We start from the raw sequence: 57,671 nt of genomic DNA, 5'->3' as shown, positions 1-57,671 counted from the left end.
CGTTTCTTGCGTGAGGATGCCATTCAGGCAGATAGCCTCTATATTCTCGGCGATCTGTTCGATTACTGGATTGGCGATGATGATAACAACCCTCTCCACCATGAAATCGCTAGCGCACTAAAAACTGTGCAACAACAAGGTGTTACCTGTTACTTTATTCATGGCAACCGTGACTTTCTGATCGGTTCACGCTTTGCTAAAGAGAGTGGCATTATCTTGCTCCCACAGGAAAAAGTACTGGAACTGTACGGTAAGCGAGTGCTTATTCTACACGGCGATACCTTGTGTACTGATGACGAAGGTTATCAACGATATCGTAAGCGGGTTCATACCCCGTGGGTCCAACGTCTGTTTCTACTGCTACCTCTGTCTATCCGTCAAAAAATTGCCGTAAAAATGCGAGCAAACAGCCAATCGGTCAACAGCAGAAAATCCGAAGCCATTATGGATGTAAACCAGCAAGCTGTTATTGACACTTTTGAGCGGTACCAAGCTGACTGGATGATTCACGGACACACCCACCGCCCTTTTGTACATGAAGTTTCTCTGCATGATAAAACCCTCTACCGTGGTGTACTTGGCGCATGGCATCATCAGGGATCGATGTTCAAAATAACGGATAAATCAATCGATCTTATCTCTTTCCCATTCTGATTAACCGGGAACACCCGATATACAGGTGTCACAACAAAAGTATAAAGTAACGCAATCGTTTTCCTTAGCTTGTGAGCATGATATGATCCGCGGCCTTAAAACGTTATTTTCATTCTGGTGGACGTTAAAACACAGGAGCATTTGATTTATGACTGCCCAGCCTGATTTAGCAAGAACAACTCAACACAATGCCAAAATCGCCATTGTCATGGGTTCTAAAAGCGATTGGACGACTATGCAGCACGCGGCTGATATTCTCACTTCTCTTAATGTACCTTTTCATGTTGAAATTGTTTCTGCTCATCGTACACCCGATAAACTATTCAGTTTTGCCGAGCAAGCTGAGCAAAATGGTTTTGATATCATTATCGCTGGCGCTGGTGGCGCTGCTCATTTACCCGGCATGCTGGCAGCCAAAACGCTGGTACCGGTTCTCGGCGTACCCGTACAAAGCGCTACACTGAATGGGGTAGATAGCCTCTACTCTATCGTACAAATGCCAAAAGGGATTCCTGTTGGCACGCTTGCGATTGGAAAAGCCGGCGCGGCAAACGCAGCCCTACTGGCCGCACAGATTCTGGCGCGTCATGATAAAGATTTACTGAAACGCCTTAGCCATTGGCGTGAAACACAAACTCAGGATGTACTCAATAATCCCGATCCGCGGGAGGAAGCATGAAGCCAGTTTGTGTATTAGGCAATGGTCAGCTCGGCCGCATGTTACGCCAAGCTGGTGAGCCTTTAGGTATCACGGTTTATCCTGTTGGCCTCGATGCAGAACCCGAAGCAGTTCCTTATCAGAATAGCGTTATTACCGCTGAAATTGAGCGTTGGCCGGAAACGGCTCTTACTCAGGAACTTGCCCGCCATAAGGCTTTCGCTAATCGAGATATCTTTCCCCGTCTGGCTGACCGTCTGCCGCAAAAACAGTTAATGGATAGCCTTGGTCTGGCAACGGCTCCGTGGCAATTACTCTCTGAGACCAACCAATGGCCGCAATTATTCTCTGAACTCGGTAATTTCGTTATCGTTAAGCGCCGCATGGGTGGTTATGATGGCCGAGGGCAATGGCGTATTCATCCCGGAGATGAAACAGAATTACCCGCCGATATTTATGGTGAATGTATTGCTGAACAAGCCATTCCTTTCTCTGGCGAAGTTTCACTGGTCGGTGCCCGCAATAAAAATGGCGATTGTGTGTTCTATCCCTTAACGCACAATTTGCATCAAGATGGCATTCTCCGTGCCAGTATTGTCTCTCCTCAGGAAAATGACCATTTACAGCATTATCATTTACAACAACAGGCTGAGAGTATGTTGTCAGCTATTATGCACGAGCTGAAATATATCGGCGTGATGGCGATGGAATGTTTTATTGTCGGTGATAATTTATTGATCAACGAACTCGCACCACGCGTTCACAACAGCGGTCATTGGACTCAGAACGGCGCATCTATCAGCCAGTTTGAATTACATCTCCGTGCTATTCTGGATTTGCCCATGCCTCGACCAGCAGTGACTGCGCCGTCAGTTATGATCAATTTGATTGGCACAGATATCAACACCCAATGGCTCAACTTGCCATTGGTACATTTACATTGGTATGAGAAAGAAGTCCGTCCTGCACGTAAAGTCGGTCATCTTAATCTTTCTCACTTTGATAAAAATGAATTAAAAGATACATTGCAGAAACTTGTTCCCATGCTGCCCCCTGAATATCAGAGTGGCCTTGAATGGGCACAGGAAAAATTAATTAACTAACGTCTAACACTAGAATTATTTGTTTATTGAACTTGTTGTCTTGATTCGTGTCCACAATAGTCTTACAGAAAGGATACATAGTAAGAGACAGAGAGGCACATATGAATACGACTATATTGAAAGTTCGTGTTTCTGAAGAACTGAAGCACAAGCCGCCCGGGATAATAGTTTGGATATGTCTAGTTTTGTCCGTCTGGTATTAACTAGAGCAACAAAAAAACACCATGTTCCTAATGCTACAACGCAGGCAGCGATCCATGAACTGGAACATGGTGGTGATACAAGTGTAAATACCGTAGATGAACTTTGGGACAAAATAATAGATGACAAACATCTATCAAAATAATCAAAAATTTGTCATTTAATGGCCTGGGATTAATTGTGGAAGCGGAAGTAAAGTAACTTACCGCTTCACACTTCAGCTCATCCTAGCTTATTTATATTACTTCAATTATCATATTGTTCTATTAGCATTCATCGATCTGGATATCGTGTCTACAATCGTTCTCGTTGTTTGATCTATTTCATAATTAAGTAAGTCACCAACTTTAATATTACTAAGATTGGTAGCCCTTAACGTTTCTGGAATTAAATTCAACTCTATGGTTTTGTCTTCTTCATTTATACCATTTATTGTCAAGCTACAACCATGTAACCCAATAAAACCTTTATGGAAAAAATATCTGACATTATCGCCAGGAATATTAATCACTAATCGATAAGTTTCACCAGTTTTAATAAAATCAACGACTTCTGCCACACCTTCAATATGCCCATATAAGCTATGACCACCATTCTCTTTATTCATTTGATGTGATCTTTCAATATTAACTTCATCCCCCACATTTAAAAATTTTAATGTGGTCACATCAGCCGTAAAATCTGATATATCAAACCAGACGATATCGTTCTTAAATTGAGTGACAGTCAGGCAAGTACCATTAATCGCAACACTGGCCCCCACAGAAACATCATCAAAGAAATGGTTATTATTACTGACGGTTAATGTACTAAACCCGTCTTTTTTATCAAGAGATAATACACTTTCTTTTCCTTGTACAATTCCAGTATACATAATCACCCTCTTTTATTTATATTAAGTGGAAATGCCCTTGTTACATTAAGAGAATTTATGGTTTATACCCGTTATCTTTCAAGTTGTCACTTTGTTGGCTGCACTCACTCACCCCGGTCACATAGTTATCTATGCTCCCGGGGATTCGCTCCTTTGCCGTCGCGATGCATCTTGAAATCCATAGGGTATATACGAATATATCTAATAAAATTTTATTAGCTCTATTAACCATATTTTCCTACCCCATATTTACAAAATATCTTTTATGTAATTGATTTAAATCAAAATTTTAATAACACATTTAAAAGCCAATAAACTACTTTACCCTATTGTTTTTAATTATATCAAGCTTTTTGTGGAATGGATGATTTTTTACTATTAAATTGATAATTATCAAACATGAGCAAAAATAGAGTCGAAAATTATTTTTCTAACTTATGGAAACACTTTACCTTGAATATTTATCATTTAATTAAAAGCATATCATAATAAAACCACCAGCCAAAGAATTATAATTCACAATATTTCATTTACAATCTCTTTTTTATTACACAAAAATAAAACCAGCTATCATTTTAAACATTTATTATGTTTTTATTTCATGAAAAATACTTTCATCCATGTTTTAAAACCAAAGCAATAATTATTTAAATTCACAAATTATTTTGATGATAAAAAAACAGACCCAATTTATTATTTTTATTTATCATGGCTATTTCTCATTAAAAACTCAGATTAATTAAGGGAAATAAATTATAGATTTAAGTTAACTAAAATATAATTACACAAATATTTTCATAAAAACATTAATTAACAATACCCCCCAACTATCAACACCAAGTTGAATAAAAAACCTATCGCTAATTAAATAATCAATATATTACTAACACTGAAAAATCACTAATGTTAGAATAATCTTATTTTTCTATACTATTCAACATTCATCAACAAAACCAAATATCCCTTTGACAAAACCTCTCCATTAGATCAATGTTATTACCATTAATGAGTCTGACAACATACGAAAAGGGAAACCCTCGTGTTATTTACCTGGAAAGCCCACGATACTAAAAACCGCCTACAGTTTTTTTCCGCCTTATGGTCCTCGTTTCCATCTTCTTGCGCTATTTATCAAACAACAGCTTGGTATTGGATCAACACCAGATTAAAGAAAAGCGGATTACCTGCAATACTATTATTGCTACCGGCAATCAATCAAGCTCAGGCCAGTCATTTTGTTAATTTTCAATCGATTGATACCAGCCTTTATATGCAATTTGAAAATCGAGTCGATCCTAGAAAAACCATTTCACCGATTTTAGAGGCTTTCGGCGACTACAGTGTCGGCGATATGTATGTCTATAGTATTTGGCAAAATTCACTGCAAGGTGATTACCAAGGTGATAAAAGCACCTACTATTATAAATTTGTCCCCAGAGTGAGCTTGAGTAAAGTCACTGGTAATGACATCTCTTTTGGACCGGTAAAAGATATTCTGTTCGCTCAATGGATTGCCAAAACTAAGGGGATAGATTACGACTATTTCCCCGGTATCAGTATTGACTGGCAAGCTAGCTGGATTAGCTGGCTACGTACAATTTTTTATTTTGAGAATAATGCCAAAGGAAGCTGGAATGATCAGCGAATTCATATCGATTACGGCATTCCCTTCAATAATAGCTTAGGGGATTTCCGGGTTGTCGGGACTTTTGACTATACCTTAGGTTTGCATGGGCAACCTGAAACTATCGATTTCAAACCAGAGTTACATTACGATTTAGGAAAACTCCTTGGTCATCAACCCGGTCATTTATGGACCGGCATTGTTCTGAACCCCATAAAAAATAAATACAAAATAAGAGATACCTCTTATTATCGAACGTATCAATTTAACTATGGGATCTTTATTCGATATAGTTTTTTCTGATATCGGAATAAAATATTAGAAATTTTCTGATGGCCTTTATCCTGATGGAGTCAAAATGCCCATTCAACATGACCAGTTCGGACGTACTTATCAGTGGCTCCTACTGATACTTTTGGGTTTGATTTACTTTCTGGTCACCGCAACCACATTTACTTCGCTAGGCGTTGTATTACCTAGCATGATCAAGGAATTACACTGGAGTTGGACGGATGCCGGTCTGGGGTTCACCTTACTTGGCCTATCATGTGGGCTGTCCAGTTACCTTCCAGCGATGTTTATTCGTCGTACAGGCGTCCGCGCCACTTTGATGATTGGTACGCTCACCTTTATCACCAGTTTTTACATCCTCTATAACACCCACAGTATCGCGGCCTATTTTACCGGTACAACACTATTAGGGATCGGCTTTAGTCTTATGGCGACGGTTCCCGGCACTTATGTCATTAGCCGACTTTTTAAAAAACAGTCATTAGCTTTCGGTATCTATTTCACCATCGGTGGATTAGGGGGCGTGGTCGGTCCGTGGATCTATTTCCTGGCAACAGTATTTTGGGAAAACTGGCGTATGCACTGGGCAATTTCCGGGATATCACTCACCTTGATCAGCTTATTAACCATTTTATTTATGCGAGAAGGTAAAAAGGAAAACGCCCACGCTGAAAGAATTAGCAAAAATCAACAAGACCAGCTCCCCTCCAATATCTATCGCACCAAGGAAATATGGAATGTCCGGCAAGCACTGCACACCTGGCAATTTTATGCCATTGCTGCCGCTTATACTGCTTTTTTACTGTGTGGGATAACCGTTAATAGTTTTGCGGTCGCCCATATTACTGAAAACGGATTCAGCGAATCTGTTGCTGCTTCCTCGCTCAGTATTTTGGCTTTTATCAACGCATTCTCACGATTCGCAGGAGGCGCGGTTGGTGAATGGTTCGATCCCAAAAAAATGCTTATCGGCAGTCTGTCGATAATTATCTGTGGTCTTATCGCACTCAGTGCCACCACCTCATGGACATTTTTAATCCTGTTCACGTTGTGTATTGGCATCGGTTATGGCATGACTTTTCTGGCATCCAGTATATTGCTGTTCAATTATTTTGGGCGCACGCCTTATCTGGAACTGTTCTCGGTGATGAATTTGATCTCTACTACCGCCTGTATCGCCCCTTTTATGGTGGGCGCAATTAAGGATTATTCAGGTAGTTTTACACCGGCATTTCTCATTATCACCATACCGGTACTCACTATTTTGATTGTCACATTCATGATGCAACCACCTTCACAAATCGTGAAGAAATGTTCTGATGACAATACATTGCTCAACTGAATGCAAAAATAAAACCAACCAATAAGCCAGGGAATAGGTTCTCCACATCTCAACGAGCTTACCCATTCCCTGAATGTCTGCAAATATCGCTCTTTTACCCCTGAACCCGCCGGTATAATCCCGTACCCTGTAATAACCGAAGCCCTAACCAACTCCCACACAATGAAAGTAACAAGCTGCTGATTATTGGTAATAACAGCCACATTTGCCATTCTGGTTGCCACGGAAAATCAAATACCTTGGTCTGCAATAACCAAAGCGCAACTTCAGCGCCAAGTGCCGCAGTAAAACCCGCCATTAATCCAAGCAAAGCAAATTCATACCAAAGCGTACGACGCAGTAACTGTTTACTGGCTCCCAAGGTGCGGTAAACCACGAGTTCAAGTTGCCGTTGATGCATCCCTACCTGAACCTGTGCCAATAGCAATAATGCGCCACAAACCATGACCAACCCAACCATGACCTCTAATGCCTTACTGACCTGCTGTAAAATACCCTGAATTTGCTTAATCATCACGCCGGTATCAAGTAGGCTCAAGGTTGGAAACTGACGATTAAGATCCGTCAGAAGGCGACCTTCTCCATCATAATGGAAACTGGTCAACCAGGTTTGCTGCTGATTCTCTAATGCTTGTTTCGGGAAAATAAACAAGAAATTTGGCCGTAAACTTTCCCAATCCACCAGTCGAATACTGCTAACTATGACACTGAATTGCTGCGTATCACCACTAAATGTTAGCTTATCGCCGATTTTGATTGCCAAACGCTCAGCAAGACCCTGCTCAATGGAAACCTCATCCGCTTTTGGCGGCCAGTAGCCTGCAACCAAGGTATTAAACGGAGGTAACTCCTCTTTCCATGTCAGGTTCAATTCCCGCTGCACCGTGTTGCTATCCGATTCCTTGGCCTCTGCCCACGCGATGGCTGACTGACCATTGATTTCCGTCAAGCGAGCCAATACCACTGGATAGAATGCCGTAGGTTTAACCTGATACTGAGCCAGCAAATGTTCTACTTGTGGAATTTGCTGTCCAGTCATATTAATCAGAAAATAGTTTGGACTGTCCGATGGCAATTGGTGCTGCCAACGGTCAAGCAAGTCTCCTCGGACCACCAGCAACAAAGCAAATAACATAAATGATAAAGAGAAAGCCGCCAATTGAGCTACTGTTTGAAACGGCTGCCGCAGTAGTCGATTAACCGCCAGACGAAAACTGAGTTGGCGGAGTTTCAAATGACGTAGTAACCACAATCCTCCCCAACCAAACACGGCTAGTAATAGCGCAACCATCATCATGCCTGCAAGTAACGCCCATAACATGGGCTTGGTGCCAACTAACAGACTCAGCCCACTAATGACCACCAATACCGCCAACGGCAAGTAATAACGCAACGGCCAGATAGGCGCGATAATATCATCACGCAGCACCCGTGATGGTTGGGTTGCCATTAACTGCTTGTACGGACGTATTCCCACCAGTAAGGCGATAACAGATAACGCGCCTAACGCCCATATCCACGGCCAGAATCCTGCTACAGGTAAGGTCTTCGGCAACATAGGCGCCAAAATCTGCACGAGCAGATATTCAAACATCAATCCCAGAAGCGTCCCCACCAGCGCCGCCGCAATCAATATCACCAACCATTGACCAATCACCCATTTACGCAACGCCCAACGCCCCGCACCCAGTGTTTTAAGCACCGCAATCAAATCATGGCGGCTACGGCAATAGTGAGTCATTGATACTGCTACCGCGGCGACAGCGAGTAATAACGTTAGCAAAGCCGATAACAACAAGAATTGCTGTGCCCTTTCAATAGATTTTGCGAGCGCTCCACTATCTTGTTTCAAGGTATACCAGCGCTGATCAGCTTTAAGTTGGGGATCAATGAGCTGCTGATACTGATAAACCGCTTCTTTATCACCCGAAAACATATAACGATAAGTCAGACGGCTACCCGGCTGAATCGCCCCGGTAGATTGCACATCATCAAGATTGATCAAAATCCTTGGTGCAATCTGAAAGGGATTGAAACCACTGTCCGGTTCCTGAATTAATTCTCCGCTCACCTTAAGCGTGGTATCACCCACATCGAGATTATCGCCAACTTTGATTTTCAATAGTTCAAGCAAACGAGGCGCGACCAGCACCGTGCCTTTTTCCGCTTTCAAACCCGGTGGGTGGGTTTCCAGTTCACCATATAACGGGTAATGACTGTCCGCGGCTTTTACATTCGCAAGTTGAGGAATGTCCCCGGCATAAGTCATTGTGGTGAAAGAGAGCTGGCGACTTAATTTTAATCCCAGTTTTTTCGCCTGCTGTAACCATTCTTCATCTACCGGATAAGCAGCACGCAGGACTAAATCACCCGCCAGAAAATCCCGACTCTGGTAATGAACACTTTGATCAATGCGATCACTGATCCTGCCCAAGGCCAATACACAAGCTACCGCCAAGGTAAGAGATAACCAGACAATCAATAAAGAAGGTGTGCGCCACTCGCGCCAAAACCAACGCCAAATCATCTCTCTTCCCTCAATTTTCCATCAACCAACCGCAAGCGACGTTGACAGCGGGCCGCAAGCTGGCTGTCATGAGTGACCAAAATTAATGTTGTGGCATAATCACGATTCAGAGAAAACAGTAAATCAGCAATACGATCACCCGTTTGCCGATCCAGATTACCTGTTGGCTCATCAGCAAACAGAATTTTGGGTTGGCTGCTGAATGCCCGTGCCAATGCCACCCTCTGTTGTTCACCGCCAGAAAGTTGTGCCGGCATATGTTTCAAACGCTTCCCCAATCCCAGTTGTTCAAGCAATTCAGCCGCCTGTTTCCTGCTACTATTTTCAGACTCACCACGTAATAAAGCAGGAAGCTGGACATTCTCCAATGCGTTTAACGTCGGAATTAACATAAATGACTGAAAGACAAAACCAACACTTTCAGCCCGGAGTTGCGCCCGCTGCTCCTCATTCATCTGGCTTAAATTATGCCCTAGCAGCCGAACCTCACCGTCACTGCCATCATCTAACCCGGCAATAATGCCAAGCAATGTGGATTTACCCGAACCCGATTCTCCCACCAAAGCGATAGTCTGTGCCGACTCGACAACCAACCCAACTCCCTGCAATATAGTGATCTTATGTTCCCCCTGACCAACGTGCTTACTGAGATGCTGAACTTCAAGAATATTCCCCGTTACCATTTACTTTTCCTTTTACTGATGGTGCTATTTAGCGCCAGAGCGACTGCGGCTGATACCCTTCTGATTCTCGGTGATAGCCTTAGTGCCGGTTACCATTTGCCTATTGAACAGTCATGGCCTGTTTTAATGGAAAAAAAGTGGCAGAAATCTGGCAATAAAATCACGGTCATCAACGGCAGCATCAGCGGTAATACCGCCGCTCAGGGCCTTGAGCGGCTACCTGAATTACTTAAACAACATAAACCCCGTTGGGTACTGATAGAACTGGGTGCCAACGATGGACTACGCGGTTTTCCCCCACAACAAACAGAACAAGATCTGCAACAGATCATTACTTTAGTGAAACAAGCCAATATTCAGCCTTTATTGATGCAGATCCGTCTGCCACCAAATTATGGGCGCCGTTATACCGAATCTTTTGCCAAGATTTACCCCAAACTGGCAGAACACAATCAAATCCCTCTGCTCCCGTTTTATATGGAACAAGTCGCTATTAAACCAGAGTGGGTGCAACAAGACGGATTACATCCCAATCTGGCAGCTCAACCATTTATCGCCGACTGGATGTCTGACACACTATCAGCACATCTTAATTATTCTTGAATAGTAAACTATTAGTTTCAACAAATTGATGTCTATAAACAGGTTAAAGTTATGCAAAAGTCAGTTCTTATCACAGGCTGTTCCAGTGGAATTGGTCTGGTGGCGGCCAAAACACTACATCAACGGGGCTACAGAGTATTAGCAGCTTGCCGGAAACCCGCAGATTTACAGCATATGCGCGAATTAGGACTGGAACCTATCGAATTGGATCTTGATGATAAAATGAGTGTGGAACGCGCCGCCGCCGAGGTCATCAGGCTAACCAATGGCCGTCTTTACGGACTGTTTAATAACGGCGGCTTTGGTATTTATGGCCCGCTTAATACTATCAGTCGTGAACAACTGGAACGGCAATTCTCCACCAATCTATTTGGTGCACATCAACTTACCTGCTTATTACTTCCAGCAATGCAACTTCATGGTGAGGGCCGTATTATCCAAACCAGTTCAGTTATGGGACTGATTTCAACCCCAGGCCGCGGTGCTTATTCTGCCAGTAAATATGCCTTGGAAGCATGGTCAGATGCCTTAAGAATGGAATTAGCCGGAACAGGAATTAAAGCTTGTCTAATTGTCCCTGGTCCGATAAAAACACGTTTTACAGAAAACGTGAATCAAACGCAAAGCGATAAGCCGGTCAGAAACCCCAGGATCGCCCGCCATTTTGCCCTAACCCCCGAAGCTGTTGTGCGCAAACTGATTCATGCTTTGGAAAGTCCTAACCCTAAATTACGTTATCCAGTGACTTGGATAACCCACGCAGTTACTATTATGCGCCGGATTTTGCCAGGAAGAGTAATGGATAAAATACTGAGTAAACAGAGTGGTACAACTTGAAAGTTAATAAAATAACCTCAATCTATTTAATTATACCCTGCAATAATCAAATTTAAGAGACTAATTATATGTTACCAACCTCTACTGGAATTAATGTTAACGAAAGCAACCTACATCAAACCGTTGAACAGTCTATGACTGTGCCTGTTTTATTTTATTTTTGGTCTGAACGTAGCTCACATTGCCAAGAATTAGGCGTAACACTGGATAAACTGGCAGCCGAATACGCAAATCAATTCATATTGGCAAAAGTAGATTGTGATAAAGAGCAAATGGTCGCTGCACAGTTTGGCTTACGCTCCATTCCTACAGTTTATATTATGCAACAAGGTCAACCCGTAGACGGTTTTCAAGGGCCACAACCTGAAAACGTGATTAGAGAGATGCTTGCTCGTGTATTACCGAAACCGGAAGAGTTGAAAGCCGCCCAAGCTGAGGAACTTATCGCCGAAGGAAAACATCAGGAAGCACTATCGTTATTGAAAGAAGCCTGGCAATTAGCGCCCAAAAACAGTGCAATTGCACTTATGTTGACCAAAGTGCAAATTATGCTCAATAATATAGAAGAAGCCCAGGAAATTCTGAGTCTTATTCCATTACAGGATCAAGACACTCATTATCACAGTTTACTGGCTCAAATTGAGTTACAAAAGCAAGCGGCGGATACACCAGAGATCCAACAATTGCAGCAAGAATTCGCCATTCAACCGGAAAATGCAGAGCTGGCTGTTAAGCTCGCGCTGAAACTGCACGAAGTCAGCCGTAATGAAGAAGCTCTGGAATTATTACTCAGCTTCCTGAAAAAGGACCTTTCTGCTGCCAACGGTGCGGTACGGAAAACAATGATGGATATTATGTCTGCAATGGGGACCGGTAATACCTTGGCTTCGAAATATCGTCGCCAGGTTTACTCGCTGCTTTACTGATTTATTTAATTGTAAGGAATTGCTATGGATTTATTCGCTTTTGGTGCCGTACCCATTTTGATATTTATTGCGGTGGTTATTGTCTTTACTTGCGTAAAAACAGTGCCACAAGGTTATCAATGGACGGTAGAACGTTTCGGCCGTTATACCCGAACTTTATTACCGGGTTTGCATATTATCGTCCCTTTTATCGATCGCATTGGCCGTAAAATTAACATGATGGAACAAGTGTTGGATATTCCTTCACAGGAAGTGATTTCCCGCGATAACGCCAATGTTACTATTGATGCAGTTTGCTTTATTCAGGTTGTCGATCCTGTTCGGGCTGCTTATGAAGTCAGCAACCTTGAACTATCCATTATCAATCTGACGATGACCAACTTCCGTACCGTTTTGGGTTCAATGGAATTGGATGAAATGCTGTCGCAGCGTGATTCTATCAACAGTCGTCTATTACATATTGTTGATGAAGCCACTAACCCATGGGGAGTGAAAATTACCCGTATTGAAATCCGTGATGTGCGTCCACCAAAAGAGTTGATCTCTGCCATGAACGCCCAGATGAAAGCAGAACGTACAAAACGTGCTGATATTCTGGAAGCAGAAGGTATCCGTCAGGCGGCTATTCTGAAAGCAGAAGGAGAAAAACAGTCTCAAATTCTGAAAGCAGAAGGGGAACGTCAATCGGCATTTCTCCAGGCAGAAGCACGTGAACGTGCCGCCGAAGCGGAAGCTCGCGCAACTAAAATGGTGTCCGATGCGATCTCTGACGGTAACATGCAGGCAATTAACTACTTTGTTGCCCAGAAATATACGGATGCACTGACCAGTATTGGCGCTTCCAGTAACAGCAAAGTCATTATGATGCCTCTGGAAGCGAGCAATCTAATGGGTGCGATTGGCGGTATTACTGAACTGATTGGCGAAAGCAAAAAAGGTAAATAACCATGATTGCACAGATTGCGGCGCAAACCCCTTGGCTCTGGTTCTCTTTTGGCGGCTTACTGTTAATTGCAGAGCTTCTGGGAACTGGCGGCTATCTATTATGGACGGGTATAGCCGCTATCGTTGTTGCGTTTGTCACCTGGCTGCTACCAGGAATAGATTGGGAATGGCAAGGCATTTTGTTTGCCACTCTGACGCTGCTTTCTGCAATGCTCTGGCGCTACTGGTTACGTCGCCGCCCATCAAAAGGCGGCGATACCCTGAACCAGAAAGACCACCAGCTCATCGGTATCCGAGCCAAACTGACTTCAGATACTGAAAATGGTTACAGCCGGGTCAAACTGGCGGATGGAAGCTGGCGAGTTCACTGTGATAGTGAACTACCAGCCCATACCGAAGTAGAAGTGATCGCTGTTGATGGCATTACCCTGAAAGTCAAACCGGTCAGTTCTCAGTGATGAGAGCAACAACCCGATAAATGATCTATGATGGGGCATGCAGCCCCGTCATCTCCAGGGCACTCTTCCGCCAAAGATAACAATTTACTTCTTATTTTCTGCAACTCTTCAATCGCTTTTTCTATTTCAGCCACTTTATGCAATGTTGCCGCTTTTACATCAGCACTATGACGATTGGGGTTGCGAAATAACACTAAAAACTCACGGCATTCATCAAGTGTAAAACCTACCTGTTTTGCCTGACGCAACAGCGTTAGTTCATCAATATGTTTCTGCTGATAATAACGGTAGCCGTTATCCCCCCTTTCCGGCGGCGTGATCAGATCCTTTTCTTCATAAAACCGGATCGCTTTGCTGGTAAGACCGGTTTTTTGAGCAATCTCACTAATGTTCATTTTTTCCCCTTGACCTTACCCTTGAGGGAAGGTTTAACCTTCGCAACAAGTCAGAAATTCACTTGAACTGTGTAGATATCATCAATTATCACACAGGTGTGAAGAATAATTACATCACTATGTGTTAGGAGTTTTTTTATGTCACACACAACTATTTTAACCTTGCAGGGACTCTCCTGTATGCACTGTGTTAACAATGTGAAAAAGGCACTAGCAAATCGTACAGATGTGGAACAGGCGGATATCACGATTGATTATGCCAAAATCATCGGTACAGCCTCTGCTGAATCATTAATCGAAACAATTCAAGCAGCAGGTTACGGTGCGATAATCGCCAGCCAACCTGATGTTGAATTGACACTCTCTGGACTGAGTTGCATGCATTGTGCCGGTACGACTCGTAAAGCGCTGGAAGCCGTAGATGGCGTTATTGCCGCAGAGGTGAATACCGAAACAGCTAAAGTTTACGGTAAAGCCGATGCCGATACCTTAATTGCCGCTGTTGAGCAGGCGGGTTATCAAGCAAAACTCGCTTCTGGTCAAAACTCCCCAAAATCTGAGCCGCTGACATTACCTGCTTCAAACAGACCGGAACCTTTGGCAGCGGCAACCTCCTCTGTTCCGGTCGAAAAAACTGACGTATCCGTTGTGAATGATAACGATGACAGCATCCAGTTGCTGTTGGATGGCATGACTTGCGCTAGCTGTGTGAATAAAGTTCAGAAAGCATTACAAGGCGTTGATGGCGTGGAAAATGCCAGAGTGAATCTTGCTGAACGCAGCGCTTTAATTACCGGTAGTGCCTCAGCGGAGGCACTGATTAAAGCAGTAGAAAAAGCCGGGTATGGCGCAGAACTGATTCAGGACGAAACTGAACGGCGTGAACGCCAGCAACAAGTTTCTGATGCTAATATGCGCCGTTTTCGTTGGCAGTCAGCATTAGCCTTAGTCGTCGGTATTCCCGTGATGGTATGGGGCATGATGGGCGATAATATGATGCTCACACCTGAAAACCATCATATCTGGCTGACTATCGGCGTTATCACGCTTGCCGTGATGATTTTTGCCGGTGGTCACTTCTATCGCAATGCGTGGCAAAGCCTGAAAAACGGCAGTGCGACAATGGATACATTAGTGGCATTGGGAACTGGCGCAGCCTGGCTTTACTCCATCAGTGTCAACCTATGGCCAGATATTTTTCCACCACAAGCTCGTCATCTCTATTATGAAGCCAGCGCGATGATTATCGGTCTGATAAACTTGGGGCATGCTCTGGAACAACGTGCCCGTCAGCGTTCTTCAAAAGCACTGGAGCGTCTGCTGGATCTGACACCACCGACTGCCCGTGTGGTGACAGGAGATGGCGAAAAAGAGATGCGATTGGCTGACGTCAAACCCGGCATGACGTTACGTCTGACAACCGGTGATCGCGTTCCCGTTGATGGTGAAATCATTCAAGGTGAGGTTTGGATAGATGAGGCAATGCTCACCGGTGAGCCGATTCCACAGCAAAAAACCAAAGGCGATAACATTCATGCCGGTACGACGGTGCAAGACGGTACAGTACTGTTTACTGCCGCCGCGGTTGGCAGCCAGACAACATTAGCTCGAATTATTAAACTGGTCCGTCAGGCACAAAGCAGTAAGCCAGAAATTGGTCAGTTAGCAGATAAAATTTCCTCCGTGTTTGTTCCCGTTGTTGTCGCAATTGCCCTGATTGCCGGTGCTATTTGGTATTTCGTTGGGCCAGCACCACAGATGATGTATTCATTGGTCATTATTACCACTGTGTTGATTATTGCCTGCCCCTGTGCCCTTGGGCTGGCGACCCCGATGTCAATTATCTCTGGTGTCGGCCGAGCAGCAGAATTCGGGGTACTGGTTCGGGATACCGATGCACTGCAACAAGCTAGCACATTGGATACCATTGTTTTCGATAAAACCGGTACGCTGACGGAAGGTATGCCTCAATTGACTGATATACATACCTTTAATGGGTACAGTGAACAAGAGGTATTGCGTTGGGCGGGTGCACTGGAAAAAGGTTCTAACCATCCATTAGCCAAAGCCATTCTTGCTAAAGCCGAAGGGCTGGAATTACCGCAAGTTGAACAATTCCGCACTCTGGCTGGGCTGGGTATCAGTGGTGAAGTCAATGGCACAACCTTGTTGCTAGGTAATCAAGCCTGGCTAGAACAAAATCAAGTCGATACGCAAGAATTAAAACCGCTGATTGCTCAACAGGCAGAACACGGCATCACACCGGTTCTTCTGGCAGCAGGAGGTAAAGCGGCGGCAGTGCTATCAATTCGCGATCCACTGCGTGAAGATACCATGACTGCATTGCAACGATTACATCACCAAGGCTACCGTTTAGTGATGCTAACCGGTGACAACCCGGCTACTGCCAATGCGATTGCAAAAGAAGCGGGTATTGATCAAGTGATTGCGGGTGTATTGCCTGATGGCAAAGCTGAAGCTATCCAGAAATTGCAAGCAGCAGGTCGCAAGGTTGCTATGGTGGGGGATGGCATTAACGATGCCCCAGCCCTAGCGCAGGCTGATGTGGGCATTGCAATGGGAGGTGGTAGCGATATCGCCATTGAAACCGCCGCAATAACGCTAATGCGTCATAGTCTACATGGTGTGGCTGATGCGGTTGAGCTATCCAAAGGCACTCTGCGCAATATGAAACAAAACCTATTAGGCGCATTTATCTACAACACATTGGGGATTCCCATTGCCGCTGGTGTGCTCTATCCCTTTACTGGAACCCTGTTAGATCCGGTAGTCGCAGGTGCGGCAATGGCGCTGTCTTCAATTACGGTGGTGAGTAATGCTAACCGCTTATTGAGGTTTAAACCTAAAACCACGAAAATGAGTTAGATTTAGTGATATTGGGGTAAATTGTAAAAATTTGTCATCCCTGCACTCTTTACACTTTTACCCTATCACCCCTCGCCAATTTGTGGACAAATTACTTCAGTTATAACCACCTCTGCTGACTGGCTGCGATTAATGCAGCCCAGCCATCGGGCGGATTTCCTCGTCCCAACATCTTCTCAAAGACTGTATAGGGATCGGACTTACTACCTTCCGAACGCAAGGTCTCCTCATCGTTGATCCAGGCATACACAATGATCCTAGCTCTGGAATCATAACGGAAGAACAAGCGGAACCTTCGACCAATTTTAGCTCGCCGCCAGTGGCGATAGGCGGCCCCTAAGGTATTAACTTGCCGATACTCGTTCCGGGAAGGATCACTTGGCACCACATCTAGAATCAATTTGCTCAACGCCCGAAACAGCTTGACATTCGAATTGCTCTCAAACCCGTGAGGATCACTCTTCTCGGCCCTTTTTACTGCATCATGCAGCTTCCGAAGCTGTTGTATCACACATGAGTGATACAACAGTGTCCATCCATGTCGCTGCATCAAATCACCACATCTCCGTCAATATTCTCATTCAGATCGATAGCGTGACCAGCATTGTACTGCATAGCCTCTTCCAGTTCCTTAGGTAAACCACTCACATGATGCCCAGCCTGAATATCCGCAGACAATAGCTCAAGGAATGCCCCAATGACAGGATCTTCATGCTCAATCCCTACACGAGTCACGACTACCTCACCATCACGCAACTCAAAGGCCAGCTTACTACCTGTATCAACACCTAATGCCTGACGGATAGACCTAGGTATCGTTATCTGGCCTTTGGAAGTCAATGTTGCAAGTTCATAGATAGATGTCATAACAAATCTCCAATTATTACTTCAATCAAAGTGTAAGGAATATTCCTTACATCGTCAAGATAACCTAGTAACGGTGAATATCAATCTACTGACTCTCTATACCCGTCATCTTTCAAGTTGCCTCTTTGTTGGCTGCACTCACTCACCCCGGTCACAGAGTTATCTATGCTCCCGGGGATTCGCTCCCTTGCCGCCGCGATGCATCTTGAAATCCATAGGGTATATACCCAAGAGACTGTGATAGGTGCTAAAAGGCTAGTAAGATAAATGGAAGGAACAGGAAAAATCTCCTTGTATACTGACACTAATAAAAAGAAACATTCAATGGAAATAAATAAAGATACAGCGGAAGTACAGCTATAATATTGATAATCACCTTAAAAATATAAATGCTAAACCGGAACACAAATGGGACGACTGATTAAACACCTTACCAATATATTGGGAATAAAGTCTTCCCACCGTTATCCCTATCCCGCTCACGATATTACACTGGCAGGTGATAGACATTTGCACCTGGTAGGCAGTATTCACATGGGTACGAAAAATATGTTCCCACTTTCGGAAATATTGATAGAACAACTTAATCTATCCGATACATTAATCGTGGAAGCAGATATTATTCAGGCAGATTCCCCATTTCATGATGAATTTCAATCATATCACCGCATCGAACAACGTTTATCTTCTGAGATGTACCAGAATTTTCAAGACTGCTGCAATGAAATCCAACAGCAGGAAGAATTCCTCAATTTATTACCCTCATGGCAAATCGCTTTAATTTTACAAGCAGGACAAGCACAAAACCTTGGATTGCATCCCCACTACGGTATCGATTATCAGCTACTGAATTCAGCCAAAGCGCAAGGGAAAACGGTTATTGAACTAGAAGGTACTGAATCACAAATTAATTTACTTAATCAAATTCCCAATAACGGCCTGCCACTACTGGAAGATACATTAACCCATTGGCACGCAAATGCCCGCGCTTTACAAACCATGATCAGTTGGTGGATGGACTATCAACCTGAACAGCAAGAGCATGCTTTACCAACAACTTTTAGTAAAGAGATATACCAACTATTGATGACTGAACGTAATAAACGATGGAATAAGCGTTTACGGAAATTACCTACCGGTCGATATCTTGTCGCTGTTGGTGCTTTGCATCTGTATGGTGAAGGGAATTTGCCTCAGATGCTGACAGAAGAACAGGATTAAAAAAAGGCCAATATTACATACATTGCTATAATATTGGCCAATCATATGAGGAATAATCTGTCATTTTCGTTGTTCTTATTAAGTTCGGGATATTACCTGTTTGTATACAAGCAACAGAGCCATAGTCAGATTATCAATTCCATCATTCCATTTCATCCGTTATCCTTAATTATAAAATTACCCTATGTAATGAAATTATGACACCTGCGATCATTTTGTTAGAAAAACAGAAAGTTAGCTTCTCTCTTCATACCTATGAGCACGACAAAAATGAGCATAACTTTGGTGATGAAGCAGTGAGGAAATTAAGACTCAATGCCAAGCAAGTATTCAAGACCTTGCTGGTTGCACTTAATGGTGAGGCTAAAAATTTGGTGGTAGCCGTCACCCCCGTTTCAAGTGAGCTGGACTTAAAAAAGGTCGCCAAAGTTTTTAAAGTCAAAAAAGCAGAAATGGCTGATCCCCAAATCGCCCAGAAAGTGACAGGGTATCTCGTCGGCGGGATCAGTCCGTTAGGACAGAAAAAACACTTGCCAACAGTTATTGATAACCAAGCGCAACAGTTCCCAACTATATTTGTCTCGGGTGGTAAACGAGGGTTAGATATTGAATTGGCGTCGTCTGATCTCTGTAGGTTAGTGAGAGGCAATTTCGCTGATATTGCAAAAACTTAAATTATTGCCCCAAAAGGGCGGCCAAAATTGCAGCCCTTTCGATTTATCATTCTGTCAGGGATTATTGATAAATAATTTCACCCTTTGGCTCATAATCAGCCGCTTTCAGTGGTGAATGCTTCTCGATATAGTCTTTCAAAACTTCTGCATCAATAAAACCGGTGTTGACATAGGTTGGATAATTATCAACACGTGGATAGCCATCACCACCAATAGCATTAAAGTCAAGCATTGCCATGCGGTAAGTTTTATTCGGCTCTAGTGGCTTTCCACCGATTTTTACCTCTTTAACACTTTTACCATCAGCAATCAGGCTAACATTCAAAAACTGTGCATAAGCACCAGAGTCAACTTTCATATTAGCAATCGCCGCCAGATATTGTTTGACTTCATTGCCTTTCATATCAACGTAAACCAATGTGTTGGCAAATGGATGCACTTTCAACACATCTTTATAAGTGATATCACCTGATTCAATCGAATCGCGAATACCACCACCACTCATAATCGCAAAATCAGCACCCGCGCGTTCCATCATGGCAGAAAGAACAACATGAGCCATATTAGTCTGAACAAAACGAACTTTGCTGCGATCCCCTTCCAATTTACCCTCAATAGAACCCACTTTCACACCAAGTTGTTTATCACCTTTATCTTGATAAGGCATCAGCAACTTTAACATATCCGGGTTTTGTGCAATTTCATGAGTGTAGTAAGCACGTTCAGTAGAACCATCTTCCTTCTGCACTTTCTTTTTGAGGTTAATAGGGATCAACTGATAGTGAGTCAGCTTTAATTCACCATTACGGAACTGGAAGTCAGCACGACCAACATATTTACCCCACTCATGAGCCTGAACAATCCAGGTACCGTTCTGACGATCCGGCGAACATGGGGTTCCTGGCACATAATCGATCTGCTTATAATTTTTATTTTCCGCAGACATACAGACCGGATCTTGTGAGTGACCACCGACAATCATATCCAGATAGCCCGCAGGCAAACTGCGAGCCATTTCAACATCACCCGGCGCATTAGAACCATGATTACCGTTGTCATAGTGCCCCATATGGGTTGCGGCAATAATCACATCTGGCTTTTCATCTCTCTTTAGTTCTTCAACAACCATTTTGGCTTCTGTCGCAGGAACACGAAATTCAACATCAGGAAAATTAGCCGGGTTACCGATTTTCGCCGTATCATCAGTCGTCAGGCCAATAACTGCAATTTTCACACCCTGTTTATCGAAAATGGTATAAGGTTTGAACAAACGTTTGCCAGTGCTTGTTTGGTAAATATTGGCAGCCAGAAATGGAAAAGTTGCCCATTTTTCCTGTTGACGCAGTATTGACAGAGGATTATCAAACTCATGGTTACCCAACGCCATTGCATCATAGCCCACCAAGTTCATGCCTTTAAAATCAGGTTCGGCATTTTGCAGATCAGATTCTGGTACACCGGTATTAATATCTCCGCCGGAAAGCAGTAACACACTACCCCCTTTTTTCACGACCTCCTGACGGATTTCATCAACTACCGTTTTTTGAGCGGCTAAACCATACTCACCATAATCGTTACGCCAAAAATGACCATGATGGTCATTGGTGTGCAAAATAGTAATGTTATAGGTTTTATCCTTCTCCCATGCATTTGCGATTGCTGGAAGTAGTGCTATAGATACAACCAAAGCACAAGCTGAGGTCTTGAACGAGAATTTCATGGTATATCTCCATGTTTTTTTAGTGAATAGCCATGCAAAAACAGCTTTTAAAGCTAACAAGGCGGGATAAATTGATCATTTCTTGAGACAGGTTATGTTATGCAGTTATTAACACATGTTTTGTTTCGTCTTTGCGAGAATACTATATACCCGTCATCTTTCAAGTTGCCTCTTTGTTGGCTGCACTCGCTCACCCCGGTCACATCGTTATCTATGTTCCCGGGGATTCACTCCCTTGCCGTCGCGATGCATCTTGAAATCCATAGGGTATAAAACTATATCCAAGATAGTAAAAAATCAACTCTCTACCTAATATGTATTAAAATTCAACAAATATACTGACTATTGATTAAGACAGGTTGGCAGCTAATATGAGCGAACAAAGCAATACCACCATAGTTCCATCTCACCCCAAAAAAACCAGGAATACCGTTTTTACTATTCTTGGAGCAATCAGTGTTTCACACTTATTGAACGATATGATCCAATCGCTAATTCTAGCAATTTATCCTTTACTACAATTAGAATTCAACCTGAGTTTTGTGCAAATCGGTATGATCACCCTGACTTATCAGATTACCGCCTCTTTATTACAACCACTGATAGGTCTCTATACTGATAAACATCCACAGCCCTATTCATTACCTGTTGGAATGAGTTTCACCTTATCCGGTCTATTATTGCTGGCCTATGCCAACAATTTCCCGTTAATTCTATTAGCATCTGCATTAATCGGAACAGGTTCTTCGGTATTCCACCCGGAATCGTCGCGCGTAGCACGTATGGCATCCGGGGGTCGCCACGGACTAGCTCAATCTCTTTTTCAAGTCGGCGGTAATTTTGGCAGCTCCCTTGGACCATTGCTGGCCGCTCTGTTTATTGCTCCCTATGGCAGAGGCAACGTTGGCTGGTTTTCTTTGGCAGCATTACTGGGTATCATCGTGCTGCTACAGATCAGTAAATGGTATAACACTCAGAATTATATCAAGAAAAACCAAGCCAAAACTGGCCCTGCCATTAAAGTTTTATCAAGAAAAACCGTGATAGGTTCCTTAGTTATTTTGCTAATCTTAATCTTTTCCAAATATTTTTATCTCACCAGTATCAGTAGCTATTATACTTTTTACTTAATACACAAATTTGGCATTTCTGTACAAAGCGCCCAGTTTCATCTGTTTATTTTTTTATTCGCAGTTGCAGCAGGAACCATTATTGGTGGACCGCTTGGTGACAGGATCGGCAGAAAGTATGTTATCTGGATATCTATCCTTGGAGTTGCACCTTTTACCTTAGTTCTGCCTTACGCTTCTCTGTACTGGACAAGTATTCTATCAGTGATTATTGGTGTGATTCTGGCATCTGCGTTCTCTGCAATCCTGGTATACGCTCAGGAACTTATTCCAGGTAAAACCGGGATGGTATCCGGCCTGTTTTTCGGGCTGGCTTTTGGTATGGGAGGTATTGGCGCAGCGGTACTTGGTGATATTGCGGACAGAACAAGTATTGAACTGGTTTATCAGATTTGTGCTTTTCTGCCGTTACTTGGAATATTTACCGCTTTATTACCTAATATAGAAGATAAGAATTAGAAAAATCACCATGCAACCCCACATAAAAGTTAATTTTTATGTGGGAATAGTGCTTGTTTACCTCATAAATATTCAAATAGAGCAACACAAATACCTGTTACGGGTAGTTTAATCCTTTCAATCTATATTTTTTGATGTTTTATTCATTTTTTTAGCGAATTTACCTCGAATTATCTATAAAATACAGTTACACCTACCTCTTCACTATGCTATTTACTAGCCTCAGCAAGAAGGAGTCTTAATGGAGCACTCGACACCACTTATCACCACTATCGTTGGCGCGTTCTTTATCGCTTATCTGCTTGGTATGCTGGCACAACGCCTGAAAATCTCACCGCTGGTTGGTTACCTTACTGCGGGAGTACTCGCTGGTCCTTTCACTCCTGGTTTTGTCGCTGATGCATCACTGGCCCCCGAGCTGGCAGAAATTGGTGTCATCTTATTGATGTTTGGTGTCGGACTGCATTTTTCACTCAAAGATCTGTTAGCAGTAAAATCTATTGCTATCCCTGGTGCTATTGCACAAATACTGGTCGCGACACTACTCGGAGTAGGGCTATCAGCAATACTGGGTTGGGAATTATTTAGCGGTATCGTCTTTGGTCTCTGTCTATCAACCGCCAGTACCGTTGTTCTGTTACGAGCGCTAGAAGAGCGCCAACTAATCGATAGCCAACGAGGTCAAATAGCTATTGGCTGGCTGATTGTCGAAGATCTAGCGATGGTGCTGACTCTGGTATTACTGCCCGCGGCTGCCGGTATTCTTGGTAATAAGGAAGCCAATATTGGGCAATTAATTATAGAGCTCGCCATGACAATCGGTAAAGTTATCGCTTTTATCTTGCTGATGATTGTTGTTGGCCGCCGTCTAATCCCGTGGGTACTGGCAAAAACCGCGAGTACCGGCTCCAGGGAACTATTTACCCTTGCTGTACTGGTTATCGCCTTAGGTATCGCTTACGGTGCCGTTGCTCTGTTTGATGCCTCATTCGCACTAGGCGCGTTCTTCGCCGGTATGGTATTAAACGAATCAGAACTAAGCCACCGTGCCGCCCAGGATACGCTGCCACTCAGAGATGCTTTCGCCGTATTATTCTTCGTTTCTGTTGGCATGCTGTTCGACCCAATGGTCCTCATTCAACAGCCCCTATCGATATTGGCAACGTTGGCAATCATTATTATTGGTAAGTCCGCCGCGGCAATGTTACTTGTAAAGATGTTCGGCCACTCACGCCGGACCGCGTTAACGATTTCAGTCAGCCTGGCGCAAATCGGTGAATTTGCCTTTATTCTGGCTGGTCTTGGGGTTGCACTCGGCCTGCTTGATGGAAATGCCCGTAACCTTGTTCTGGCTGGCGCGATTGTTTCTATCATGCTAAATCCAGTTCTATTTAGTCTGTTGGATCGCTATCTGGAAAAAACAGAAACTATTGAGGAACAGTTACTGGAAGAAACGTTGGAAGAAGAGACGCAAATTCCTGTCGATATCTGCGGCCACACTATCGTTGTCGGCTACGGGCGTGTCGGCAGCTTACTATGCCAACGCTTGCAGGAAAAAGAGATCCCTCTGGTTGTTATTGAAAACACCAGAGCCAAATTTGAGGAACTCGGTGAACAAGGTATTAGTGCAATCATGGGCAACGCTGCCAGCAAAGATATTATGTCACTGGCACGCTTAGATTGCGCCTGCTCCCTCCTACTGACTATTCCTAATGGCTATGAAGCAGGTGAGATTGTCGCCTGTGCAAGGGAAGCACGCCCGGATATTAATATTATCGTCCGAGCCGACTATGACGATGAAGTTACCTATATCACAGAGCGTGGAGCTAGCCACGTCATTATTGGTGAGCATGAAATTGCTAAAACAATGGCAACTGTATTCGCCAACAGTGAGCAAAGCTATTCGATTGAACCACCTCCAGCATCGCCTTTTTCGCCATTACTTTGAGGAAAGTGACTGCTGATGGAATCATTCCCTATTCCTTGCCGAGTAGGGATCATGAACCGTTCTTATCACTTAAGTATCATTGATAAGAACGGCTCAGAGGGAACAAAACTTTCAGTTGAAGTATTGCTTTACTCAATTCTGTACAACAAAAATCAATCGGATTATCAATTAATCCTTAGCCCATTTAAAACAAGATTCAGCAACCCATTGAGGTAAATATTTTTTATTAATAGCGGGTAAATACCATGTATTGAATTTTTTGCGTTGCTTAACATGATCATGGTATTTACCCAGCTACAACAAGGAAACTCTATACCCGTTATCTTTCAAGTTGCCTCTTTGTTGGCTGCACTCGCTCACCCCGGTCACATAGTTATCTATGCTCCCGGGGATTCACTCCCTTGCCGCCGCGATGCATCTTGAAATCCATAGGGTATATACAATCCAAGCTACCTTCAACCACTATTAGCTTAATGAGACTATTAATGAAAAAGCCAATCAGTCGGGAGGGCACAATATCAAATATCCGATTACGTCAAAGATATAAAACACCTTTCATTGACGTGTAAAACATTGAAACAGAGAAAACACATAGCACTAAAGAAGCAAGACGATAAAACAAATCGGGTTTTAAAATTCCTTTTCCCAGCTTTCCTACATATAGCATTTTCCCAACCCCCACCCAAATCAGGGAAACGGGTAATAATGCACAAACAAAAACCGTCATGCATGGGATGTATTCTGACCACAAAGTAAATGCAGTAAGAGGAAATATATATGTAGCAAACACAAAAGCCTTAGGATTAAGCAACGTGGCAAATAATACCGTGATAAAATGGATTTTTACTACGTTCTTGTCTAATGAGAAATGCCAAACTTTAAAAGCTAGATAAGCAATGTATGTCGAAGCACACATCTTTAAGATAACCAGTAACCATATGAAAGCATGAGAGACTGTAGATAAAAATAACCCCCACAAACTAATTGCTATTATATAACCCAATGCCTCAGCTAATATCAGCCTGAGTGTACTAATAAAACCATGTGAATATCCAGATGATACCAAAAGAGTATTTGTTGGTCCCGGCATAATTAAGACCATACTCACCATGCTGGCAATTCTTATATAATCGTAGTAACTATTCATAGTATCCTCAGTGGCTGTTATACATAATAATTAATTATTTGAAATATAATAGGAAATTTTCAGTAAAAAATTTCATCACGCCCCCCATCTCTTTAAATTAACAATAATAAGTTACGGTCATTAAATACCATTACTTTCACTTAATAGCTATTAGGTTCGTCTTTTCTCTCAATGTTAGTAATCTCAATAACTCCAATTCAGTAATAAAATATACAAAAAATATGAAATTCCGTATTAACCTCGGGAATACTCCTAAAATATAGCAGCTCCAATCCATATATAACTAATATCATTTCTATATATGGTCGATATCATTTCAATATATAAAGAATATCATTTCAATACACAGCGAGTATCATTTCAGTATATTACTAATAAAGGAGTATTCTTTAGCCAATCATCTTGATTATAATTAGTAGAATCAACAATTGAAAAATCAGTTTCAATATTTTTAAAAATTGTGATTTTAGTCCAAATTCTTCCTTTAGCTAAGCCCTACTAGAATAAACAGAAAATGAGGTAAATAATCAAATCAGCATGAACCGGATTGGTGATTTTAGCGGGATCTAACTATATTATCAATGCGCCTCCATGTGGAATTTTCATATATAAAACAAAATGATAATTAAAAGAGAAAAAACAAACAGAGAATTCAATTTGCATATTATTGTTATCTTAGTCATATAAATATTCTATTCTAGGACATTTTTAAATATTATTTGAATTTATTTAAACAGATATATATACCCTATGGATTTCAAGATGGATCGCGGCGGCAAGGGAGCGAATCCCCGGGAGCATAGATAACTATGTGACCGGGGTGAGTGAGTGCAGCCAACAAAGAGGCAGCTTGAAAGATGACGGGTATAAATAAGAATAAGATACTTTGCCTTTTATAAATTCGACAAAAATCATTGCTATTAATAAAATAAACTCTAACTACCATTTACAATCTTAATAAATGATTTTATAGCTAAATTTCGGCACCTCATTAATTTATACGGTGCCGAAATTTTAAAATTATCGTTCCCAGTAAGATTCTTCCAAACTATCTTCTTTTTCGGGCAAACCACGGCTTAATCGTGGGGAATGCTGACTCAATACCTGATAGCTAACTCTGTTGGCATATTTACATACCTGAGCAAGTGATGAATATGTTAGATAAGTACGGATATGTTTACTGGAATTAGGCACATTCATTCTGTGGTGATTGTTGGCCGTTATATCATGCAGCAAAGCAGATAAAGCACCATCACCTGCCCCATTGGTATTCATGATTTTTTCTGGTCCCCCCATATAAGGTTCAATATGGGAATAAACTTTCATCGGGATTTGACAATCAGATTTACGCATAGCACGACTGAACTCATAACGGTTAAATTCAGCAATAGCACCCGGTAACAATGGATGGGTTGTCTGACGCATATAATCTTTTTCCGTATAACCTGCCATATATAATCCAGCCGGACCTGCGGTACACAAAACTAAATCGACCCAATCTAGTGCTATATCCGAAGCCAATAGTGGATCACTGAAACCAGTAAGCTCATAAGCTTCATCTTCATTCATTGCCAGAACCGAAATATTCTCAACCAGAAAATCACGCCACCATTGTGGATCATCAGCAATAACATATTTCGTCCCTAGCGTCAGAACCACAGGTACACTATGCTTTTTAGCATATTCGATAGCTTTCATGGTTGCTTCTGGCATTGGTTCTCCCGGTTTACAACGAATCAAGTAAGCAGTTAATACCAAAGCAGAAGCTTCAGCAATAATCTTCTCAGGAATACTTTCCGGTTTAAGTTGATTCATTTGCCCAGGACTGATGGCAAAAGTCCGCTCACCATTTTCCGTTACTAATGTAAAACAGCGACCAATTGCTCCGCTCACTCCCTGTAAATAGTTCAGATCAGTACGGCTAGACGTGTTACATAAGTAGCGGTAAGCATAACCGCCAATCTGAATATTACTACACATAGTACCCAGTAAGACGGAACGATCATCGGCAAGAACTGAGTAATTATGTAAAGTATTACCAATAGTGCCACCAGCAAATTCGTGGCTAATAAGATTATTATCAGTAAGTTCTTTATACAAGGTTTCAGCTACATCATCTTCAATAACTAATGAATGCCCTTGGCTAAGGTTATAGCGCTGGATAAAATCTTCATCTACTTTCGCCTCAATATCCACTAATGTCTGATCGATACCAACGATATAAGCTCGGTTATTCTCACCATCCATCATCTCTTTAATTGGCTGGAGTAAAGGATCACGCAGACTGACGGGAAAATAGTGTTTTGATTTACGTTTACCAGGGAATTTCATTTTTGATTGATGCTATAACGCCAAAAGGTGCAGCATATTAGCACAATAAAAACTGACAGGCAGCAAATGTCACTACGACATTTACTGCCAAGGAAAACTTAAGCCGCTTGCTGACGACTACGTACCATATGACGAATTAGAACAGACACCACAGCCAAGATCAGCCCAAGAAAAGCACTGCCCATTAAGATAAGTAGACGCTTCGGTGAATCTTTCGCTGTCGGCTCATAAGGAGCCTGCATATATCTAAATGGTTGGAAGTTAACTTTATCTACTTTAAGTGCTTTCAGCTCTTCTATATAGAACAAACGGTTACGTAAGTCAGCATCAATCAAGGTGGGATCTTTTATCTCCTCTGTAATTTGCAACTTACGTTGTAATGCATCAGCCCCCAAAGCAATGGAATAATCTGGATCGTCTTTGATCATTGCTCCTTCACTGGAAATAGGCTTTTTAATTCCTGCCGAATTAGCGATAGATAATGCATGTTTCAATCGCTCAATATTAGCTTCCTGTATATTATTCACACGGTTTAAATCAACGTTATACAAACCTTCAGAGTAATTAAGCTTTTGTTTTACTATATCACTTAATTCACTCTTCACCTGTTCATGGACAACAGACGACGCATAGTCAATATAGCCATTTAACAGATTATATGCATCTTCTGCGGTTTCGGCACTGAAGGTCAATTTAGTTTCACCGTTTTCATCATCTTTTTCCGCTTTTGAAGAAGATGAAATATTATCATTCACAATCTTTTCAATAAGTTTTCTTTTTGCAAATGGTGAATGATCACCTGATTCAGCCACCAGATTTTTAAAATATTCTGTATTAACCAGATATTCTTCACGCAAAACCCGTGAATTAAAATTATTTAAAAAATTATTATACAGTGACGATGAAGTTACTGATGGTTGTAAACTTAAAACCTCTAACTTAGTCAGGAGATCTCTAAGTGGTTGTATCTCTTCAAGTTGAGGCTTAACAATAGAAGCCGAACTGCTCCACTTTTGTGGCATCAAAGATGCCGCTACAAAGCCGATAACAGCAAAAAGGATAGTAATAGTGATAATCAATAACTTTGATTGAAATAAAACAGAGAATAACTCAAACAAATCAATTTCATCATCTTGTTTTGAATTGTGATAATTAAAATATTCTTCACTGAAATTAGTGCTTTTAATCGGTTTATTACTCATTATTTATATCCAAATTCAAATATGCTGTTACTAATTGATATACAAAACATCATCCCACTGGGCCTATAGGTTAATTCCCATTTACTCTGAAACAAGTATGGCAGTTCCACTAGGCTGGCATCCGTGTAGCAATATACCTTAAAAAGCCAATGAACCCTAATGATAGATTAATCCTATCACTATTCATTCCTGTTTCTGACAAACCCGTTGACCAACTCTTCAAGTAGTAAAATATGACTAGCGTTGTCGTTAAGCGCCGGAATATATTCAAATTTTTCCCCACCTGCATTAAGAAACATCTCTTTATTTAGCTGTTTTATCTCTTCCAGCGTTTCCAGACAATCAGACGAAAAACCAGGGCAAAGTACCTGAATATGTTTTATTCCCTGATTAGGTAGAGTTTGCATCGTTTGATCTACGTATGGTGTCAACCATTGCTCACGACCGAAACGTGATTGATAAGCCATCATTACCTGCTCTGCCGGATAATTAATTGCTTGCTTTAGCAATCGTGTTGTTAACTTACACTGCTCAGCATAAATATCGCCCGTATCAACAAAACGCTGCGGAATGCCATGATAGGAAAGCAATAATCTGTCTGGTTGACCATGCTTATCGAAACTCTGTTCAATAGTTTCTTTCAGTGCAGAAATATAAGCCGGATGATCAGCATAACTACGAATAAAGTGAATTCCAGGAATAGTTCGGTATTTTTGCAATACCAGACTGACACCATCAAATACAGCCGCAGATGAGGAACCAGAATATTGGGGATAAAGTGGTAAAACAATCAGCTGCTCAACATTCTGCTTAAGTAAGTTGTCAATCGCTTGTTCAAGAGATGGAGAACCGTAATTCATTCCCAGTTCAACAGGTATGTCAGCAAGTCTTTCTGCCAGTAATTTCTGTTGCCGACGGCCATGTACTAATAGAGGAGAACCTTCATCAGTCCAAATTTTCTGGTATAACTTTGCTACACGTGAGGAGCGGAAAGGCAAAACAAAACCATATAATATTGGCTTCCAGATAAATCGAGATAAATCTATGACTCTTTTATCGCTAAGAAACTCAGCTAAATAACGTCTTATAGCCGCAGTTGTCGGTTTATCAGGAGTGCCAAGATTAACTAATAAAACACCAAATTTACCGTTGTTCATTATGTCGATCCTTCATTGTTTCGCTAGTGAAAACCCTAGCATAATAAAATACAGATGAAAATCATGTTTATCTACGAAAACAATGAGGAAAAATCGACTAATTTACCTGATACAGTAAATAAATAATATAGGATAAGGCGACTTATTAGTCGCCCTCTAAGAATCATTCAGGTTGATTAATCCAAAATTTTAGATAATTCTTCACTAATCTCAGATACCTTACGAGTACCATCAATTCTAAAATATTTGGTATAATCTGCCTCTGCTTCTTTTTGATAGTAGGATACTAAAGGTGCTGTCTGCTGATGGTATTCAACTAAACGTTTACACACGATATCTTCGTGATCGTCTTTACGAACAGTCAACTCTTCACCCGTAACATCATCCTTGTTTTCCACTGCTGGCGGATTAAATTTAATGTGATAAACACGGCCAGATGGCGCATGTATACGGCGTCCAATGATACGTTCAATAATGAGTTCATCGGGAACATCGAATTCCAAGACATAATCAACATTAATACCCGCTTCTTTCATTGCATCAGCCTGGGGGATAGTACGGGGGAACCCATCCAGCAAGAAACCATTGCGGCAATCATCTTGTTTGATGCGCTCTTTGACCAAAGCAATAACCAGTTCATCAGTAACCAGCTTACCATGATCCATCAGCGCTTTTGCTTTTAAACCCAATTCTGTGCCAGCCTTAACCGCAGTACGCAACATATCACCAGTAGAAATTTGAGGTATCCCATATTTCTCCACGATAAATTGCGCCTGAGTCCCTTTACCGGCGCCCGGAGCGCCCAGCAGAATGATACGCATTGCGTAAATCCCCTTGCTAGTTAGTTTTTATATTTTGAGAAAACGAGCCACCATACCATTTAGCATGGGGTTCGCTCAAGGAAACAGGTAAACGATTTCGTGATATTTTTCTGTAAAAATAAACCACGCCCATCTCATAGGCGTGGTTTCCAATCGTCACCAAAAAATGATTAAATCAAGCTTTCTCAGACAACAATAGCTGATTCATACGGCGAATAAACTGATTTGGGTCTTCCAACGTGCCACGCTCAGCAAACAATGCCTGATCAAGCAACAGTTCAATCCAATCCGCGAATTGAACTTCATCACTGATATCAGAAGCCAGTTTTACCAACTGATGATCAGGATTCAGCTCAAAATTGTACTTAACGTCCGGCACCTGTTGACCAGCCGCAGCAAACAATTTCGCCATCTGCGTGCTCATTTCATCCACATTTGTTGTGACAATTGCTGGAGTATCAGTCAGACGGTGAGTCAATTTAACCTCTTTTACTCGATCACCAAGCAATGTTTTTACACGCTCAACAAACGGCTCCAGCTGCTTTTCAATTTCTTCCTGTTCGGCTTTGTTTTCATCTGCCAGTTTATCCAGGGATTCATCGGCTTTACTGACTGACTGGAATTTTTTACCATCAAAATCAGTGAGGTATCCCATCATCCATTCATCAATGCGATCTGACAGTAACAGAACTTCAATACCTTTCTTACGGAACAACTCCAGATGAGGACTGTTTTTCGCCGCAGCATAACTGTCTGCGGTGATGTAGTAAATCTTATCCTGACCTTCCGTCATCCTACTAACATACTCTTCCAGAGAAACTGTTTGTGCCGAGCTGTCATTATGAGTAGAAGCAAAACGTAGCAATTTAGCGATAGCTTCTTTGTTGGTACTATCCTCTGCCGGGCCTTCTTTCATTACCAGACCAAACTGTTGCCAGAATTGCTGGTACTTTTCTGCATCATCTTTCGCCAGTTTATCCAGCATCTGTAATGCACGTTTGGTCAATGCATTACGTAAATTACGGGTAATAGAATTATCTTGTAAAATTTCACGGGAAACGTTTAGCGGTAAGTCGTTGGAGTCAATCAAACCACGGACAAAGCGTAAATAGTTCGGCATAAACTGTTCCGCATCATCCATAATAAACACACGCTGGACATACAATTTCAGCCCGTGCTTATGCTCACGGTTCCACATATCCCACGGAGCCTGAGATGGAATATAGAGCATGCTAGTATATTCCTGTTTACCTTCTACGCGGTTATGGCTCCAGATCAGCGGATCAGTAAAATCATGAGAAATATGTTTGTAGAACTCTTTATACTCTTCATCTGTAATTTCAGATTTACCACGAGTCCATAAAGCTTGAGCTTTATTAATCTTCTCCCAAGTTACTGTATCCTCTTCACCCTCTTCTTCGCTCTTATTTTTGGTTTCAATTTCAACCGGCAAGGCAATATGGTCAGAGTATTTACTGATAACAGAACGCAAACGCCAGTCATTCAGGAATTCATCTTCTCCTTCACGTAAATGAAGGGTGATCTCTGTACCACGGGTTTCTTTTTCAATATCGGCAATCGTGTAATCACCTTCACCAGCAGATTCCCAGAATACGCCCTGATCAATTGAAGCGCCAGCAGCACGAGTACGTACAGTGACTTTATCAGACACAATAAATGCAGAGTAAAACCCAACACCAAACTGACCAATTAACTGGCTGTCTTTAGCCTGATCTGAACCAATAGATTCCAGAAAAGCTTTTGTTCCTGATTTAGCGATTGTTCCAAGATTATCGATAACTTCATCACGAGTCATACCAATGCCATTATCACTAATCGTAATGCTTCTCTTTTCTTTATCAAAAGAAAGACGAACGCGTAGTTCACCATCATTTTCATAAAGTTTTGGAACAGATAATGCGCGGAAACGTAATTTGTCAGCAGCATCGGAAGCGTTTGAGATTAGTTCACGAAGGAAAATCTCTTTATTGGAATAGAGTGAATGGATCATTAATTGCAGAAGTTGTTTTACTTCAGACTGAAATCCACGGGTTTCCTGACCTTTCATACTCATTTATTACCTCAATCTAAATCCAGTTCAGACAGACAAAATCAGACGATAATATGCAGATGGGGATAAATAAGTTGAATTTCAAGTTTGATTATCCAAAAGAATTATGAAGTAACTTTTGATCATAGCAGAATGAACTAAAAGGCATGCGCCACATAGAATGTAGCGCCTCAAAACCTTTACGACTTGCCCTAACCAGACTACAACACTATTCGGTCACAACTCGACAAAACCGTAAGGCATTAACAGAAGATTAATAAGTAATCTTCTGCCGCCCAGCAAGTGAATGGGACAATGTTGTACCATCTACCATCTCAAGTTCACCACCAACCGGCACACCATGAGCAATACGGCTTGCTGTTACACCATACTGAAAGCATATCTCTGCGATATAATTGGCAGTGGCCTCTCCCTCCACTGTCGGATTAGTCGCCAGAATCACCTCTGAAATCTCCTCAGTGGAGAGACGGTCCTCAAGACGATCTAAACCAATATCCATTGGACCAATGCCATCTAATGGGGATAAATGCCCCATCAATACAAAGTAACTTCCGGCAAACTGCCCAGTTTGTTCAATAGCATGAATATCCGCTGGACTTTCAACCACACAGATTTGACCATTTTGTTGACGGCGTGGATTAGCACAAATTGTGCACTGTTCCTGTTCGGTAAAAGTCCGGCAATATTTGCAGTGTCCAATTTCTGACATTGATCTGGTCAATGCCTGAGCCAAACGCATTCCACCACTGCGATCACGCTGTAGCAGATGAAAAGCCATCCGCTGTGCAGACTTAGGGCCAACCCCTGGCAAACAGCGTAATGCTTCCATCAAGGATTCAAGGAGAGGACTGGTTTGCATCAGAATGGCATCTTAAAGCCTGGTGGCAATTGCATCCCACTGGAAATGCCTGCCATTTTCTCTTTCTGTGTTTCTTCAATACGACGGGCTGCGTCATTGAATGCGGCAGCAATCAGGTCTTCCAACATCTCTTTGTCATCTTCCATCAGGCTTGGATCGATCTCAACACGACGGCAATTATGAGCGCCATTGATAGTCACTTTAACCAGACCTGCTCCCGATTCCCCCGTCACTTCTAGATTGGCGATCTCTTCTTGCATTTTCTGCATTTTGTCCTGCATTTGCTGGGCCTGTTTCATCAAATTGCCCAAACCACCTTTACCAAACATAGATTTCTCTCTTCGCTATGGCTACATCGTACAACAAGGTACAGATTGCAGCATGGTTAAATCGGTCGGATACTGTCTTCGTCCAATTCAGCATCAAATACCTGCCGCAATGTTTGAATAGTTTTATCCGCAATAATTGATTGGCGAGCTTGTGCCAATTTCTCTTCATAAATGGCTTGTCGCCACTCCAGCGGAGTTTTCTCCGCAGGATTATCATCTTCAATAATACTGCATTCAACTGTTACGCCGTACAATTCGCTTAAAGCCCCCGCTAATGACTTTTGTGCGAAAGCGGAATTAAGGTGACGCTGGCTCGAACGCAAATGTAAACGGATATTATTTTCACTAACCTGCTCTTTGAATGCATTTAATGCCAATTGCTGCACCAGTTTAGGAATTTTAAGTTTACCAACTTCTGCGGCCCATGCATCTCTCTGTTTAGATTCTTCCGTTAATTTCTCTGCCAGTTCTGGTGTTTTCTCATGTTCCAAAGCTGTTCTTAAAGCCTTTGGTGTGGCCACATGAGTTTCTGTTTTCTCCTCAATATTCTTGGCACGCCAACGGTAAGCTTCTTTTTTCTCAGGCTTGTTTTCCTGTTTTTTATCTATTGATGACTGAGGTCGCTGTCCTGACACTGCGGCAAACCGTTCCAATGCTGACGTTGCTGACTTCATCTTAACAGGCGTAGCTGATTCAGGCTTTTTTGTTGACGTTTGCTCTTGCTGTCGGGATAACACATTCCTTGCTTTCAGCAACTGCGCTGTTGGGCTTGATGCAAGCGCCTGAGGTATCTGGGGTTCCGACTGAGAAGTTCTATCCAATTGTGCCAATTCATTAATATAATTAGCAGGTGGCACATCTCCCTGATCACTATGTTTCGGCTGTGCTGTAACTGATGGTATAACCGCAGGATGTACCACCGGTGCCGCAACCTCTTCAATAACTGTTTTCGGATGAAATGCCAAGGCTCTGAACAGCGTCATTTCAACACCCATCCTGCGCTCCGGTGCATACGGTAAGTCCCTACGACCAATCAGCAAAGTTTGATAATAAAGTTGCAAATCTTCCGGTGAAACAGCTTTTGCCAATATCCGCAAACGGCCTTCAATTGATGAAGAAGCGATTTCTGGCTGAGAAGGTAACAGCTGGAGCATTGCAATACGATGCAGCAATGCAAGAATTTCTACTAGCAAATCCTCCCAATCACCCCCCCGTGAAGCAACTTGTTCCACCAATGCCATAACCTGCTGACCGTCAGCTCGAATCAATGCTTCAATAATTGATAACGGCTGTTCATCATCTAAAGTTCCTAGCATCAAGCTGACTATTTCAGTTGTCACCAAGCCTTGTCCGATAGCAATAGCCTGATCTGTCAGACTCAATGCATCACGCATGCTGCCATCAGCAGCACGAGCCAATAGCTGACGAGCGCGGTTATCACTCTCTATATGTTCAGCTTTAAGAATACGCTCAAGCTGATCGCTTATTTGACCAATATCCAGCGATTTGAGATGGAATTGCAAGCAACGGGAAAGAATAGTCACTGGCAATTTTTGCGGATCAGTCGTTGCCAGTAAAAACTTCACATGCTCAGGCGGCTCTTCCAACGTTTTCAATAATGCATTGAAACTGTGGCGGGAAAGCATATGTACTTCATCAATCAGGTAGACTTTAAAACGCCCACGAGCCGGAGCATATTGCACGTTATCTAGCAATTCACGCGTATCTTCAACTTTAGTACGGGAAGCCGCATCAATTTCAATTAAATCGACAAATCGCCCCTGTTCAATTTCAAGGCAATTAACACATTTACCGCAAGGCTTATCAGTAATACCTGTTTCACAATTTAGCCCCTTAGCAAACAAACGGGCGATCGTTGTTTTCCCAACACCTCTAGTGCCAGAAAATAAATAGGCGTGATGAAGCCGGCCATGGGCAAGACCATTAGCTAACGCAGTCAGGACATATTCCTGACCAATTACATCAGAAAATATTTGTGGGCGCCACTTACGGGCAAGTACCTGATAGCTCATTGATACCGGAAAAATCGAATACAGTTGGGTATCATGCTAACACAGCCTCACTACAGACAGCGAGGCCGATATGTTAGTAATACAAAAATAAGCAGATTAATGATCTGGGAATTCAAGTAGAGTAAAACTACTTACACCTTGTCTTTGCAGGCGCTCAACACCATCTAAGCCAAGCAAACCAATAACAAAAGCCGCTTCAGAAACCTCACCACCTAAACGACGGATTAAACGAACAGTGGCTTCAACTGTACCACCCGTAGCCAGCAAATCATCAATAACCAGCACCTTATCGTTTTCTCTTACGCTATCCTTATGCATTTCCAACGTATCAGTGCCATACTCCAGATCGTACGTTTCACTCAATGTTTCCCGAGGTAGTTTGCCCGCTTTACGAACAGGAATAAAACCAACACCAAGGCGTAACGCAACCGGGGCTCCAAACAGAAAACCGCGAGCTTCAGTGCCAACTATTTTTGTGATGCCTTTGTCCTGATATCGCTCCACCAGAAGATCAATTGTTGCCTGGTAGGCAAGAGGGTTATCCAATAAAGTGGTAATATCACGAAAAAGAACCCCTGGTTTTGGATAATCAGGAATAGTTTCAATACTGTCTTTAATAAATTGCAGTTGCTGCGCATTTGCGGTCATAATCGGTGCCAATGAGTAGAACACGAAGGTGCTAAAATCTATTCAAACTGATAGAAAAAAGCAACTAATGAACACGCACCAGCCTACTTTTTGTCGTCCCAGATTAATTTTGCTTCGCAAGGCATAACCATTTTAAGGTATAAATGAATACGCAGCCATTATTAAATTTACTCGAAAAACAGGTCGATATACTGGCGGAAGAGATAGCACCATTAGCAGACACACCATTCTCTACTGCCCGGTTTGATCAAGCTTTATTTAACCGACACAGCGATAAACTCCGTGGTTATCTACAAGAAGTTAGGCACAACATGGAACAACTCAAAGAGTGTGTGCAGGATCACCGAACCGAACAGGTCGCATTTCTGACTGAACGCTTAGTTGCCCAAATAGAAGCATTAAGGCGTGAATTGTCTACCCAGTCATTGAGAAAAAAAGAGAGCCGATTTGAACATAAACAACAAGCTACTGACCTGTACCACAAACTGGCTGAACATCAGGATTATGAACGCCGTCTGCTCGCAATGATCAATGATAGAGAGCTAAAATTGAATCAACAAACTACACTTAGTCATCAACAAAAAATACAGAAAGAAATCGCGGCATTAGCCGGAAGACTAACACGTTGCCGTCAATCTCTGACACGAATTGAAAAATCAATCGAATACAAAGAGAACATGGATTAACGATTCAGATGAGGAATACTTTATGTCAGTCGAACACGCACCACCCGAAGTTCAACTTGCTGTTGATCTGATCTATTTACTGGAATGCAATGAAATCGCTCCTGAAATCGCACTCGCCGCACTGGAAATAGTCAAACACGACTATCAAGCAAAATTAGCGAAGCAATCACAGTCGACGAAGGAATGTTGAACGATTTACTTCAAACACCTTAATAGATATCTTGATCGATACTATAAAAGATTCACGTTTGTCTTAAGTATGTGATCATACATTCATATCAATATCAGCCTTTGCTAAATTTCAAACGGCTTTATATCGTCACTCGCTCTTTCCACTATTTCGTTTAAGAAACGTTGAAGAATAATCATCCGCAGCAATTCGAGTGCAAAGCGGTTTCCATTCACAGCCTATACAAGCAGATCTTATGATCCCACGATTGAAAGCCCATCGCGCCTGTTTTAAATAGGTTTCATCAAGCCTCAGCGTATGACCTACCTCAACTGATCGGCCCATAAGAGCGCTAACTGCTTCCAAAGCTCGACTATCCCGGACAATAACACTCTCGCCAAAGCAATGAGGTTTGTCTTCTCCAAGCAAGGGAATACATATGTCATCCGGTCCTGCCACAATCAAGATATCTTCGTCCAGAATTCGAGGAATAATCCTATTGTAGTTTTCAACAAAACTAGGGGAATATCCGTTACCCGCGTAGGTAAGAATACACAAGAGGTGGTGACCTCTCAGGGATATTGTCATGAGTTACGCTCCCGAATGTGATCAAGTGTTGCATTTTTATACAATCAATGCTATATGATTGATACTGACCATCAATAGATCAATTTTTCTAATATAAAGAAAATCGGCTAGGAATCGACTATTATGTCGTCACGGTGGGTATCAAACGAGCTTGTCAAATTATCATCAGAAAGCTTGCAGGCAATCATAGATAACAAGATTCCAGCAGCGATGATAGATGATTTTGCAACGCCAAAAGAAACAGAACAACTTTCGTCTGCAATACTGAGCATGAAGGCAAAACCCTATGAATTCGGAAGGCCGGGGTTTTATTTGGGAAATACACTCGCTCATTATCGTGATCAACCAAAAGAGCAATATTTTGCTCAAGTTAGCGTAGCTGAGCAAGATCGCATCCAAATTATCAATCAAGCTTTTGATCCCGTTGATCGGTTCATGCAATACATCAATCATGATACAAATTTTAGCATTTCAGTCGCAGAAGAACCGGGGTTCGGTCCCTATTTTACCGGTATCGTTCGAATTATCTCCGGTGGCTCGGATCTACATGTAGATTACGCACCCACTTTTGCGAAAGGAAATTTAGTCGTCGGAGATATATCAACTCAGCTTGCTTGGAACCTCTATATTTTATCTCCCTCTCAGGGAGGAGAAACCGTGATCTATAACCAACCATTCAAGAATACTACCATTGATAAAATATACAAACCGTATGATAGTGCTCTATTGGTTAATTGCGAATCTTTCACTTTTCGACCTCAAGTCGGTTCAGTCGTCATTTTCAACACAACTAACCCTCATATTGTCCTGCCTGCAAGTGGCAATCGCATTGCAACAGGCTCCTTCATCGGTGTATTAAATGAGAAGAAGTTGATTTTATGGTCGTAATACATCTCAGCGAAACACTTGGGACCTGAATATGAAGAGTTCCTCTTCTTGCTCCACTGCTGCTCTATATGTCGTGACGATCATCACCGGGGGAACATCGTGGTATGCAGCAAAACTGCAATTAACTGATGTTTCACCTGTAATATCCCTGATTTATCGTTTTGGGTGTGCGTCGATACTGCTACTTCTGATTGCTGTGATTTCACGGGAAAGACTTACACACACCTGGCGCGAGCACCTCTCTTTTGCCGCACTTGGAGCATTCGGATTCGCTGTCACATTCTTGATGATTTACAAGGCTACAGCCTTGATTACTACCGGTTTAATCGCCCTTACCTACTCTTCAGTCATATTATTCAACTCCATAAATACAATTCTCTTCCTACGGCAATCGATTTCATGGTCAGTGCTGGTAGGCGCTGTAGTTGGGCTAACTGGGATAATTTTAGTCTTTAGCCCAGAATTTTTAAATAATGAATGGAATTGGACAGGATTCGGTTACGCAATCGCAGCAACCCTGACATTCTCATTTGCTAACATTTCCGCAGTTCAGTTACAGCGAAAAGGTGTCACTGTTCTGCCAATGACCGGGATTTCTATGGGATATGGCACCATATTCTTGCTCAGCTACGCCTTTTTGACCAAGCAAACGTTTGATTTTGATCTATCACCAGCCTATGCAACATCTCTATTCTATTTGATCCTGTTTCCTTCGGTAATTGGGTATACAACTTACTTTGCCGTTGTTGGTCGCTTGGGGGCTGAACGAGGAGCTTATACCATGCTTCTCGTTCCACTCGTAGCCTTAACGATCTCCAGCGTTACAGAAGGCTATCGTCCAACCATTTGGGCCATAATTGGCACAATGATGACACTCAGCGGTAACTATTGGGTAATCACCAACAAACATCAACCCACGACAAAAACTGACACTTAAGAACGCGGTTCAAGAGTGGGGTAAGCCCGACGAACCGTTTTCACAATCAAAATAACCAGTACGATTTTAATAATATCTCCCGGTATGAACCCAATTGAACCTACGGCTGCTTGCCAGGTGCTGATATTAGCAAATACGGCAATCCACGGGATACCGATTACATAAACAACCATAATTCCACCAAAGACAAGAAATACAGCTTCTTTAAAGATATTCAGTTTTACAAGATTTTTCTCATACAAATAGCCGATAACAAAAGCGGCAATCGGCCATGCCAAAATAAAGCCACCACTTGGACTGAGAAATACACTTAATCCTCCCCGCCCTCCAGACATTACCGGTAATCCAACGGAAACAAACACACAAAAGAGCAACAATGCTAATCCACCCCGTTTCGCACCAATAATGGCACCAGCAAGCATTGCTCCCATTGACTGCGCTGTTATCGGAACGCCCACAACGGGAAGTGTCAGTGGCGGAAATAAACCCAGTGCTACCGTTAAAGAGGCAAATAGTGCTATATAAACAATATCTTTGGTAGACATTTAATCCCCCTTTCTTTTCGATAAAGCCACAACCTCTGTTTTACTTGCTGCTTGATTTATTTCTGTCAAATTCTGGATCATAGGACCTCGCTTCAATAGCGGCAGAAATATCGTCTGCCATTTTGAGCATCCGCACAATAACAGGAACTGCAATTGCAATGACACTCTTATCAAGGCCCCTTGCTTTCTGCGCCTCCCGTACTTCTTCTGTAATTGACGCCAGAACAGGGATAAACCGCAAAGCAAGCGATAGAGCCAAACTCACTTTTCCAGGATTGATGCCAAGATAGTACAGCCACCCAAGACCCTTTTCCAATGCGTCGATCATATCAGAAGAGCGAGTAGTAAGAGTGACCAGCGAGGCCAGCAATAAAAGTGAGGCAAGACGAACTACCACAAGTACACCTGCGGTCCAGTGGTGTAGAAGCAATTGGACTATAAAAATAAGTGCGATGATCCATAGCGCTGGCCGTAATTGCATCCAAGCAGTTTTTAATGAGATTTTAGCTAACAAGTATAAAAGTACGATGCCCGCCAATGCCGCAACAGAAAGATCGATACGTGGAATAACGAAAAGCAATGTTCCCAAAATGACCAAAGAAATAATTTTGAGCCCAGGGCTAACTCGATGCACAAATGATGAACCAGGGTTATACCCAGATAGGCTCATAACATCATCCTTACGTATTCAGGGATAGCAATAGAGGGGATGTCATCAACAACGACACGACCCTCATCAAAAACCAGAACACGATCAAATCCCACCAGAAAATCAAGGTCATGAGAAACTACAATCACAGTTTGAGATAAGTTATCAATTGCTTCGGCAACACGGCGCTTGTTTCGTAAATCCAGCAAGGTTGTAGGCTCATCGAAAATAATGTAATCGGGCTCCATCACAAGAACACCAGAAATCGCAAGGAGTTGTTTCTGACCACCACTTAAAAGATGGGCAGGATGCTCCCTAAATTGGAGTAAATCATAGCGTGAAAGGGCCTCCTGCGTTCTTTGTCGAATCTTATCCTTGGTAAACCCGAGATTTTTCATGCCAAAAGCTAAATCTTCCTCAACGACTGGAAAAACGATCTGATTGTCAGGATTTTGAAATACGAAACCAACCTTACGTCGGATCGCTTTACCTTCCGTTCTGGTATTCAGACCATCTACCAAAACATCACCACTTTTCGGTACCAACAATCCATTAAGAAGGCGTGCGAATGTACTTTTGCCGCAACCATTACTACCTACGATGGCAATGCGTTTTTCCTTAAGCTGCAAATTTAATTCTTTCAATATTACTCGCTCGCCATAGGCATGCGTCACATTTCGTATTTCCAACATAGATGGTTATCCGTTCTCTTTCCGAATTTAATCAGCAGATAAACAAAGAGCATAAGATAATGACTTTTTGCCATTAGCCACATTGTTAGCAATTACCAAAATAGAATTCACCTTAATTTTCCTCTATATTCTGGTTCTTCATTTTTCAGTGACTTTCATATGCTCACTATATTTAAGCATATCGATAAAACTATCCACTAACGACTCGGCTTCCTTCTGAATATCAAAACTATCTGGTGCAAATAGCCAATTTTCCAACAAGCCCGTTATCAATCCTCTTAACATGATAGCCGCTCGCCGTAAATGAAGATTATAAGGAAGCTGACCTGACGCAATACAGCCGGAAAGAGATGCTTCAATACGAACATAATCTGCAACACACAGCTCCTGACGGACTTCCACCAAGGCAGACATTTCACCAACAAACTCACATTTGTGGAAAAAAATCTCCATTAATAGCCGGTTTTTCGGATCATCAGTGACCGACGTCAGGATATGGATGATTAAAGTTCTTAAAATCAGGAGTGGATTATTAGGATATTTTGCTTGATACTCTTTCTCTAATTCGTCAATCTTAGAATCTGTTATTCTACAAGCTTCGGAAAACAGGTCTACTTTATTTTTAAAGTGCCAGTAAATTGCCCCTCGGGTTACTCCAGCCGTTGTGGCAATATCTGTCAGTGAAGTAGCCGAGACACCGCGCTCAGAAAACTCTTTTATAGCTGCGTCTATAATCTGTTGCCGGGTCTCCTCAGCCTGTTGTTTAGTTTTTCGTGCCATACACTCTAATTTTAACCTAAAATGGATTTACATACATTCACGTATGTTTGTATTATAGCATGCTGTTATTAATGGAGTAATGGTTTTACGGATTGAAGGGTCAACATCTAAAAATATTGAGGTTTACTTATGCGAATAAACAGGGGAGTTTTGCCTCTGGCTACAGTACTGGTACTCTCAGGCAGCTTAGCTCTTTCAGGATGTAACGACAAAGACTCTCAGCAAGTTGCTGGGAACCAACAGGCTCCTGAAGTCGGTATCGTGACGCTGAAAACTGAACCTCTGATGGTCACGACGGAACTTCCAGGCCGAACATCAGCCTTCCGCATTGCAGAAGTTCGTCCACAAGTAAGTGGTATAATTCTGAAACGAAATTATAAAGAAGGTAGCGATGTAAAAGCAGGCACTTCTTTATATCAGATAGATCCAGCAACTTACCAAGCTGACTATGACAAAGCTAAAGCTGATTTGGCAAAAGCTCAGGCTAATGCAGAGATCGAACGCTTGACAGTGAACCGATATAAATCACTGTTAGGTACAAACTATGTTAGTCAACAGGAATTTGATAAAGCCAGTGCCGACTATGCACAAGCGAATGCTATAGTACAGGCAGCAAAAGCGGCCGTAGAGACCACCCGTATCAATTTGGCATATACCAAAGTTACAGCACCGATTAGTGGTCGTTCCGGTAAATCTACTATAACTGAAGGTGCTCTAGTTTCTGTTGGTCAACCAACAGCACTGACAACTGTTCAACAACTGGATCCGATTTATGTGGATGTCACTCAGTCAAGTGATGATTATCTGCGTCTTAAAAATGAAATCGCCAAAGGTATTGTACAGAAAGGGGACAATAAGGCTAAAGTTCACCTGATCATGGAAAATGGTAAAAACTACAGTGAAACAGGTTATTTGGAATTCTCTGATATTACTGTAGATGAAACAACGGGCTCTATCACTATCCGTGCAATATTCCCTAACCCGAATGAAGAGCTGCTTCCAGGTATGTTTGTTCGTGCAAAACTGGAAGAAGGTATTCGCCAGGATTCAATACTGGTTCCTCAGCAAGGAGTTACCCGTACACCTCGTGGTGAAGCTACTGTCATGGTGGTTGGTGCAGACGAAAAAGTCGAACCGCGCATTATCACTGCCAACCAAACTATTGGTGATAAATGGCTAGTAGCTTCCGGTCTAAAAGCAGGTGATCGGGTTATCGTTACTGGTTTGCAAAAAATTAAACCCGGCATCCCGGTTAAAGCAGAAGAAGTGGACTTAAATGCAAAATCTGCTGCGAACCAAGCTGAACCTGCGAAAAAGTCTTAATTTAGGAGTCATAGGAGTCAGTGATTCATGCCTAAATTTTTTATAGATCGGCCAATCTTTGCATGGGTAATCGCAATTATCACCATGCTGGCTGGCCTGCTGGCAATTATGAAATTACCCGTAGCGCAATACCCTACTATTGCACCACCGGCGATTTCTATCTCTGCAACTTATCCCGGCGCAGATGCCACTACTGTGCAAAACACAGTGACACAGGTTATCGAACAGAACATGAATGGTATCGATAACCTAGTTTATATGTCTTCCGACAGTGATTCTGCTGGAAACATGAATATTACACTAACCTTTGAGGCCGGTACTGATCCCGATATTGCACAGGTACAAGTACAAAACAAGCTACAACTCGCTATGCCTCTGTTACCACAAGAAGTGCAACAGCAAGGTATACGTGTAGATAAGTCCACGTCCTCTTTCTTGATGGTTGCCGGATTCATCTCTGAAGATGGCTCTATGTCACAAGACGATATCTCTGACTATGTTGGTGCAACCGTCAAAGACCCTCTGAGCCGTGTAACTGGTGTGGGTGATACAATGCTTTTTGGTAACCAGTATGCTATGCGTATCTGGTTAAATCCTGACAAGCTCATTAACTACAAAATGACGACTCTGGATATAATAAATGCCATCAAAGCACAAAATAACCAAATAGCTGCTGGTCAATTAGGGGGAACCCCTCCGGTTCCAGGTCAACGCTTGAATGCGTCGATCATTGCTCAAACACGTCTAACCTCACCGGAAGAGTTCAGCAATATTCTTCTGCGTGTCAATACTGACGGTTCTCAGGTCCGTCTGAAAGATGTAGCAAAGGTGGAACTAGGTGCAGAAAGCTACAACATCATTGCCCGCTATAATGGAAAACCTGCTGCGGGTATCGGTGTCAAACTAGCGACAGGCGCTAACGCTTTGGATACATCCAAAGCAGTAAAAGAAGCGCTAAAAAATATGGAACCTTTCTTCCCTCACGGGCTGAAAATCGTCTATCCATATGACACCACACCATTCGTTAAAATCTCTATAAACGAAGTGGTAAAAACACTGGTTGAAGCCATCATGCTGGTGTTCGTGGTAATGTATCTATTTCTCCAAAATTTCCGTGCAACACTCATTCCAACCATTGCGGTTCCAGTCGTACTCTTAGGAACATTTGCAATACTCGCTACATTTGGCTATTCAATAAATACATTAACCATGTTTGCTATGGTTCTCGCCATTGGCTTATTGGTAGATGATGCCATTGTTGTTGTAGAAAACGTTGAACGTGTTATGCAGGAAGAAGGTCTATCGCCGAAAGAAGCAACCAAGAAATCAATGGGACAAATCCAAAGCGCCCTAGTTGGTATTGCAATGGTACTGTCTGCTGTATTTATCCCAATGGCCTTCTTCGGTGGTTCAACCGGTGCAATTTATCGTCAATTCTCGATCACTATCGTATCTGCAATGGTATTGTCTGTGCTGGTAGCACTAATCCTGACACCAGCTCTATGTGCCACCATGTTGAAACCTATTGCCAAAGGTAGCCACGGTAAGCAGACCGGCTTCTTTGGCTGGTTCAACCGCATATTTGACAAAAGTACCCACCACTATACTGACAGCATTGGTCGTATTCTACGCAATACAGGCCGTTATCTGGTAATTTATGTATTCCTGGTGGCGGGTATGGCCGTCATGTTCACACGTTTACCATCCTCTTTTCTTCCCGAAGAAGATCAGGGAGTATTGCTGACAATGGTTCAATTACCTGCGGGGGCGACACAGGAACAAACAGAAAAAGTTCTAGATAAAATAAGCGATTACTTCAATACAGAAGAAAAAGATCGTGTGGTTTCTGTATTTACCGTCAGTGGCTTTGGTTTTAGTGGGCAAGGTCAAAACACGGGGTTGGGATTTATAAGCCTGAAAGACTGGGGTGAACGTCCAGGTGCTGAAAACAAAGTACCTGCTATTGTTGCCAGGGCTAGTGCTCACTTCCAGAAAATCAAAGAAGGTATGGTTTTTGCGTTTAACATCCCGGCAATTGTAGAGTTAGGTTCAGCAACTGGCTTTGATTTTGAATTAATTGATAAAGCAAACCTTGGACATGACAAACTGACAGAAGCCCGTAACCAATTACTTGGCATGATACAACAGCATCCAGATATGTTAGTAGGTGTTCGTCCTAATGGTCAGGAAGATACCCCTCAATATCGGATCAGAATCGATCAGGAAAAAGCTGAAGCTCTCGGTGTTTCCATCGTGGATATCAACTCTACACTCAGCACGATGTTTGGCAGTAATTACGTAAACGACTTTATCGATCGCGGTCGAGTCAAAAAAGTTTACGTTCAGTCGGAAGCTCCTTATCGTATGCTACCAAGTGATATTTACAAGCTGTATGTCCGTAATAAACAGGGTGAAATGGTTCCATTCTCTGCCTTTACAGATACGTCCAAAGAACCCTGGACCTACGGTTCACCACGTCTGGAACGCTATAACGGTTTACCATCAATGGAAATATTGGGTGAAGCAGCCCCTGGTAAAAGTACCGGTGATGCAATGGCTTTGATGGAAGAATTAGCATCGCAGTTACCAAATGGAATCGGTTTCGACTGGACAGGTATGTCCTATCAGGAACGCCTGTCTGGTAATCAAGCTCCAGCTCTATATGCATTATCATTGATAGTAGTATTCCTCTGTCTGGCTGCACTGTATGAAAGCTGGTCAATTCCATTCTCAGTTATGCTAGTAGTACCATTAGGTATCGTTGGAGCCTTGTTAGCAACAACATTCCGCGGTTTAGATAACGATGTTTACTTTAAAGTTGGCTTGTTGACCACTATCGGTTTGTCGGCTAAGAACGCGATACTCATCGTTGAATTCGCCAAGGACTTGATGGAAAAAGAGGGCAAGGGGTTGATAGAAGCTACGCTAGATGCGGTAAGAATGCGTCTTCGCCCAATCCTAATGACATCATTAGCATTTATGTTAGGTGTTATCCCCCTAGTACTGAGTAATGGTGCGGGATCTGGCTCTCAAAACGCAGTGGGTACTGGGGTATTAGGCGGAATGATTGCAGCAACCTCGCTAGCCATCTTTTTCGTGCCGGTATTCTTTGTGGTTATAAGACGACGTTTCAGTAAGAAAGCGGAGGAGATTGAACTCGCATCAGAATCTCATTAAATGCTACAACAATAACCAGAAGGCCGTCAAATCGGCCTTCTTAAATATAATCGTTGCTTACATTTGACAAGATTCTGATCATTAATCTATCCGCTTAATATTTAAGTAATTTCGTTTAAATTTAATTATAATCACCACTTATGAGTATGAAATAGCTTTAAAAATCCAAGCATTAGTAACTTTAATAAAATTAATATGAAAGTTGTCGGACAAAAATTACTTTATCTTTTTTTACACTAAATGACAAAAAACAATACCAGCACATAGTGACTTATGTAATAATGATGTTATATTCATTGATTATTGTAGCCATCAGGCTATAATCTGCCATTACTGGTATCTGAGGGAAATACTGTTTTATATAAACCTACATATTAACTCACACATACTAGCCGCTATTTATAGTTTATTGAGTTAAGGTATGAATTTTGTTAAGAGCTGATTCTGATTTACTAGAAGCAAATCAGAGCCATCTGTAGAAAAGATAAATAATCCCAAAGAACGATTATAGATACATAATAATAATCTCTCGAAAAAAATTTATAATACGTGTATATGCTTAGTGTTTAACTCGAAAAATTAAGTAATGGCATATACAGCAAGATCAACATAGCATGGATGAATATTCACTCAAGATGACATAATATTGATGAATTAGAATGCTTATGTGAAAATCTAAGGCAAGAAGCACTTCTAGTGCAGAGTACACAGAGATGAGACTGGTTGTGGAAATAGCTTCTACATCTCAGAAGATTTTAAAGCTAAACAAATAGATTGAATACATATCAACTTTCGTTTGGTACTTTAAAATAAAATATTCTGATGATTTCAGTCTTCTCACTTGAATTGATAAATGTATTGATAATACATATAGTTATACTTTGTTTGGAAACAAATTAAGATTAGCGTTTCTATACCCAATGGATTTCAAGATGCATCGCGGCAGCAAGGGAACGAATCCCCGGGAGCATAGATAACTATGTGACCGGGGTGAGTGAGTGCAGCCAACAAAGAGGCAACTTGAAAGATGACGGGTATAAACTTATGGAATGGTAAAAAAACTAATGAACGCTTAACCAGCGTCCTGTTACAGGATTTAAATTGCTCCTTGAGCAAAATTTGATTGGATATTTCCCTCAATAATTTTTTATATATGTTAAATAAGAAAGGCGATTATGACTAAAACTGATTATCTGATGCGTTTAAGAAAATGCACCACGATTGATACACTGGAACGTGTGATTGAAAAGAACAAGTATGAACTTTCAGGAGATGAACTTGAACTATTCTACTCTGCTGCGGATCACCGCCTGGCTGAGCTGACCATGAATAAACTGTATGACAGAATTCCACCTTCAGTATGGAAATATGTTCGCTAAGATAGTCTTTATCAGATAGAAAGTGATCCGAGCCGGTAAAGTGCTATCGGCTTATTAGGTTACCGATGAAATTGGCGAGGGCTCTGCCAGCGGCATCCCGGCACACACATCCCCTGCTATGGCTGCTTCCTTCCGGACCTGACCAAGTTAACAAGTTAGCGTTGCGGGAGAACCAACAGAGCCCCCATTGTGACGTGTTGCTTTAACTCTAAAGCGGTGCCATTATCATTCATACCTACTTAAATAGCAAGACAGGCAGACCCGAATGCTGATTTATTGCACATTGCAAATCAATACAATAAGGAAATGTATTATTTAACGGCTTTCAACGTAATTTCGACATCTTTAGTCTTCCCATTATTAATCACTTCATATGCGGTATCTGTAACAAACATCAAGCGGCTATGCAGCGAAACAGAAGCTCTGACAACAATGCGTGCATTCGGCTTAATTTTGTTTGGCTGATAAGGCAAAACAAAATGGAAAGGTGATTGTTTCCCACCTAAACGCTCTACCTTCTGAGACAGAGTAACTGAAGGTGCATCAGCTAAAGATACATCAGATAATGCCACTGTCAGAACAGCATCTGCTGGCAATGCTATACGCTGTAGTATATTAATATTACCTTCAACAAAAGACCGTTTCATTGGATTTTCAATCTTTCCCACCTGAGTATCTACTACCTCAGCACCTTTGGCATTACACCCAACCAAAGCAACCGCTAGTAATACGCCAGCGGGGAACTGCCATAATTTCATACACATTCCTCCATTATTAACTAATCTATATAAATATTAAAATAAATTGAAATATCAAATCATTAAATCTAACTCATTTGAATTATAGATTAAAAATTTGAACATAAGACACCAATAAATCTCACATTCTTTATTGCACTGCTGTTAGGACTTAAAACATTTACAATTTAGTTATTTATTAATCATCTATTAATGAGACAATAATCATCCCTTGTACTCTCGATAACCTAATAGAAAACAAAGGCATATTATGAGCAAGTCATTACAGAATCTGATAAATTTGATGAAATTGGAAAAAATTGAGGAAGGTATTTACCGAGGGCAAAGCGAAGATCTCGGTTTTCCTCAGGTTTTCGGAGGACAAGTGATTGGTCAGGCACTGTATGCTGCCAAACAAACCGTTGTCGATGACAGAATGGGCAACTCTTTCCATAGCTATTTCTTACGTCCCGGTGACAGTCACAAACCTATCGTCTATGATGTTGAGGTTTTGCGTGATGGAGGAAGTTTTAGTGCCCGGCGAGTTAGTGCAATTCAGAATGGTAAGCCTATCTTTTATATGACTGCCTCATTTCAAAGTCACGAAGAAAGTTTTGAACACCAAAATATAATGCCGGATGTACCCTATCCAGAAGAACTTATCCCTCAGGATGAAATCGTGAAAAAAATGTCGCATCTACTGCCACAAAAGATGCAGAATAATCTTCTTTTTCCCTGCCCGTTAGAAATGAGACCCGTAAAATATCACAGTCCATTCAATTGTCCACCAGAAGAGCCTATACGCTATGTTTGGTTCCGCAGTAACGGCAATATGCCTGATAATCCTTTTATTCATCAATATCTACTTGGCTATGCCTCCGATTTTAACTTTCTGCCAACAGCATTACAGCCACATGGTGTCGGGTTCCTTGAGAAAAATATTCAGATAGCAACAATTGACCATTCTATGTGGTTCCACCGCCCGTTTAGACTAGACGACTGGCTGCTATATGCTGTAGATAGTCCGTCAGCTTCCGGTGCCCGTGGTTTTGTTCGGGGACAGATTTATAATCGTGAAGGGATACTTGTTGCTTCCACTGTACAGGAAGGTCTGATTAGGAAACGCAATAGATAAATGAATAAGGCAGCAAATTAAGAAACCAGCATTACATTTCATGGCTTTATTGCTGCCCTTTTATATTACAACTTAATTATAAGCACTCTCTCCATGAGAATTAATATCCAACCCTTCCCTTTCAATTTCAACCGTAACCCTCAGCCCTACCAACAGATCTGCTATTTTAAAAGCAATAAAGGCAACAACGGCTGACCAAATCACACAAACCAGTATACTAAGAGCCTGAATACCAACTTGTTCCAACATGGTTATACCCTCTGCATGGCCGGTCCCTCCCAAAGATTTAGCCGTAAAAAACCCTGTTAGGAGGCAACCTACGATCCCACATACGCCGTGTATGCCGAATACATCACACACATCGTCAACACGTAACCACCGTTTTAAGGCCACCACCCCCCAAAGTCCGGTAAAACCCGCGATCAGACCAATGATTAATGCACCACCAACACCAACCATTCCCGCCGCAGGTGTAATACCAACCAGCCCAGCAATACAGCCTGAACATGCCCCTAAAAGAGACGGTTTATTACGGAAAAACCATTCTGCAAAAACCCATGACAGGATAGCGGCGGCAGTCGCCACAATGGTATTTAAAAATGCCAGAGCAGCTATCTCATTAGCAGCACTAGCAGAACCAGCATTAAAACCAAACCAACCAATATAGAGCACAGCAGTACCAGTGAAGACCATCGGCAAGTTATGTGGTTTAAATGCTTCTTTCCCAAAACCAGTACGTTTTCCCAGTAAGTAAGCACCAACCAATCCAGCTACAGCAGCATTAATATGAACAACCGTACCACCAGCAAAATCCAATGCTCCATCTTGTGAAAGCACACCCCCACCCCAAACCATATGCGCCATAGGCAGGTAAGAAAATGTCAACCACAGCACACTAAAAACTAACAAAGCCGGAAAGCGAATACGCTCCCCTAACGCACCAATAATCAAAGCAACTGTGATACAAGCGAAAGAGCCCTGAAATGCCACATGAATTAGCTGATAAAAATTGCCACTTAAGTCAGTGAATGCCAAATTCTTTAGCATCACTTGACTAACACCACCGAAAAAACCATTCCCTGGCTCAAAAGCCAAGCTGTAACCGTAAATCACCCATAATACACATACTAAAGCAAAGCTCACCATGACCTGAGCCATTAACGATAAAACATTTTTATTCCGTAGCAATCCACCATAAAACAGAGCAATTCCTGGAATCGTCATAAACAGAACAAGGACTGTACAAATCATCATAAAAGCATTATCAGCTTTATCAACAACACCTTCCGCTGCCTGAGATAATGATGGTAAGCAACTGGCTACAATACCGGCAGCCACAGAGAATTTTCTTTTCATATCTATCTTCTCTATCAGTGAGTTACAGTGCCTCATCGTTAGTTTCTCCTGTTCTAATACGAATAGCCTGTTGCAATTCGATGACAAAGATTTTACCGTCGCCAACTTTTCCAGTGAAAGCTGATTGCTGAATAGCATGAATTACCTCCTCAACCAATTCATCTGCTACAGCAATATCTATCTTTATTTTAGGTAAAAAATTGACACTATATTCCGCTCCACGATAAAGCTCCGCATGTCCTTTCTGACGCCCAAATCCTTTTACCTCTGTTATGGTCAACCCCTGAACACCAAGACCAGAGAGAACTTCCCGAATATCCTCCAATTTGAATGGCTTTATAATTGTCGTAATGAGCTTCATACATCCCCCTTCCATCCGGCTATTATGTTTTCAATAAGGAAATAGCAAGGGGCGTGCCAGAAATTAAAAACATATAAAAATCAAATAATAAAGAGAGTAAAAATTATGGAGAATTAAGAAGGGAGGAGAGCAGCGAATATACTCTCCCATAAGTGCACCGAATTAGTGCAAGCTTGATTAAATTAGCACCTCTTTCTCAGAGATTGTGCCACATTCATTTAATGTCTCACCTACTTGTTGCAACTGATACATCTGATAGTAACGTCCACGACTCACAAATAATTGTTGATGGCATCCCTGTTCAACAACTGCACCACGATGCAGCACCAGAATAGTATCAGCCTCCACAATGGTAGATAAACGATGAGCAATCACGATCAATGTTGTTTGTTGACGAATCAATCTCAAAGCCTGTTGTACCGCCTGTTCCGTACCAGAATCAATATTTGCAGTCGCTTCATCAAGGATCAAAATTTGTGGCGTTTGCACTAACACTCTCGCCATAGCAAGCAATTGTTTTTGACCGGCTGACAACGTATTACCCTGCTCTCCCAAGATAGTATGAAGTCCATCAGGCAATGTACGTACTAACTCAGCTAATTGAACCGTTTCCAGTACTTGCCAAACCTTCTCTTCTGAAATATTCCGACCAAGCGTAATATTGTCAAAGAAAGAGCCCACAAGAACAACCGGGTCCTGCTGAACTATTGCCACACCATTGCGTAATACCGAATGAGACAGAGATGATACAGGCCGGCCATCAAGATAAATTTCCCCTTTCTGCCACGGATAATACCCCATCAGCAAATTTGCCAGCGTACTTTTACCGCTACCGGTATGACCAACCAAAGCAACAAAACCATGAGCCGAAATCTGTAAGTTAATATCTTGCAAAACTATTTTTCCATGTCGGTAGGAAAAACTGACATTTTCTATATCAATTCGACCACTGGACAGTGGCTGACTATCCATCCCATAACCTTGTTGAGGACTATCCATTAATTCAAATATTCTCTCGCCAGAAACGACAGCTTGTTGCAAAATCGATTGTTGAGATGTCAGCTCAATAAGAGGTTCATTCAACCGCCCCAAATAATTAATAAAAGCATACAATACCCCGACACCAATCGCCCCTGGCCCACTAATTCCAAACAACACGATAAAACCGCACAATACCATAGCAGATAGCAAACTCAGCAATGGGCGTAACAAAAGCCCATCTAATCTCAACGCTTGCATTCTCGCCTGATAATGAGCCCGATTGGTTAACAACATACGTTCACCAAAACGCGCCTGCTGCCGGAACTGCTGAACAACACTCATTCCATTAATGACTTCATTAAACTCATCATTAATATCAGCCAAATAACTACGTACCCGACGGACAATTGGTGTACTAAAATGCTGATATATTGCCATAACAATCAATACGACAGGAAAAATAAGAATTGCAATCAATGCCATGCACCATTCCAACATAAACATGGCAATCAGCATCGCACCAATCAATGCCATGCTGCGAAATACCGCTGGAACTACATTAACATAAAGATCTTTAATGACTTCGGTGTCATTCGTTACACGGGAAATCAACTGCCCTACCGGCTGATTATCAAAAGCACTCAGAGGTTGGCGCAATGCTGCATTCATCACATCAGTACGAAGCTGCTGAACCACATCGACTGACACTTGATTGAACAATAAAGCCTGAAAATAGTGTAACGCAGCCGTAATCAGTTGCAGAATAATAAAGGTTATAGCTAGCCCGATAACCACTCTAGTAGGCATATTACCCGTTGCAACCATATTATCGATAAAGTAACTAATGAGAACCGGACCACTGACTTCCGCAATTGCAGCCCCCCATAACATGAGCACAGCCAGCCCCAACGGCTTACGATAATTTTTTCCATAAACCAGCAGGCGCTTCAGAGACGGCCACAATTGACGAACTTTAGTCATCTTTATCCCCTTCTACTGTTTCCTCGTCATCCAATTCTGCTTCGAGTTGCTGATAATAATACATATCACGATACCATCCCGGCTGCTCTGCCAGTTGCAGATGCCGTCCCTGATGTATAACAGAACCTTGCTGCATCACCAGGATATTATCCGCATCAGTTAATGCAGACAGGCGATGGGCACTAATAATAATCGTCCGTTGTTGCCTCCACTGACTGAGGTTTTGTAGGATATTGTATTCAGTTTGCCCATCAACCGCAGATAAAGCGTCATCCAGAATCAGAATCTCGGCATCTAAAAGTAATGCTCTTGCAATGGAAATACGCTGCTTCTGCCCACCAGAAAGCATTACCCCACGCTCGCCTACTTCTGTCTGATACCCCTCAGGTAAACGAAGAATATCTTCATGGACATTGGCAAGGCGGGCAACTTCTTCAATCTGTTCCTGTGTTGCATCAGGACGTCCCAAAGCGATATTCCTGGCAACGGTGTCTGAAAATAAAAAGGGAATTTGATTGACAACAGCAAATCGTGCTCGCCATTCATCTAATCTAATATCCGCAATTTTGAGCGACTGGAAAAGAATTTCACCCTCAGTCACATCAAACTGCCTCTGTATCAACGCAAGTAGTGTGCTTTTACCTGAACCAGTTGGACCACAGATCCCTAATAACTGCCCAGGTAATAACTGGACATGAATTTGACTGAGAACAGTTTTGTTACTTTGCGGATAATTAAACGCTTTGATATTCACATCCAAAATACCGCGCTCAGGCAATAAATTGCCAATACCATCCTTAATGACCGGAGGCTCCTGCAACAAGCTACGGATACGGCTATAAGCAGCACTTCCTCGTTCAACAATATTAAACATCCATGCCAACGCCAACATTGGCCAAATCATCAGGCCAAGATACATCACGAAACTAGTAAGCTCACCAAGTGTTAAAACACCATTTAGCACCATCCAGCTACCACCACCGATAGCCAAAAAGTTTGACATACCGATGGCAATAAAAATTGTCGGATCAAACCGAGCATCCACCCTAGCCACATACATATTCTTACGGCCGGCTTCCACTGCAACTTGTTCAAACTGACTTGATTGCAGATCTTCAAGGCCAAACGCTTTAATCATGCGAATACTGGTCAAACTCTCTTGAGCCTGATTATTTAAAGCAGAAAATGCGCCTTGTGCAGATTTGAAGCGACGATGAAGTTGATCACCATATCGTTTAATAATGATTGCCATAATCGGCATAGGTAACAGAGACAGTAAAGTTAATTGCCAACTAATTTGTATACTCATCATAATTAGCACTGCACAGCCCATAACTAGCGAATCAACTAACGTAAGTACACCTTCACCCGCAGCAAACACCACACGATCCACATCATTAGTAGCACGAGCCATTAAATCTCCCGTACGGTGACGCAAATAAAATTCAGGGTTTTGTCGGCTAAGTTGCTGGTAAAAATTATTCCGTAATTTAACGGCTAATTGATATGACGCCCCAAACAACCATAAACGCCATATATAACGCAAGATATAGACAATCAATGCAATAACCAGCATAACACCAATCCACACCATCAATTGGTAAAATGACATAGATGCAGTACTGATCCCATCAACGATTACACCCACCAGATATGGCGGAATGAGTAGTAGAATAGAGATAATAATAAGCAGAGTCACTGCCCCAAGATAGCGACGCCACTCGCTACGGAAGTACCAACTTAATTGAGAAAACAATCTCACGCGTGTATATCCCGAAATGAAATAGATAGTAGAAATGTTGAACGATACTCAGAATAATTGAATTAACGCAATAAATTAATAATTGGTTAATCTGGTATCGGTAATGCTGTAGTGTATTTGATTTTTTCCATTGCAAAACTCGATGTCACATCAATCAACCCCGGAACACCATTAACCATACGCTTGTAAAAAAGATCATAACTTTTCATATCCACAACTTCTACGTGCATTAAATAATCACACTCACCAGCCATACGATAAAAAGCTAGGACTTCTGGCATTTGCTTTATAAATGCAACAAATTGCTCATACCAACCACTGCTATGCTGCTGAGTTCTGATCATAACAATCACTGTCAGCCCTAATCCTAATTTTTCGCTATCAAGCAAAGCAACTTTGCCAACGATATAGCCTTCATCTTCAAGTCGTTTTAGCCGTTTCCAACAAGGAGTAGAGGTAAGATTAACAGCTTCCGCCAATGCATTCAGAGACAGACTACAATCTTTCTGTAGTAACTTAAGCAACTTGCGGTCTGTTTTATCCAACATAGCTACCTCTTATAGAAAAATTTTCCATAAAGAAACCACATACTAAGAAAAATAACAATCTATTTCTCCCAGTATCAAGTTAATCTATCCGCTGCCAATTATTTTTAAATTATAGAGTTAATAATTAATGTCACACAGTTGGACCACCAAGGCAATCAGAGAGATTCAAGCAGACCATCAACGCAGCTCTGACACTCATCTTATCCTCCTTAATTTGCCAGTTTTTCCAGGTATCCATTTATATCTAAAAGATGAAAGCACCCATCCAACTGGCAGTCTGAAACATAGGCTTGCTCGTTCTTTATTCCTTTACGCACTTAGTAATGGTTGGATAAAGGAAGGTACCCCGGTTATTGAATCCTCATCGGGTAGC

The 57,671-nt window shown here is 42.0% G+C and carries 55 protein-coding genes and 1 other RNA gene (2 of these 56 cut by a window edge); 25 read left to right on the top strand and 31 right to left on the bottom strand.

Annotation, left to right across the window (positions count from 1 at the left end; translation table 11 throughout):
* The 4 genes from lpxH to LGZ98_RS04685 all read left to right on the top strand — a co-directional run.
* On the top strand, positions 1-654 hold the 3' portion of the coding sequence (gene lpxH / locus LGZ98_RS04700; protein ID WP_262977779.1) for a UDP-2,3-diacylglucosamine diphosphatase. 69 nt of this gene lie to the left of the window's left edge; 654 of the gene's 723 nt are visible here — the last part of the coding sequence; the start codon falls outside the window, past its left edge; it ends in the stop codon at positions 652-654.
* A 148-nt stretch (positions 655-802) separates the two neighbouring features.
* The gene (gene purE, locus LGZ98_RS04695) at positions 803-1,333 is read left to right on the top strand and encodes a 5-(carboxyamino)imidazole ribonucleotide mutase (protein ID WP_113040860.1); all 531 of its coding nucleotides are present in this window, start codon (positions 803-805) and stop codon (positions 1,331-1,333) included.
* Complete coding sequence (gene purK / locus LGZ98_RS04690) at positions 1,330-2,415, top strand: 5-(carboxyamino)imidazole ribonucleotide synthase (RefSeq protein WP_113040859.1); 1,086 nt, start codon at positions 1,330-1,332, stop codon at positions 2,413-2,415. The genes purE and purK overlap by 4 nt, the downstream gene beginning before the upstream one ends.
* Positions 2,416-2,590: 175 nt before the next feature.
* Positions 2,591-2,761 carry a hypothetical protein gene (locus LGZ98_RS04685; protein ID WP_158536466.1) on the top strand — a complete coding sequence of 57 codons (171 nt, stop codon included), beginning with the start codon at positions 2,591-2,593 and terminating at the stop codon, positions 2,759-2,761.
* A gap of 108 nt (positions 2,762-2,869) precedes the next feature.
* Here LGZ98_RS04685 and LGZ98_RS04680 read toward each other — a convergent pair whose 3' ends face one another.
* Entirely contained in the window at positions 2,870-3,490 is a 621-nt protein-coding gene (locus LGZ98_RS04680; RefSeq protein ID WP_113040858.1) for a riboflavin synthase subunit alpha, read from the bottom strand.
* 55 nt (positions 3,491-3,545) lie between these two features.
* A complete protein-coding gene (locus tag LGZ98_RS04675) occupies positions 3,546-3,722 on the bottom strand; it encodes a hypothetical protein (protein ID WP_158536465.1) in 177 nt (58 codons plus the stop codon).
* An 807-nt stretch (positions 3,723-4,529) separates the two neighbouring features.
* On the opposite strand from LGZ98_RS04675, the gene LGZ98_RS04670 reads away from it, so the two are divergent.
* Together LGZ98_RS04670 and LGZ98_RS04665 are read left to right on the top strand one after the other, a co-directional pair.
* The gene (locus LGZ98_RS04670; RefSeq protein WP_262977778.1) at positions 4,530-5,417 is read left to right on the top strand and encodes an outer membrane protein OmpK; all 888 of its coding nucleotides are present in this window, start codon (positions 4,530-4,532) and stop codon (positions 5,415-5,417) included.
* Between the two features lie 55 nt (positions 5,418-5,472).
* Positions 5,473-6,747, top strand: a complete 1,275-nt coding sequence (locus LGZ98_RS04665; protein WP_228901775.1) for an MFS transporter — start codon at positions 5,473-5,475, stop codon at positions 6,745-6,747.
* 94 nt (positions 6,748-6,841) lie between these two features.
* On the opposite strand, the gene ybbP is transcribed toward LGZ98_RS04665, so the two are convergent.
* A complete protein-coding gene (gene ybbP / locus LGZ98_RS04660) occupies positions 6,842-9,274 on the bottom strand; it encodes a putative ABC transporter permease subunit YbbP (RefSeq protein WP_228901777.1) in 2,433 nt (810 codons plus the stop codon).
* Positions 9,271-9,957 carry a putative ABC transporter ATP-binding protein YbbA gene (ybbA, locus tag LGZ98_RS04655; RefSeq protein WP_228901780.1) on the bottom strand — a complete coding sequence of 229 codons (687 nt, stop codon included), beginning with the start codon at positions 9,955-9,957 and terminating at the stop codon, positions 9,271-9,273. The genes ybbP and ybbA overlap by 4 nt, the downstream gene beginning before the upstream one ends.
* Between ybbA and tesA the strand changes: the two genes are divergently transcribed.
* The 5 genes from tesA to LGZ98_RS04630 all read left to right on the top strand — a co-directional run bounded on the left by tesA (position 9,928) and on the right by LGZ98_RS04630 (position 13,726).
* Positions 9,928-10,560: a multifunctional acyl-CoA thioesterase I/protease I/lysophospholipase L1 gene (gene tesA / locus LGZ98_RS04650; protein ID WP_191214713.1), complete on the top strand. Its 633-nt coding sequence runs from the start codon at positions 9,928-9,930 to the stop codon at positions 10,558-10,560. The genes ybbA and tesA overlap by 30 nt on opposite strands.
* Positions 10,561-10,611: 51 nt before the next feature.
* Positions 10,612-11,397: an SDR family oxidoreductase gene (locus LGZ98_RS04645; protein WP_113040853.1), complete on the top strand. Its 786-nt coding sequence runs from the start codon at positions 10,612-10,614 to the stop codon at positions 11,395-11,397.
* 68 nt (positions 11,398-11,465) lie between these two features.
* Positions 11,466-12,323 carry a co-chaperone YbbN gene (locus LGZ98_RS04640; protein ID WP_113040852.1) on the top strand — a complete coding sequence of 286 codons (858 nt, stop codon included), beginning with the start codon at positions 11,466-11,468 and terminating at the stop codon, positions 12,321-12,323.
* Between the two features lie 24 nt (positions 12,324-12,347).
* Positions 12,348-13,268 (top strand): SPFH domain-containing protein, encoded by a 921-nt coding sequence (locus tag LGZ98_RS04635; protein WP_112894526.1) that lies wholly within the window; start codon positions 12,348-12,350, stop codon positions 13,266-13,268.
* A 2-nt stretch (positions 13,269-13,270) separates the two neighbouring features.
* Positions 13,271-13,726 carry an NfeD family protein gene (locus tag LGZ98_RS04630; RefSeq protein WP_113040851.1) on the top strand — a complete coding sequence of 152 codons (456 nt, stop codon included), beginning with the start codon at positions 13,271-13,273 and terminating at the stop codon, positions 13,724-13,726.
* On the opposite strand, the gene cueR is transcribed toward LGZ98_RS04630, so the two are convergent.
* Positions 13,720-14,121, bottom strand: a complete 402-nt coding sequence (gene cueR / locus LGZ98_RS04625) for a Cu(I)-responsive transcriptional regulator (RefSeq protein ID WP_112877971.1) — start codon at positions 14,119-14,121, stop codon at positions 13,720-13,722. The two genes, LGZ98_RS04630 and cueR, sit on opposite strands and share 7 nt — an antisense overlap.
* A gap of 138 nt (positions 14,122-14,259) precedes the next feature.
* Between cueR and copA the strand changes: the two genes are divergently transcribed.
* Positions 14,260-17,007: a copper-exporting P-type ATPase CopA gene (copA, locus tag LGZ98_RS04620; RefSeq protein WP_262977777.1), complete on the top strand. Its 2,748-nt coding sequence runs from the start codon at positions 14,260-14,262 to the stop codon at positions 17,005-17,007.
* A 100-nt stretch (positions 17,008-17,107) separates the two neighbouring features.
* Here copA and LGZ98_RS04615 read toward each other — a convergent pair whose 3' ends face one another.
* The 3 genes from LGZ98_RS04615 to LGZ98_RS04605 form a co-directional block, all read right to left on the bottom strand.
* Positions 17,108-17,557: a type II toxin-antitoxin system YhaV family toxin gene (locus tag LGZ98_RS04615; RefSeq protein WP_262977776.1), complete on the bottom strand. Its 450-nt coding sequence runs from the start codon at positions 17,555-17,557 to the stop codon at positions 17,108-17,110.
* The gene (locus LGZ98_RS04610; RefSeq protein ID WP_113040848.1) at positions 17,557-17,874 is read right to left on the bottom strand and encodes a type II toxin-antitoxin system PrlF family antitoxin; all 318 of its coding nucleotides are present in this window, start codon (positions 17,872-17,874) and stop codon (positions 17,557-17,559) included. The genes LGZ98_RS04615 and LGZ98_RS04610 overlap by 1 nt, the downstream gene beginning before the upstream one ends.
* Positions 17,875-17,954: 80 nt before the next feature.
* Positions 17,955-18,179, bottom strand: a complete 225-nt coding sequence (locus LGZ98_RS04605; protein WP_262977775.1) for a hypothetical protein — start codon at positions 18,177-18,179, stop codon at positions 17,955-17,957.
* 103 nt (positions 18,180-18,282) lie between these two features.
* Here LGZ98_RS04605 and LGZ98_RS04600 point away from each other — a divergent pair, with 103 nt between their 5' ends.
* Together LGZ98_RS04600 and ybaK are read left to right on the top strand one after the other, a co-directional pair.
* Positions 18,283-19,095: a TraB/GumN family protein gene (locus tag LGZ98_RS04600; RefSeq protein WP_228901793.1), complete on the top strand. Its 813-nt coding sequence runs from the start codon at positions 18,283-18,285 to the stop codon at positions 19,093-19,095.
* A gap of 197 nt (positions 19,096-19,292) precedes the next feature.
* Positions 19,293-19,769, top strand: coding sequence for a Cys-tRNA(Pro)/Cys-tRNA(Cys) deacylase YbaK (gene ybaK, locus LGZ98_RS04595; RefSeq protein ID WP_113040846.1), 477 nt, complete (start codon positions 19,293-19,295; stop codon positions 19,767-19,769).
* Between the two features lie 61 nt (positions 19,770-19,830).
* Here the strand turns inward: ybaK and ushA are convergent, their stop codons facing one another.
* The gene (gene ushA / locus LGZ98_RS04590) at positions 19,831-21,489 is read right to left on the bottom strand and encodes a bifunctional UDP-sugar hydrolase/5'-nucleotidase UshA (protein WP_113040845.1); all 1,659 of its coding nucleotides are present in this window, start codon (positions 21,487-21,489) and stop codon (positions 19,831-19,833) included.
* A gap of 371 nt (positions 21,490-21,860) precedes the next feature.
* On the opposite strand from ushA, the gene LGZ98_RS04585 reads away from it, so the two are divergent.
* Entirely contained in the window at positions 21,861-23,078 is a 1,218-nt protein-coding gene (locus tag LGZ98_RS04585) for an MFS transporter (protein ID WP_113040844.1), read from the top strand.
* A gap of 241 nt (positions 23,079-23,319) precedes the next feature.
* Positions 23,320-25,026: a YbaL family putative K(+) efflux transporter gene (gene ybaL, locus LGZ98_RS04580; protein WP_113040843.1), complete on the top strand. Its 1,707-nt coding sequence runs from the start codon at positions 23,320-23,322 to the stop codon at positions 25,024-25,026.
* 535 nt (positions 25,027-25,561) lie between these two features.
* Here ybaL and LGZ98_RS04575 read toward each other — a convergent pair.
* From LGZ98_RS04575 to apt, 10 genes are all read right to left on the bottom strand, one after another.
* Positions 25,562-26,173, bottom strand: a complete 612-nt coding sequence (locus LGZ98_RS04575; RefSeq protein WP_113040842.1) for a LysE family translocator — start codon at positions 26,171-26,173, stop codon at positions 25,562-25,564.
* A 1,020-nt stretch (positions 26,174-27,193) separates the two neighbouring features.
* Positions 27,194-28,504, bottom strand: coding sequence for an inosine/guanosine kinase (locus LGZ98_RS04570; protein ID WP_113040840.1), 1,311 nt, complete (start codon positions 28,502-28,504; stop codon positions 27,194-27,196).
* 98 nt (positions 28,505-28,602) lie between these two features.
* Positions 28,603-29,706, bottom strand: a complete 1,104-nt coding sequence (gene wzz(fepE) / locus LGZ98_RS04565) for an LPS O-antigen length regulator Wzz(fepE) (protein ID WP_113040839.1) — start codon at positions 29,704-29,706, stop codon at positions 28,603-28,605.
* A gap of 179 nt (positions 29,707-29,885) precedes the next feature.
* On the bottom strand, positions 29,886-30,863 hold the full coding sequence (hemH, locus tag LGZ98_RS04560; RefSeq protein ID WP_113040838.1) for a ferrochelatase: 978 nt from the start codon (positions 30,861-30,863) through the stop codon (positions 29,886-29,888).
* Between the two features lie 176 nt (positions 30,864-31,039).
* On the bottom strand, positions 31,040-31,684 hold the full coding sequence (adk, locus tag LGZ98_RS04555; protein WP_262977774.1) for an adenylate kinase: 645 nt from the start codon (positions 31,682-31,684) through the stop codon (positions 31,040-31,042).
* Between the two features lie 175 nt (positions 31,685-31,859).
* A complete protein-coding gene (gene htpG, locus LGZ98_RS04550; protein WP_262977780.1) occupies positions 31,860-33,752 on the bottom strand; it encodes a molecular chaperone HtpG in 1,893 nt (630 codons plus the stop codon).
* Between the two features lie 256 nt (positions 33,753-34,008).
* A complete protein-coding gene (gene recR, locus LGZ98_RS04545) occupies positions 34,009-34,614 on the bottom strand; it encodes a recombination mediator RecR (RefSeq protein ID WP_113040835.1) in 606 nt (201 codons plus the stop codon).
* Positions 34,614-34,943 carry a YbaB/EbfC family nucleoid-associated protein gene (locus LGZ98_RS04540; RefSeq protein ID WP_049582543.1) on the bottom strand — a complete coding sequence of 110 codons (330 nt, stop codon included), beginning with the start codon at positions 34,941-34,943 and terminating at the stop codon, positions 34,614-34,616. Before LGZ98_RS04540 ends, recR begins: the two co-directional genes overlap by 1 nt.
* 56 nt (positions 34,944-34,999) lie before the next feature.
* Positions 35,000-36,976 (bottom strand): DNA polymerase III subunit gamma/tau, encoded by a 1,977-nt coding sequence (dnaX, locus tag LGZ98_RS04535; RefSeq protein ID WP_262977773.1) that lies wholly within the window; start codon positions 36,974-36,976, stop codon positions 35,000-35,002.
* 96 nt (positions 36,977-37,072) lie between these two features.
* Positions 37,073-37,624 carry an adenine phosphoribosyltransferase gene (apt, locus tag LGZ98_RS04530; RefSeq protein ID WP_113040833.1) on the bottom strand — a complete coding sequence of 184 codons (552 nt, stop codon included), beginning with the start codon at positions 37,622-37,624 and terminating at the stop codon, positions 37,073-37,075.
* Positions 37,625-37,767: 143 nt separating this feature from the next.
* On the opposite strand from apt, the gene priC reads away from it, so the two are divergent.
* Both priC and rsmS read left to right on the top strand, forming a co-directional pair.
* Entirely contained in the window at positions 37,768-38,310 is a 543-nt protein-coding gene (priC, locus tag LGZ98_RS04525) for a primosomal replication protein PriC (RefSeq protein WP_228901741.1), read from the top strand.
* 22 nt (positions 38,311-38,332) lie between these two features.
* A complete protein-coding gene (gene rsmS / locus LGZ98_RS04520) occupies positions 38,333-38,500 on the top strand; it encodes a pleiotropic regulatory protein RsmS (protein WP_228901742.1) in 168 nt (55 codons plus the stop codon).
* A gap of 129 nt (positions 38,501-38,629) precedes the next feature.
* Here rsmS and LGZ98_RS04515 read toward each other — a convergent pair whose 3' ends face one another.
* Positions 38,630-39,067: a DUF1284 domain-containing protein gene (locus tag LGZ98_RS04515; RefSeq protein WP_113040831.1), complete on the bottom strand. Its 438-nt coding sequence runs from the start codon at positions 39,065-39,067 to the stop codon at positions 38,630-38,632.
* A gap of 123 nt (positions 39,068-39,190) precedes the next feature.
* On the opposite strand from LGZ98_RS04515, the gene LGZ98_RS04510 reads away from it, so the two are divergent.
* Together LGZ98_RS04510 and LGZ98_RS04505 are read left to right on the top strand one after the other, a co-directional pair.
* Complete coding sequence (locus LGZ98_RS04510; RefSeq protein WP_113040830.1) at positions 39,191-39,955, top strand: 2OG-Fe(II)-dependent halogenase WelO5 family protein; 765 nt, start codon at positions 39,191-39,193, stop codon at positions 39,953-39,955.
* 31 nt (positions 39,956-39,986) lie between these two features.
* Positions 39,987-40,892 (top strand): DMT family transporter, encoded by a 906-nt coding sequence (locus tag LGZ98_RS04505; RefSeq protein ID WP_113040829.1) that lies wholly within the window; start codon positions 39,987-39,989, stop codon positions 40,890-40,892.
* On the opposite strand, the gene LGZ98_RS04500 is transcribed toward LGZ98_RS04505, so the two are convergent.
* The 4 genes from LGZ98_RS04500 to acrR form a co-directional block, all read right to left on the bottom strand.
* Entirely contained in the window at positions 40,889-41,437 is a 549-nt protein-coding gene (locus LGZ98_RS04500; protein WP_113040828.1) for a biotin transporter BioY, read from the bottom strand. The genes LGZ98_RS04505 and LGZ98_RS04500 overlap by 4 nt on opposite strands.
* A gap of 40 nt (positions 41,438-41,477) precedes the next feature.
* Positions 41,478-42,107 carry an energy-coupling factor transporter transmembrane component T family protein gene (locus LGZ98_RS04495; RefSeq protein WP_262977772.1) on the bottom strand — a complete coding sequence of 210 codons (630 nt, stop codon included), beginning with the start codon at positions 42,105-42,107 and terminating at the stop codon, positions 41,478-41,480.
* Entirely contained in the window at positions 42,104-42,778 is a 675-nt protein-coding gene (locus tag LGZ98_RS04490) for an energy-coupling factor ABC transporter ATP-binding protein (protein WP_113040826.1), read from the bottom strand. The genes LGZ98_RS04495 and LGZ98_RS04490 overlap by 4 nt, the downstream gene beginning before the upstream one ends.
* 138 nt (positions 42,779-42,916) lie before the next feature.
* A complete protein-coding gene (gene acrR / locus LGZ98_RS04485; RefSeq protein ID WP_113040825.1) occupies positions 42,917-43,558 on the bottom strand; it encodes a multidrug efflux transporter transcriptional repressor AcrR in 642 nt (213 codons plus the stop codon).
* A 129-nt stretch (positions 43,559-43,687) separates the two neighbouring features.
* On the opposite strand from acrR, the gene LGZ98_RS04480 reads away from it, so the two are divergent.
* The 3 genes from LGZ98_RS04480 (at position 43,688) to LGZ98_RS04470 (ending at position 49,437) form a co-directional block, all read left to right on the top strand.
* Positions 43,688-44,881, top strand: coding sequence for an efflux RND transporter periplasmic adaptor subunit (locus tag LGZ98_RS04480; protein ID WP_113040824.1), 1,194 nt, complete (start codon positions 43,688-43,690; stop codon positions 44,879-44,881).
* Positions 44,882-44,908: 27 nt separating this feature from the next.
* Positions 44,909-48,058 (top strand): efflux RND transporter permease subunit, encoded by a 3,150-nt coding sequence (locus LGZ98_RS04475; RefSeq protein WP_113040823.1) that lies wholly within the window; start codon positions 44,909-44,911, stop codon positions 48,056-48,058.
* A gap of 1,175 nt (positions 48,059-49,233) precedes the next feature.
* Positions 49,234-49,437, top strand: coding sequence for an HHA domain-containing protein (locus tag LGZ98_RS04470; RefSeq protein WP_011147992.1), 204 nt, complete (start codon positions 49,234-49,236; stop codon positions 49,435-49,437).
* Between the two features lie 81 nt (positions 49,438-49,518).
* Here LGZ98_RS04470 and ffs read toward each other — a convergent pair.
* An RNA gene (ffs, locus tag LGZ98_RS04465) (signal recognition particle sRNA small type) lies at positions 49,519-49,615 on the bottom strand.
* Positions 49,616-49,748: 133 nt separating this feature from the next.
* Positions 49,749-50,195, bottom strand: coding sequence for a YbaY family lipoprotein (locus LGZ98_RS04460; RefSeq protein WP_113040821.1), 447 nt, complete (start codon positions 50,193-50,195; stop codon positions 49,749-49,751).
* Positions 50,196-50,445: 250 nt separating this feature from the next.
* On the opposite strand from LGZ98_RS04460, the gene tesB reads away from it, so the two are divergent.
* Entirely contained in the window at positions 50,446-51,309 is an 864-nt protein-coding gene (tesB, locus tag LGZ98_RS04455) for an acyl-CoA thioesterase II (RefSeq protein ID WP_113040820.1), read from the top strand.
* 72 nt (positions 51,310-51,381) lie between these two features.
* Here tesB and amtB read toward each other — a convergent pair whose 3' ends face one another.
* The 5 genes from amtB to LGZ98_RS04430 form a co-directional block, all read right to left on the bottom strand.
* Positions 51,382-52,665: an ammonium transporter AmtB gene (gene amtB / locus LGZ98_RS04450; protein WP_113040952.1), complete on the bottom strand. Its 1,284-nt coding sequence runs from the start codon at positions 52,663-52,665 to the stop codon at positions 51,382-51,384.
* Between the two features lie 22 nt (positions 52,666-52,687).
* Complete coding sequence (gene glnK / locus LGZ98_RS04445; protein ID WP_113040819.1) at positions 52,688-53,026, bottom strand: P-II family nitrogen regulator; 339 nt, start codon at positions 53,024-53,026, stop codon at positions 52,688-52,690.
* A gap of 177 nt (positions 53,027-53,203) precedes the next feature.
* Positions 53,204-54,988 (bottom strand): SmdB family multidrug efflux ABC transporter permease/ATP-binding protein, encoded by a 1,785-nt coding sequence (locus LGZ98_RS04440; protein WP_113040818.1) that lies wholly within the window; start codon positions 54,986-54,988, stop codon positions 53,204-53,206.
* Complete coding sequence (locus tag LGZ98_RS04435) at positions 54,981-56,750, bottom strand: SmdA family multidrug ABC transporter permease/ATP-binding protein (protein WP_113040817.1); 1,770 nt, start codon at positions 56,748-56,750, stop codon at positions 54,981-54,983. Before LGZ98_RS04435 ends, LGZ98_RS04440 begins: the two co-directional genes overlap by 8 nt.
* Positions 56,751-56,836: 86 nt before the next feature.
* Positions 56,837-57,298 (bottom strand): Lrp/AsnC family transcriptional regulator, encoded by a 462-nt coding sequence (locus LGZ98_RS04430; protein ID WP_113024566.1) that lies wholly within the window; start codon positions 57,296-57,298, stop codon positions 56,837-56,839.
* A gap of 127 nt (positions 57,299-57,425) precedes the next feature.
* On the opposite strand from LGZ98_RS04430, the gene LGZ98_RS04425 reads away from it, so the two are divergent.
* On the top strand, positions 57,426-57,671 hold the 5' portion of the coding sequence (locus LGZ98_RS04425; protein ID WP_113040816.1) for a PLP-dependent cysteine synthase family protein. The gene runs 807 nt beyond the window's last position; only the first 246 of its 1,053 coding nucleotides appear in the window; its start codon is at positions 57,426-57,428; its stop codon lies beyond the right edge, outside the window.

The sequence above is a fragment of the Photorhabdus kayaii genome, from assembly GCF_025384895.1.
GTDB classification, from domain to species: Bacteria; Pseudomonadota; Gammaproteobacteria; order Enterobacterales; family Enterobacteriaceae; genus Photorhabdus; species Photorhabdus kayaii.
Note: the sequence above shows the minus strand (reverse complement) of the source record. Positions and strands in the feature narration are given on the sequence as shown.

Bases quoted from the DNA above. Each gene is read 5' to 3' on its own strand.
- LGZ98_RS04675 (WP_158536465.1), bottom strand. From the start codon at position 3,722: ATGGTTAATAGAGCTAATAAAATTTTATTAGATATATTCGTATATACC.
- ushA (WP_113040845.1), bottom strand. From the start codon at position 21,489: ATGAAATTCTCGTTCAAGACCTCAGCTTGTGCTTTGGTTGTATCTATA.
- purK (WP_113040859.1), top strand. From the start codon at position 1,330: ATGAAGCCAGTTTGTGTATTAGGCAATGGTCAGCTCGGCCGCATGTTA.
- LGZ98_RS04490 (WP_113040826.1), bottom strand. From the start codon at position 42,778: ATGTTGGAAATACGAAATGTGACGCATGCCTATGGCGAGCGAGTAATA.
- LGZ98_RS04500 (WP_113040828.1), bottom strand. From the start codon at position 41,437: ATGTCTACCAAAGATATTGTTTATATAGCACTATTTGCCTCTTTAACG.
- cueR (WP_112877971.1), bottom strand. From the start codon at position 14,121: ATGAACATTAGTGAGATTGCTCAAAAAACCGGTCTTACCAGCAAAGCG.
- LGZ98_RS04570 (WP_113040840.1), bottom strand. From the start codon at position 28,504: ATGAAATTCCCTGGTAAACGTAAATCAAAACACTATTTTCCCGTCAGT.
- ybbA (WP_228901780.1), bottom strand. From the start codon at position 9,957: ATGGTAACGGGGAATATTCTTGAAGTTCAGCATCTCAGTAAGCACGTT.
- LGZ98_RS04645 (WP_113040853.1), top strand. From the start codon at position 10,612: ATGCAAAAGTCAGTTCTTATCACAGGCTGTTCCAGTGGAATTGGTCTG.
- glnK (WP_113040819.1), bottom strand. From the start codon at position 53,026: ATGAAGCTCATTACGACAATTATAAAGCCATTCAAATTGGAGGATATT.
- LGZ98_RS04685 (WP_158536466.1), top strand. From the start codon at position 2,591: ATGTCTAGTTTTGTCCGTCTGGTATTAACTAGAGCAACAAAAAAACAC.
- acrR (WP_113040825.1), bottom strand. From the start codon at position 43,558: ATGGCACGAAAAACTAAACAACAGGCTGAGGAGACCCGGCAACAGATT.
- amtB (WP_113040952.1), bottom strand. From the start codon at position 52,665: ATGAAAAGAAAATTCTCTGTGGCTGCCGGTATTGTAGCCAGTTGCTTA.
- LGZ98_RS04600 (WP_228901793.1), top strand. From the start codon at position 18,283: ATGGGACGACTGATTAAACACCTTACCAATATATTGGGAATAAAGTCT.
- LGZ98_RS04460 (WP_113040821.1), bottom strand. From the start codon at position 50,195: ATGAAATTATGGCAGTTCCCCGCTGGCGTATTACTAGCGGTTGCTTTG.
- LGZ98_RS04540 (WP_049582543.1), bottom strand. From the start codon at position 34,943: ATGTTTGGTAAAGGTGGTTTGGGCAATTTGATGAAACAGGCCCAGCAA.
- LGZ98_RS04515 (WP_113040831.1), bottom strand. From the start codon at position 39,067: ATGACAATATCCCTGAGAGGTCACCACCTCTTGTGTATTCTTACCTAC.
- LGZ98_RS04585 (WP_113040844.1), top strand. From the start codon at position 21,861: ATGAGCGAACAAAGCAATACCACCATAGTTCCATCTCACCCCAAAAAA.
- LGZ98_RS04505 (WP_113040829.1), top strand. From the start codon at position 39,987: ATGAAGAGTTCCTCTTCTTGCTCCACTGCTGCTCTATATGTCGTGACG.
- adk (WP_262977774.1), bottom strand. From the start codon at position 31,684: ATGCGTATCATTCTGCTGGGCGCTCCGGGCGCCGGTAAAGGGACTCAG.
- rsmS (WP_228901742.1), top strand. From the start codon at position 38,333: ATGTCAGTCGAACACGCACCACCCGAAGTTCAACTTGCTGTTGATCTG.
- hemH (WP_113040838.1), bottom strand. From the start codon at position 30,863: ATGAACAACGGTAAATTTGGTGTTTTATTAGTTAATCTTGGCACTCCT.
- LGZ98_RS04640 (WP_113040852.1), top strand. From the start codon at position 11,466: ATGTTACCAACCTCTACTGGAATTAATGTTAACGAAAGCAACCTACAT.
- tesB (WP_113040820.1), top strand. From the start codon at position 50,446: ATGAGCAAGTCATTACAGAATCTGATAAATTTGATGAAATTGGAAAAA.
- LGZ98_RS04440 (WP_113040818.1), bottom strand. From the start codon at position 54,988: ATGACTAAAGTTCGTCAATTGTGGCCGTCTCTGAAGCGCCTGCTGGTT.
- LGZ98_RS04475 (WP_113040823.1), top strand. From the start codon at position 44,909: ATGCCTAAATTTTTTATAGATCGGCCAATCTTTGCATGGGTAATCGCA.
- LGZ98_RS04635 (WP_112894526.1), top strand. From the start codon at position 12,348: ATGGATTTATTCGCTTTTGGTGCCGTACCCATTTTGATATTTATTGCG.
- ybaK (WP_113040846.1), top strand. From the start codon at position 19,293: ATGACACCTGCGATCATTTTGTTAGAAAAACAGAAAGTTAGCTTCTCT.
- LGZ98_RS04610 (WP_113040848.1), bottom strand. From the start codon at position 17,874: ATGACATCTATCTATGAACTTGCAACATTGACTTCCAAAGGCCAGATA.
- LGZ98_RS04575 (WP_113040842.1), bottom strand. From the start codon at position 26,173: ATGAATAGTTACTACGATTATATAAGAATTGCCAGCATGGTGAGTATG.
- LGZ98_RS04470 (WP_011147992.1), top strand. From the start codon at position 49,234: ATGACTAAAACTGATTATCTGATGCGTTTAAGAAAATGCACCACGATT.
- copA (WP_262977777.1), top strand. From the start codon at position 14,260: ATGTCACACACAACTATTTTAACCTTGCAGGGACTCTCCTGTATGCAC.
- htpG (WP_262977780.1), bottom strand. From the start codon at position 33,752: ATGAAAGGTCAGGAAACCCGTGGATTTCAGTCTGAAGTAAAACAACTT.
- apt (WP_113040833.1), bottom strand. From the start codon at position 37,624: ATGACCGCAAATGCGCAGCAACTGCAATTTATTAAAGACAGTATTGAA.
- LGZ98_RS04510 (WP_113040830.1), top strand. From the start codon at position 39,191: ATGTCGTCACGGTGGGTATCAAACGAGCTTGTCAAATTATCATCAGAA.
- LGZ98_RS04480 (WP_113040824.1), top strand. From the start codon at position 43,688: ATGCGAATAAACAGGGGAGTTTTGCCTCTGGCTACAGTACTGGTACTC.
- LGZ98_RS04430 (WP_113024566.1), bottom strand. From the start codon at position 57,298: ATGTTGGATAAAACAGACCGCAAGTTGCTTAAGTTACTACAGAAAGAT.
- dnaX (WP_262977773.1), bottom strand. From the start codon at position 36,976: ATGAGCTATCAGGTACTTGCCCGTAAGTGGCGCCCACAAATATTTTCT.
- LGZ98_RS04680 (WP_113040858.1), bottom strand. From the start codon at position 3,490: ATGTATACTGGAATTGTACAAGGAAAAGAAAGTGTATTATCTCTTGAT.
- LGZ98_RS04630 (WP_113040851.1), top strand. From the start codon at position 13,271: ATGATTGCACAGATTGCGGCGCAAACCCCTTGGCTCTGGTTCTCTTTT.
- priC (WP_228901741.1), top strand. From the start codon at position 37,768: ATGAATACGCAGCCATTATTAAATTTACTCGAAAAACAGGTCGATATA.
- LGZ98_RS04615 (WP_262977776.1), bottom strand. From the start codon at position 17,557: ATGCAGCGACATGGATGGACACTGTTGTATCACTCATGTGTGATACAA.
- purE (WP_113040860.1), top strand. From the start codon at position 803: ATGACTGCCCAGCCTGATTTAGCAAGAACAACTCAACACAATGCCAAA.
- LGZ98_RS04665 (WP_228901775.1), top strand. From the start codon at position 5,473: ATGCCCATTCAACATGACCAGTTCGGACGTACTTATCAGTGGCTCCTA.
- ybaL (WP_113040843.1), top strand. From the start codon at position 23,320: ATGGAGCACTCGACACCACTTATCACCACTATCGTTGGCGCGTTCTTT.
- ybbP (WP_228901777.1), bottom strand. From the start codon at position 9,274: ATGATTTGGCGTTGGTTTTGGCGCGAGTGGCGCACACCTTCTTTATTG.
- LGZ98_RS04495 (WP_262977772.1), bottom strand. From the start codon at position 42,107: ATGAGCCTATCTGGGTATAACCCTGGTTCATCATTTGTGCATCGAGTT.
- recR (WP_113040835.1), bottom strand. From the start codon at position 34,614: ATGCAAACCAGTCCTCTCCTTGAATCCTTGATGGAAGCATTACGCTGT.